At 52.9% G+C, this 57,671-nt stretch carries 50 protein-coding genes and 3 tRNA genes (1 of these 53 running past the window's edge); 29 read left to right on the top strand and 24 right to left on the bottom strand.

All coding sequences use genetic code 11. From position 1 onward, the window contains the following. From RIC05_RS00265 to RIC05_RS00255, 3 genes are all read right to left on the bottom strand, one after another. Positions 1 to 1,266, bottom strand: partial view of a tetratricopeptide repeat-containing sulfotransferase family protein gene (locus tag RIC05_RS00265; protein WP_350047396.1) — the 5' portion only. It extends 489 nt beyond the left edge of the window; the window shows 1,266 of its 1,755 coding nt (coding positions 1–1,266); it begins with the start codon at positions 1,264 to 1,266; its stop codon lies off the left edge, out of view. 219 nt (positions 1,267 to 1,485) lie between these two features. Then, positions 1,486 to 2,895 (bottom strand): type I glutamate--ammonia ligase, encoded by a 1,410-nt coding sequence (gene glnA, locus RIC05_RS00260; protein WP_350040759.1) that lies wholly within the window; start codon positions 2,893 to 2,895, stop codon positions 1,486 to 1,488. A gap of 63 nt (positions 2,896 to 2,958) precedes the next feature. Next, the gene (locus tag RIC05_RS00255; protein ID WP_007091888.1) at positions 2,959 to 3,297 is read right to left on the bottom strand and encodes a P-II family nitrogen regulator; all 339 of its coding nucleotides are present in this window, start codon (positions 3,295 to 3,297) and stop codon (positions 2,959 to 2,961) included. A 514-nt stretch (positions 3,298 to 3,811) separates the two neighbouring features. Between RIC05_RS00255 and RIC05_RS00250 the strand changes: the two genes are divergently transcribed. Beyond that, a complete protein-coding gene (locus RIC05_RS00250; RefSeq protein WP_350047395.1) occupies positions 3,812 to 4,984 on the top strand; it encodes an aminotransferase in 1,173 nt (390 codons plus the stop codon). 99 nt (positions 4,985 to 5,083) lie between these two features. Here the strand turns inward: RIC05_RS00250 and RIC05_RS00245 are convergent, their stop codons facing one another. Continuing rightward, positions 5,084 to 5,437, bottom strand: coding sequence for a rhodanese-like domain-containing protein (locus tag RIC05_RS00245; protein WP_350047394.1), 354 nt, complete (start codon positions 5,435 to 5,437; stop codon positions 5,084 to 5,086). Positions 5,438 to 5,582: 145 nt separating this feature from the next. Between RIC05_RS00245 and RIC05_RS00240 the strand changes: the two genes are divergently transcribed. Next, a complete protein-coding gene (locus tag RIC05_RS00240) occupies positions 5,583 to 6,446 on the top strand; it encodes a LysR family transcriptional regulator (protein ID WP_350047393.1) in 864 nt (287 codons plus the stop codon). Positions 6,447 to 6,526: 80 nt separating this feature from the next. Here RIC05_RS00240 and RIC05_RS00235 read toward each other — a convergent pair whose 3' ends face one another. Beyond that, complete coding sequence (locus RIC05_RS00235) at positions 6,527 to 7,528, bottom strand: Gfo/Idh/MocA family protein (RefSeq protein ID WP_350047392.1); 1,002 nt, start codon at positions 7,526 to 7,528, stop codon at positions 6,527 to 6,529. Between the two features lie 332 nt (positions 7,529 to 7,860). On the opposite strand from RIC05_RS00235, the gene RIC05_RS00230 reads away from it, so the two are divergent. Then, positions 7,861 to 7,937, top strand: a tRNA-His gene (locus RIC05_RS00230). A gap of 237 nt (positions 7,938 to 8,174) precedes the next feature. Beyond that, entirely contained in the window at positions 8,175 to 9,185 is a 1,011-nt protein-coding gene (locus RIC05_RS00225; protein ID WP_350047391.1) for a serine hydrolase domain-containing protein, read from the top strand. Between the two features lie 182 nt (positions 9,186 to 9,367). On the opposite strand, the gene RIC05_RS00220 is transcribed toward RIC05_RS00225, so the two are convergent. Beyond that, complete coding sequence (locus tag RIC05_RS00220) at positions 9,368 to 9,979, bottom strand: TetR/AcrR family transcriptional regulator (protein WP_350047390.1); 612 nt, start codon at positions 9,977 to 9,979, stop codon at positions 9,368 to 9,370. 85 nt (positions 9,980 to 10,064) lie between these two features. Between RIC05_RS00220 and RIC05_RS00215 the strand changes: the two genes are divergently transcribed. Beyond that, positions 10,065 to 11,141, top strand: a complete 1,077-nt coding sequence (locus RIC05_RS00215; protein WP_350047389.1) for an aldo/keto reductase — start codon at positions 10,065 to 10,067, stop codon at positions 11,139 to 11,141. 420 nt (positions 11,142 to 11,561) lie between these two features. After that, positions 11,562 to 12,032, top strand: a complete 471-nt coding sequence (locus RIC05_RS00210) for a serine hydrolase (protein ID WP_350047452.1) — start codon at positions 11,562 to 11,564, stop codon at positions 12,030 to 12,032. A 156-nt stretch (positions 12,033 to 12,188) separates the two neighbouring features. On the opposite strand, the gene RIC05_RS00205 is transcribed toward RIC05_RS00210, so the two are convergent. After that, positions 12,189 to 12,770, bottom strand: a complete 582-nt coding sequence (locus tag RIC05_RS00205; RefSeq protein ID WP_350047388.1) for a hypothetical protein — start codon at positions 12,768 to 12,770, stop codon at positions 12,189 to 12,191. 157 nt (positions 12,771 to 12,927) lie between these two features. Here RIC05_RS00205 and pyrC point away from each other — a divergent pair, with 157 nt between their 5' ends. Then, a complete protein-coding gene (gene pyrC / locus RIC05_RS00200; RefSeq protein ID WP_350047387.1) occupies positions 12,928 to 13,971 on the top strand; it encodes a dihydroorotase in 1,044 nt (347 codons plus the stop codon). Between the two features lie 189 nt (positions 13,972 to 14,160). Here pyrC and RIC05_RS00195 read toward each other — a convergent pair whose 3' ends face one another. Further along, positions 14,161 to 14,925: a putative metalloprotease CJM1_0395 family protein gene (locus RIC05_RS00195; RefSeq protein WP_350047386.1), complete on the bottom strand. Its 765-nt coding sequence runs from the start codon at positions 14,923 to 14,925 to the stop codon at positions 14,161 to 14,163. A gap of 262 nt (positions 14,926 to 15,187) precedes the next feature. On the opposite strand from RIC05_RS00195, the gene RIC05_RS00190 reads away from it, so the two are divergent. After that, positions 15,188 to 16,024: a DUF547 domain-containing protein gene (locus RIC05_RS00190; protein WP_350047385.1), complete on the top strand. Its 837-nt coding sequence runs from the start codon at positions 15,188 to 15,190 to the stop codon at positions 16,022 to 16,024. Positions 16,025 to 16,059: 35 nt separating this feature from the next. Here RIC05_RS00190 and RIC05_RS00185 read toward each other — a convergent pair whose 3' ends face one another. Further along, complete coding sequence (locus tag RIC05_RS00185; protein ID WP_350047384.1) at positions 16,060 to 16,299, bottom strand: hypothetical protein; 240 nt, start codon at positions 16,297 to 16,299, stop codon at positions 16,060 to 16,062. A 369-nt stretch (positions 16,300 to 16,668) separates the two neighbouring features. Here RIC05_RS00185 and RIC05_RS00180 point away from each other — a divergent pair, with 369 nt between their 5' ends. The 10 genes from RIC05_RS00180 (at position 16,669) to RIC05_RS00135 (ending at position 25,266) form a co-directional block, all read left to right on the top strand. Next, positions 16,669 to 17,643, top strand: a complete 975-nt coding sequence (locus RIC05_RS00180; protein WP_350047383.1) for a DMT family transporter — start codon at positions 16,669 to 16,671, stop codon at positions 17,641 to 17,643. Between the two features lie 187 nt (positions 17,644 to 17,830). Continuing rightward, on the top strand, positions 17,831 to 20,656 hold the full coding sequence (gyrA, locus tag RIC05_RS00175) for a DNA gyrase subunit A (protein ID WP_350047382.1): 2,826 nt from the start codon (positions 17,831 to 17,833) through the stop codon (positions 20,654 to 20,656). 11 nt (positions 20,657 to 20,667) lie between these two features. Next, a complete protein-coding gene (gene coaD, locus RIC05_RS00170; protein ID WP_350040772.1) occupies positions 20,668 to 21,195 on the top strand; it encodes a pantetheine-phosphate adenylyltransferase in 528 nt (175 codons plus the stop codon). Between the two features lie 62 nt (positions 21,196 to 21,257). Next, positions 21,258 to 21,761, top strand: a complete 504-nt coding sequence (locus RIC05_RS00165; protein ID WP_350040773.1) for a peptidylprolyl isomerase — start codon at positions 21,258 to 21,260, stop codon at positions 21,759 to 21,761. 152 nt (positions 21,762 to 21,913) lie between these two features. After that, positions 21,914 to 21,989 (top strand) — tRNA-Lys (locus RIC05_RS00160). A gap of 259 nt (positions 21,990 to 22,248) precedes the next feature. Continuing rightward, positions 22,249 to 22,324: transfer RNA gene (locus tag RIC05_RS00155), tRNA-Lys, on the top strand. A gap of 292 nt (positions 22,325 to 22,616) precedes the next feature. Continuing rightward, on the top strand, positions 22,617 to 23,492 hold the full coding sequence (locus tag RIC05_RS00150; protein ID WP_350047381.1) for a MotA/TolQ/ExbB proton channel family protein: 876 nt from the start codon (positions 22,617 to 22,619) through the stop codon (positions 23,490 to 23,492). Positions 23,493 to 23,517: 25 nt separating this feature from the next. Then, positions 23,518 to 23,907, top strand: a complete 390-nt coding sequence (locus RIC05_RS00145; RefSeq protein WP_350047380.1) for an ExbD/TolR family protein — start codon at positions 23,518 to 23,520, stop codon at positions 23,905 to 23,907. Further along, the gene (locus RIC05_RS00140; RefSeq protein ID WP_350047379.1) at positions 23,904 to 24,317 is read left to right on the top strand and encodes an ExbD/TolR family protein; all 414 of its coding nucleotides are present in this window, start codon (positions 23,904 to 23,906) and stop codon (positions 24,315 to 24,317) included. The genes RIC05_RS00145 and RIC05_RS00140 overlap by 4 nt, the downstream gene beginning before the upstream one ends. A 1-nt stretch (position 24,318) precedes the next feature. Next, positions 24,319 to 25,266 carry an energy transducer TonB gene (locus RIC05_RS00135; protein ID WP_350047378.1) on the top strand — a complete coding sequence of 316 codons (948 nt, stop codon included), beginning with the start codon at positions 24,319 to 24,321 and terminating at the stop codon, positions 25,264 to 25,266. Between the two features lie 58 nt (positions 25,267 to 25,324). Here the strand turns inward: RIC05_RS00135 and RIC05_RS00130 are convergent, their stop codons facing one another. The 3 genes from RIC05_RS00130 to RIC05_RS00120 all read right to left on the bottom strand — a co-directional run bounded on the left by RIC05_RS00130 (position 25,325) and on the right by RIC05_RS00120 (position 28,933). Further along, on the bottom strand, positions 25,325 to 25,618 hold the full coding sequence (locus RIC05_RS00130; protein ID WP_350047377.1) for a DUF2218 domain-containing protein: 294 nt from the start codon (positions 25,616 to 25,618) through the stop codon (positions 25,325 to 25,327). 43 nt (positions 25,619 to 25,661) lie between these two features. Continuing rightward, entirely contained in the window at positions 25,662 to 26,807 is a 1,146-nt protein-coding gene (locus tag RIC05_RS00125) for an ABC transporter substrate-binding protein (RefSeq protein WP_350047376.1), read from the bottom strand. Positions 26,808 to 26,917: 110 nt separating this feature from the next. Next, on the bottom strand, positions 26,918 to 28,933 hold the full coding sequence (locus RIC05_RS00120) for a TonB-dependent receptor domain-containing protein (protein ID WP_350047375.1): 2,016 nt from the start codon (positions 28,931 to 28,933) through the stop codon (positions 26,918 to 26,920). 320 nt (positions 28,934 to 29,253) lie between these two features. Here RIC05_RS00120 and RIC05_RS00115 point away from each other — a divergent pair, with 320 nt between their 5' ends. After that, positions 29,254 to 30,126, top strand: a complete 873-nt coding sequence (locus RIC05_RS00115; RefSeq protein WP_350047374.1) for a helix-turn-helix transcriptional regulator — start codon at positions 29,254 to 29,256, stop codon at positions 30,124 to 30,126. A 237-nt stretch (positions 30,127 to 30,363) separates the two neighbouring features. Here the strand turns inward: RIC05_RS00115 and RIC05_RS00110 are convergent, their stop codons facing one another. After that, complete coding sequence (locus tag RIC05_RS00110; protein WP_350047373.1) at positions 30,364 to 31,689, bottom strand: protoglobin domain-containing protein; 1,326 nt, start codon at positions 31,687 to 31,689, stop codon at positions 30,364 to 30,366. A 235-nt stretch (positions 31,690 to 31,924) separates the two neighbouring features. Here RIC05_RS00110 and RIC05_RS00105 point away from each other — a divergent pair, with 235 nt between their 5' ends. The 3 genes from RIC05_RS00105 to RIC05_RS00095 all read left to right on the top strand — a co-directional run bounded on the left by RIC05_RS00105 (position 31,925) and on the right by RIC05_RS00095 (position 35,053). After that, positions 31,925 to 32,428 carry a hypothetical protein gene (locus RIC05_RS00105; protein ID WP_350047372.1) on the top strand — a complete coding sequence of 168 codons (504 nt, stop codon included), beginning with the start codon at positions 31,925 to 31,927 and terminating at the stop codon, positions 32,426 to 32,428. Positions 32,429 to 32,574: 146 nt separating this feature from the next. Continuing rightward, positions 32,575 to 33,666 (top strand): TRAP transporter substrate-binding protein, encoded by a 1,092-nt coding sequence (locus RIC05_RS00100; RefSeq protein ID WP_350043507.1) that lies wholly within the window; start codon positions 32,575 to 32,577, stop codon positions 33,664 to 33,666. A 292-nt stretch (positions 33,667 to 33,958) separates the two neighbouring features. Next, complete coding sequence (locus tag RIC05_RS00095) at positions 33,959 to 35,053, top strand: TRAP transporter substrate-binding protein (RefSeq protein WP_350047371.1); 1,095 nt, start codon at positions 33,959 to 33,961, stop codon at positions 35,051 to 35,053. A gap of 100 nt (positions 35,054 to 35,153) precedes the next feature. Here the strand turns inward: RIC05_RS00095 and RIC05_RS00090 are convergent, their stop codons facing one another. Next, positions 35,154 to 35,813, bottom strand: coding sequence for a glutathione S-transferase family protein (locus RIC05_RS00090; protein WP_350047370.1), 660 nt, complete (start codon positions 35,811 to 35,813; stop codon positions 35,154 to 35,156). A 108-nt stretch (positions 35,814 to 35,921) separates the two neighbouring features. Here RIC05_RS00090 and RIC05_RS00085 point away from each other — a divergent pair, with 108 nt between their 5' ends. After that, positions 35,922 to 36,404, top strand: a complete 483-nt coding sequence (locus tag RIC05_RS00085; protein WP_350047369.1) for a winged helix-turn-helix transcriptional regulator — start codon at positions 35,922 to 35,924, stop codon at positions 36,402 to 36,404. 122 nt (positions 36,405 to 36,526) lie between these two features. Here RIC05_RS00085 and RIC05_RS00080 read toward each other — a convergent pair whose 3' ends face one another. Then, positions 36,527 to 36,919 (bottom strand): hypothetical protein, encoded by a 393-nt coding sequence (locus RIC05_RS00080; RefSeq protein ID WP_350043511.1) that lies wholly within the window; start codon positions 36,917 to 36,919, stop codon positions 36,527 to 36,529. Between the two features lie 163 nt (positions 36,920 to 37,082). Between RIC05_RS00080 and RIC05_RS00075 the strand changes: the two genes are divergently transcribed. Further along, positions 37,083 to 41,051 (top strand): hybrid sensor histidine kinase/response regulator, encoded by a 3,969-nt coding sequence (locus RIC05_RS00075; protein WP_350047368.1) that lies wholly within the window; start codon positions 37,083 to 37,085, stop codon positions 41,049 to 41,051. 51 nt (positions 41,052 to 41,102) lie between these two features. Then, positions 41,103 to 42,140 carry a hypothetical protein gene (locus RIC05_RS00070; RefSeq protein WP_350047367.1) on the top strand — a complete coding sequence of 346 codons (1,038 nt, stop codon included), beginning with the start codon at positions 41,103 to 41,105 and terminating at the stop codon, positions 42,138 to 42,140. 41 nt (positions 42,141 to 42,181) lie between these two features. Here the strand turns inward: RIC05_RS00070 and RIC05_RS00065 are convergent, their stop codons facing one another. From RIC05_RS00065 to RIC05_RS00040, 6 genes are all read right to left on the bottom strand, one after another. Continuing rightward, positions 42,182 to 42,562, bottom strand: a complete 381-nt coding sequence (locus tag RIC05_RS00065; RefSeq protein WP_350047366.1) for a helix-turn-helix domain-containing protein — start codon at positions 42,560 to 42,562, stop codon at positions 42,182 to 42,184. Positions 42,563 to 42,584: 22 nt separating this feature from the next. Next, the gene (locus RIC05_RS00060) at positions 42,585 to 42,887 is read right to left on the bottom strand and encodes a type II toxin-antitoxin system HigB family toxin (protein WP_350047365.1); all 303 of its coding nucleotides are present in this window, start codon (positions 42,885 to 42,887) and stop codon (positions 42,585 to 42,587) included. Between the two features lie 91 nt (positions 42,888 to 42,978). Continuing rightward, positions 42,979 to 43,590, bottom strand: a complete 612-nt coding sequence (locus tag RIC05_RS00055) for a LysE family translocator (protein ID WP_350047364.1) — start codon at positions 43,588 to 43,590, stop codon at positions 42,979 to 42,981. Between the two features lie 82 nt (positions 43,591 to 43,672). After that, positions 43,673 to 44,509: an AraC family transcriptional regulator gene (locus RIC05_RS00050; RefSeq protein WP_350047363.1), complete on the bottom strand. Its 837-nt coding sequence runs from the start codon at positions 44,507 to 44,509 to the stop codon at positions 43,673 to 43,675. A gap of 72 nt (positions 44,510 to 44,581) precedes the next feature. Beyond that, on the bottom strand, positions 44,582 to 45,793 hold the full coding sequence (locus RIC05_RS00045) for an AI-2E family transporter (RefSeq protein WP_350047362.1): 1,212 nt from the start codon (positions 45,791 to 45,793) through the stop codon (positions 44,582 to 44,584). 237 nt (positions 45,794 to 46,030) lie between these two features. Then, positions 46,031 to 46,837 carry a YdhR family protein gene (locus RIC05_RS00040; RefSeq protein WP_350047361.1) on the bottom strand — a complete coding sequence of 269 codons (807 nt, stop codon included), beginning with the start codon at positions 46,835 to 46,837 and terminating at the stop codon, positions 46,031 to 46,033. Between the two features lie 109 nt (positions 46,838 to 46,946). Between RIC05_RS00040 and RIC05_RS00035 the strand changes: the two genes are divergently transcribed. Continuing rightward, the gene (locus RIC05_RS00035) at positions 46,947 to 47,525 is read left to right on the top strand and encodes a TetR/AcrR family transcriptional regulator (RefSeq protein ID WP_350047360.1); all 579 of its coding nucleotides are present in this window, start codon (positions 46,947 to 46,949) and stop codon (positions 47,523 to 47,525) included. 55 nt (positions 47,526 to 47,580) lie between these two features. Here the strand turns inward: RIC05_RS00035 and RIC05_RS00030 are convergent, their stop codons facing one another. Beyond that, the gene (locus RIC05_RS00030) at positions 47,581 to 48,252 is read right to left on the bottom strand and encodes a response regulator (protein ID WP_350043519.1); all 672 of its coding nucleotides are present in this window, start codon (positions 48,250 to 48,252) and stop codon (positions 47,581 to 47,583) included. A 428-nt stretch (positions 48,253 to 48,680) separates the two neighbouring features. Here RIC05_RS00030 and pepN point away from each other — a divergent pair, with 428 nt between their 5' ends. After that, a complete protein-coding gene (gene pepN, locus RIC05_RS00025) occupies positions 48,681 to 51,320 on the top strand; it encodes an aminopeptidase N (protein WP_350047359.1) in 2,640 nt (879 codons plus the stop codon). A 100-nt stretch (positions 51,321 to 51,420) separates the two neighbouring features. On the opposite strand, the gene RIC05_RS00020 is transcribed toward pepN, so the two are convergent. Then, complete coding sequence (locus RIC05_RS00020) at positions 51,421 to 53,721, bottom strand: methyl-accepting chemotaxis protein (RefSeq protein ID WP_350047358.1); 2,301 nt, start codon at positions 53,719 to 53,721, stop codon at positions 51,421 to 51,423. Between the two features lie 742 nt (positions 53,722 to 54,463). Between RIC05_RS00020 and RIC05_RS00015 the strand changes: the two genes are divergently transcribed. After that, on the top strand, positions 54,464 to 55,546 hold the full coding sequence (locus RIC05_RS00015; protein ID WP_350047357.1) for an SPOR domain-containing protein: 1,083 nt from the start codon (positions 54,464 to 54,466) through the stop codon (positions 55,544 to 55,546). Positions 55,547 to 55,837: 291 nt separating this feature from the next. Then, complete coding sequence (upp, locus tag RIC05_RS00010) at positions 55,838 to 56,488, top strand: uracil phosphoribosyltransferase (RefSeq protein WP_350043523.1); 651 nt, start codon at positions 55,838 to 55,840, stop codon at positions 56,486 to 56,488. Positions 56,489 to 56,574: 86 nt separating this feature from the next. On the opposite strand, the gene RIC05_RS00005 is transcribed toward upp, so the two are convergent. Continuing rightward, the gene (locus RIC05_RS00005) at positions 56,575 to 57,018 is read right to left on the bottom strand and encodes a hypothetical protein (RefSeq protein ID WP_350047356.1); all 444 of its coding nucleotides are present in this window, start codon (positions 57,016 to 57,018) and stop codon (positions 56,575 to 56,577) included. Positions 57,019 to 57,671 lie beyond the last annotated feature (653 nt).

Here is a 57,671-nt window from a genome sequence, read left to right as displayed (position 1 = left end):
TTGCTTGGGATCAATGTCAGGTCTTAGATCACGCACGATGCGTGATATTTCCGAGAGATAGGAGTCACGCAACTGGCTTAAAATTTCCGGCGCATGGGCAAGGGACCGGTGTTCGGGGCGGCTAGGGAAATCAGTACCCAGCAGGTTTTTCTTGATCATCGGTAGAGCTGTTATTTCCCCTGCGCCGACAATTTGTGGGTGTGAGGCAAGGATTTGCTCTGTGAGTGTGGAGCCGCAACGCGGCATACCGACAATGAAAACAGGTTGATAGTTAAGCTTTCTTTGGTTTTCGCTTACCTCAAGATTACTGAAAATTTCGGGTGGGAAGTATTCGGGAGTGTGACGAATACGGTCGCAAACTTCAGCGGAATCATAGTGCAATCCAGAACGGACAATTTTGTTCCCGGCGTCCAGATGTGCCATGGATTTTTTCGGGTCTTTTGCCTTATCCCATGAACGGCCCAGTGCGAAATGAAGATCTCGCAAAGCAACTTGATTGCCTGAAAGTTGCGCCGTTTGGAGATGTTTTTCCATCTCTGCTATTTGTTTAGGGGTACATTTAGTTAGGCTTGAGAGGTCTGACCAAGCTCTATGACTTTTGGGGTTCGCAGCCAAAATTGCCTCAAACATCTGGCGTGCGGTATTTGTTTCACCGGCATAGATCAGCGCACTGGCTTTGTTGATACTGATGTTTTCTACGTCTTGTTTACTGGGAGGATCCCAGGGTGACTTTCTGGCAAATGCGAGGCTCTTGTCAAAGCACGCAATCGCTTTTTTTGCGTGATTGTCTTGCGCATAACTACAGCCAAGATGGTTCCAGCAAATCCAGTCATCGGGTTTAAGTTGCAAACAGTGTTCGAAAACCTGTCTGGCATGGAAATGCTGGTCATTTTCCGCAAATACAACGCCCAGTTCTCGGGCCATCTGCACATTTAGAGGCCATTTCTTGAACCCAACAGAAAGAACTTCCTGCGCGTTTTGTGGCTGACCCGCCTGTTTTAAGAAGTGGGCAAACCCAAGGAAACATTCAGCTGTTGTGTCAGACAAACTACAGGCTGCTTGGTAGTGCTTGGCTGCTTCCTGTGCGTTCCCGTTGTTACTTAGAAAGTCAGCATAAACCAGATGGGCTGGCGCATATTGCGGATTGTGCCGCAATATATCCTGACATTGGTTGACGGCATTTTGGCGGTCACCGCTGTGCCAGAGTTTCCTGATCTTTTCGAGCCGCTTGTCGTGAGACTTCGTCGACAAGTTCTTTCCGGCCATGTGGGCACCCTCCTGCGTATCCAGTATTTAGGGGGCGATAGATTGATATGTTGTACGCCAAAGCCGCAAGATCAAGAACGGGACAGGAGTGGACTGTATGAATGACCCTTACGATCTTCTATCGTCGGGATCTGACGGTTGCTTCTTTACGGCAAAGAAAAAACGCCCGGTCGTGATGACCGGGCGTTTTCGTTCGCGTGTTCCTTTCGGGTGAAAGGATTAACCGCTGTAATACATGTCGAATTCGACCGGGTGTGGCGACTGTTCGAAACGAATGACTTCTTCCATTTTCAGGTCGATATATGCGTCGATCAGGTCGTCGGTCATGACGTCACCTTTCTTCAGGAAGTCACGGTCAGCGCTGAGGCTGTCGAGTGCTTCATGAAGCGAGCGGCAAACGGTCGGGACATCTTTGAGCTCTTCCGCAGGAAGGTCATAGAGGTTTTTGTCCATTGCTTCGCCCGGGTGGATCTTGTTCTCGATACCGTCAAGGCCAGCCATCAGCATGGCAGAGAATGCCAGATACGGGTTGGCCAGTGCATCCGGGAAGCGGATCTCGACACGCTTGCCTTTCGGCGAAGCAGTGTAAGGGATACGGCAAGATGCAGAACGGTTACGCGCAGAATAAGCCAGCAGAACCGGTGCTTCAAAGCCCGGGACCAGACGCTTGTAAGAGTTGGTCGTCGGGTTGGTGAAAGCGTTCAATGCTTTCGCGTGCTTGATGATACCGCCGATATAGTAAAGTGCGGTGTCAGACAGGTCAGCATAGCTGTTGCCTGCGAACAGCGGTTTGCCTTCGTGCCAGATCGACTGGTGCGTATGCATGCCCGAACCGTTGTCGCCAAAGACCGGCTTTGGCATAAAGGTTGCGGTTTTGCCATACTGGTGCGCAACCATGTGGATGCAATATTTGTAGATCTGAACGGCATCGGCATGTTCGATCAGGGTGCCAAAAGCGATACCCAGTTCGTGCTGCGACGGTGCAACTTCATGGTGGTGCTTTTCGCAACGCACGCCCATTTCGTTGATGTAGTTAACCATCTCGGCACGGATGTCGTTTGCCGAGTCAACAGGCTGTACCGGGAAGTAACCGCCTTTTGGACCCGGACGGTGACCGCGGTTGCCGCCTTCGAATTCGGTACCGGTGTTGTACGGACCTTCTTCGGAATCAAGGGCATAAGCCATGCTTTCGCCAGCCGTCGTCCAGCGAACGTCGTCAAACATGAAGAATTCTGGTTCTGCACCGAAATATGCGGTGTCGCCGATACCAGCGGATTTCATGTATGCAAGTGCACGTTTCGCGGTCGAACGTGGGCAACGCTCGTAACCCTGGCCGGTTGCCGGTTCGATAACGTCGCAAACGATGATCAGGGTTGGCTGTGCGGTGAACGGATCAACAACAGCGGTCGACGGATCCGGCATCAGGATCATGTCAGATTCGTTGATTTCTTTCCAGCCGGCGATCGACGAACCGTCGAACATGATGCCGTCAACAAAGACGTCTTCGTCGATCGTGCAGATATCCTGCGCGGTGTGCTGCCATTTACCTTTGGAATCGGTAAAGCGCAGATCGACAAACTGAATGCCTTTTTCTTTGATCAGATTAAGTACAGAAGCAGCGTCAGACATGATGCAACCCTTTAAAACTCATTATTTAGTGACCGTACGATGTTCAATAACGGGCAAGACCGATCAGATCGCGTCGTTGCCACGTTCACCGGTACGAATACGGATCGCGTCCTCGAGTGAGGAAACGAAAATTTTACCATCCCCGATACGACCGGTATGAGCGGCTTGCTGGATTGCCTCAATCGCACGCTCGACAAGCGTGTCCTCGACAACGATTTCCAGCTTTACCTTCGGCAGAAAGTCCACAACATATTCGGCGCCGCGATACAGCTCCGTGTGACCTTTCTGACGTCCGAAACCTTTGGCTTCGGTGACAGTAATCCCTTTGAGGCCGATCTCTTGAAGGGCCTCTTTTACCTCGTCAAGCTTGAATGGCTTGATGATGGCTTCGATCTTTTTCATTAAGCGCCCTCTGCTTTTTGCGAGAGTTGCGTAGAACTCGGAAAGCATAATGCTTCGCGCAGTGACTATTGCACGGACCATGCCAATTCAGGTCCGCCACGGCATTCTAAGGATTCTTGCCGCGAAAACCCAGCAAAACCCATAGTATTTTTAATATTTTATTGAGTGTGAGTGACTTAGTTTTAGGCAAGCTGTTCAAAAAATATGCAAACGTGTGCTGCACAAGCGATATAGATGTATGCAGCATGACCAAGGTCGCAGAATGCTTGCCAAGGAAAAGCAGTCATGCGACAGAATTTGTCGCGACAGGGCACTGTTTGCTATGCATATTTGCCAAATCGTCGGTGAATCGACATATCGATAAGAAGACTCGCACATTTGATATAGCGACCATGGCTTTTGCGTCGTGCTGCAAATGTGTGAAGTGCGATCGGGCTTAAAATCAGGATCAGGCAGGAACCGGGCGCCACCATCCGGGCTTGCCGGTAATTGAATGTAATATAAAGGACGCCTCATGACCGAATTCGTCGGCAATCCTCTTTTCGCTTCGGGCGGGATCACGATCTTTGAAGTGATGAACGAGCTGGCCCAGAAACATCAGGCCATCAATCTGGGGCAGGGCGCACCAGATACCGACGGCCCGGCCGACATTCGCGAAGCGGCGGCCCGCGCAACGATGGAACTGTCCAATCAGTATCCCCCGCTTGCCGGTGTTCCCGAATTACTGCAAGCCGTTGCCGACCATAACAAACGGTTTTACGGCATTAATGTTGATCCCAAAACAGAAGTCCTGGTGGCCGTCGGTGCGACCGAAGGATTGGCGGACGTCATCCTTGGTCTGGTCGCACCGGGCGATGAAGTCATCCTGATCGAACCGCTTTATGACAGCTACCTTCCGATCGTAAAGCTGGCCGGGGGAATCCCCAAACTGGTCCGCGTCACCCCGCCAAAATGGGACTTGCCGCGCGAAGAATTGGCTGCGGCCTTTTCGGAAAAAACCAAGCTGATCCTGATCAACTCGCCACAAAATCCATGTTCAAAGGTTTATGGCGACGAAGAACTGCAATTCATTGCCGATCTGTGCATCAAGCATGACGTGATTGCGCTGTGTGATGAAGTTTATGAGCATCTTGTCTTTGACGGCCGCACGCACAAACCGCTGATGACGTTTCCGGGCATGCATGATCGCACCGTGCGCATCGGATCGGCGGGCAAGACCTTTTCGCTGACCGGCTGGAAAATCGGTTATGTCACTGCCTGTGCCAGATTGATGGAGCCGATCAAAAAGGCCCATCAGTTCTTGGTCTTCACCGTGCCACCGGGATTGCAGCATGGGGTCGCTTATGGCCTGAACAAGGATGATGCCTATTTCGAAAACTTCACGGCCGAAATGCAGGCCAAGCGTGATTTCCTGATGAAGGGGCTCAAGGAAGTCGGGTTTGATGTGCTCGATTCACAAGGCACTTATTTCATCACCTGTGACTTCCGGCCGCTTGGATATGATTGTGATGATGTCGAATTTTGTCAGATCATGATCAAGGAAGCAGGCGTTGTCGCGATACCTGTTTCGGCCTTCTATCAGGGCGAAGATGGCGGGGTGCGGAACTTTGTTCGGTTCTGCTTCTGTAAAGAAGAAGCCAAAATGGCAGAAGCTATCAGCCGTATGAAAAAGGCCTTTGCCAAGTAATCCATATCGCAAGTTACAGTGCGAGAAATACCCGTTCACGGGCCAGCATTGATGTGCTGGCCCGTTTTGCTTTGGGGATGGGGCAGGGTAGATGGTGTCTTATGCGTCAACCTTTTCAAGCACACCTTGCCCCTGAAGCGGCAGGCCCGCATCAAGCCAGTCCTGCTTGCCATCGTGATAATCACGGACATTCTGATACCCAAGTTTGATCAGGGCTGCTTGGGCAATGCCGGAATTCTTGCATGGACCGCTGGCGCAATAGACAACAATCGGGGTGCTCAGATCCGGCAGGATCGCTTTGACGCCCTCATCAATCGCATCGTGGGGAATGTTGATCGCACCGGGCAGGTGCGCATCGACATAGTAGCGCGCCGGAAGGGCTTCGATCAAAACCGGGGCGGCGGCACTGCCAAGCGCGTCTTGCAGTTCGGTTCGGGTGATTTTTGCAGTCATTTTCCAATCTCCATCTGGAATATCGTTTGGTGATGGGATCAGTATTGATGTGTATAAATCCGAAGTAAATTTGCATTAATCCACATAAAGTGTGCAATGATGCGAATGTAAAATTCAACGATCATGGTTTGTCTGCGGGGTAACAATGTTGGAATGGGATGACTTGAAGCTGGTTCTGGCGGTTGCGCGGGCGCGCAGCATTACACAGGCTGCCAAACAAACCGGCCTTCATCATTCGACCTTGTTTCGCCGCATGGCCGACATCGAAAGTCGGCTGGGAACAAAGCTGTTTGAACGCCAACAAGGTGATTATCAACCAACCGTTGCTGGATTGGCGGCAATTGAAACGGCGGAAAATCTGGAAGCGGAAATGGCTGTGCTGGCGCGGAAGCTTGCGGGGCAGGATCTTGCGCCATCGGGCATTGTTCGGCTGACCACGACCGATACGTTGTTACATGCTGTATTGGCCGATGATTTGGCGGCATTCACACAGGCCTTTCCTGATATCACGCTTCAGGTCGTCACCGATAACCGGTTCTATGATCTCAACCGGCATGATGCGGATGTTGCAATCCGGCCCAGCAACGCCCCGAATGATAATCTGGTCGGGCGATTGATCGGTCCGATTAAATCCGTGATTTGTGGGCCGCTGCATGCTGATGATCCCGCACAAGGGCCGTGGATCACATGTGATGAAACCCTTGCCCACATCGCAGCGGCGCGTTGGCGCGACAAAAACTTTCCGGGACCGCATGTCGCGATGCGCAGCAATTCGCTTTTGAATGTCGCACGGCTTGTTGATGCCGGGGGCGGGTTTGCTGTGTTGCCAGCTTTTCTTGCCGCGGCATTTGATAATATCGAGTTAATGGGCGATCCGATTGACGGGCTTGATAATGATTTATGGATGCTGATGCATCGCGATTTACAAGCAACCTCGCGCATTCGGGCATTTAACGATTTCATGTTCCCGCGCCTGAAACGCCGCCAAGACCTTTTTGCCGGTGTTTAGGTCAAGAACTTGAACTATGGGCAAAGAAAAAGCCGGGTTTCCCCGGCTTGATTGTTCGATCTAAATAACTTGCGTGCTGATCAGGATTTAACCATTTCCCAGCTGCCCGTCTTGGCCGAGCGGGCCAGTGCATCCAGAATCTGCATATTGGAAATCGAATCTTCGATCGGATAGTCAATCGGGCTTTCACCCATGAATATCGCGGTCGCAGCCTCACCCTGCAGGGTGTAATGGTTGCAAATCGGGAATTTGATTTCTCGTGCTTCGTCAAAGCCGGGCTGTTTTTGCCCTGCCACCCGGATGATTGCCGGATTTTCCGGCACCGGGTTAAACGGCATCAGAATTTCAATCCGGCCCTCGGTGCCCAGAATATGAACGCGCTGAACAGCAGCCGATTGTGTGCCGCAAACAAAGCTTGCCTGCAGGCCCGAACCAAAATCAAGCATGCCTGATACAAGGCGGTCGGTGCCAAATTTCGGATCTTTATCCATCAAGGACACAACGCGCACAGGTTCCTTGCCGGTGACAAAGCGCGGGCCGACAATGCAGTAACAGCCGATATCAAGCAACCCGCCGCCGCCAATGTCCTTTTTGTTGCGCACATTGTTCGGATCCGCATTGAAATAGCTAAAGATGCTTTGCACCGTCGTCAGGGTGCCGATCTGACCACTTTCAACGATTTTGCGGGCTTCAAGCCATTGTGGGTGATGACGGACCATAAAGGCCTCGATCACTTGTTTGCCGCTTTTGTCGCGGGCTTCGATCAGGCGTTTGGCATCTTCGGTATCCAGTCCAATCGGCTTCTCGCACAGGACATGCTTACCGGCTTCAAGCGCCTTGATTGTCCATTCAACATGAAGATGGTTGGGAAGGGGATTGTAAACCGCCTCGATGGACGGATCAGCCAGCAGCTCCTCGTAGGAGCCATAGGCACGCGGAATACGCAAATTTTCGGCGACCTCGCGGGTCTTTTCAAGATCGCGTCCAGCAATCGCCAGAATTTCCAGCTGATCGCTTTCCTGCATGGCCGGGATAACTTTCTCCGTGCCGATCTTGGCGGTGCTGATAATGCCCCACTTCATTCCGATACTCCGTCTGTTTTTCTAATTCGTGGCCCATACTTTTTAATATAGGCAGTCTCAATGATCGGTCCGCCAATGGGTTTGCCCCAAAGGATCATCATCAGGATGTGTCATTGAATTGAATTAATTAAGCCATATGACGCCACATGCAAGATGTTCGGACGGGTAGGTTGGAGCAATTGTGATACAAATCAATCATGGTTTGCGCATGGCAATATCCAAAGACCGCAAAAATCGGCGCTTTATGCTTTGTGGATGGAATCAGCGGAAAAAAGTGAAAATATGCGCTTGACGTTGGGGGCCTCGGGCCATATAAACCGCGCCACACGATGGCGGGTGTAGCTCAGTCGGTTAGAGCGCCAGTTTGTGGCACTGGAGGCCGTGGGTTCAATCCCCATCACTCGCCCCATTGTGAAAAGGTCAGGCAGAAATGCCTGACCTTTTTCGTTTTTGGTCACACAACGCTGCTACACGGTATTGTCCGATTTTGGCTTGATGTCACATTGTTGACTAAATAATTCCGAATAAGGGATTTGTCTTCCGGGCCGGTTAACTCGAAAGTTGTGCGTCGCAGCCCGTGGTGATGTGGATTGCGAATATTTTGAGCACGCACGCATATGATCCTTACTTTCAAGGACTGATGGATATGCCCAGCGACAGACCACTTCCGATGCTGACCCGCCGTGCCTTCTCAGTGACCCTTCTGGGCGCGGTGGCAGTTCCCTTTGTGGGCCGGGCCTTCGCACAGGTGCCGTCCGACATCCGTTCGCGAATTGCTAACATGTCCCAGCTTCATGCAATCCTGGTACAACGCGGGGGCGAGGTCATCGTGTCTGAGTCGCCGCGCGGGCCGGGCCTCGATCGGGTTGCGAACATCAAGTCCTGCTCGAAAAGCATCATCGGTCTGCTGACGGGTAATGCAATCGCGAAAGGGGCCATCCCGTCGGTCGAGGCCAGCATCGGCGAAATAGCGCCGTCTATCATTCCGTCGAATGCCACCCCTGGCGTGGAGGATCTGACCATCGAAGATCTGTTAACGCTCCGCGCCGGGCTTGAGGGCACATCAGGGCGCAACTACGGCGCTTGGGTCACGTCTGATAACTGGGTGTCCTTTGCGCTGCGCCGCCCGATGGTCGCAACACCCGGCGGGCGTATGATCTATTCCACCGGCACCACGCACATCCTTGGCGCGGTGCTTGCGGTTGCGACAGGAAAAAGCCTGCTTGCGCAGGCGCGCGCTGTGCTTGGTCAGCCGCTTGGCATTGAAATTCCGGCTTGGACACGGGATCCGCAAGGCTATTATTTCGGCGGGAACCAGATGGCGCTGACACCGCGCGCGATGTTGCGTATTGCGACCCTTATGCGCGATCAAGGCCGGTTTGATGGCGACCAGATCATTCCGGCCGACTGGATAGACCAATCAACCCAAGCCCGCACCCGATCCCCTTATTCGGGCTTTGAATATGGCTATGGCTGGTTCCTGACCCAAAGCGGCTTCGTTATCGCCCGCGGCTATGGCGGCCAGATCATCGCGGCACATCCCGAACAGGATTTGGCGGTGGCCATCACTTCTGATCCGACCTCGCCCGCACGATCAGGCGGATATTTTGGGCAATTGATGGATTTGCTTGAGGGGCCCGTGCTTTCGCTGGCCTGACGATGGAGGCAAAGAGCATGTAAAAGGGAGGGGATAGGATTGGGGCGAAAAAATAAATCTGTCCCCTTTTTTCTGATGCGCTTCCACTCAGTCCGAAGCGGACACTTGTTAAAAGCGCAGACAATAGCAGGTTTGCGGCGGCTTTAGATCATGCGCCACGTGCCCGCCTGTCTCGCGCCCGTTTAACTCGGCCAACCTGTCATTGATGCACGGGCGACAGCCCGCAAGGCATCCCGATCCGCGCCATCACGAGCAAGCACGGACATACCCTGCGTCACGGCAAGAGCGAGGTCTGCCAAAACAATCGGCATCGTCTCCGGCGGCAGAACGCCTGCCTCAATGTCCCTCTCGATACGTCGCACTATGATGGCGTGGATGGCGCGCCTTTCCTGCGCTGCTGCCTCTCTCACATCGGCGGCATCTTTCGATCCGGTTGCTGCGGCGCTGGCAAGCAGGCATCCCTTCGGGGTGGCGTCACCCGTGAAGAGGGTCGCCGCATCCTCAATCATTTTAGCAACAGCCGCCTTTGCACTCGGTGCCAAGGCAAAGGCCTTCTCAAGCGCCGTCGGATCGCCCGCATATCGCCGCATCGCCTCAAGAAACAAATGCTTCTTGTCACCGAACGCAGTGTAGATGCTGGGGGCAGTAATGCCCATCGCAGCCGTCAAATCGCTGATCGACGTTGTCTGATAACCCGTTTCCCAGAACGCCAGCATCGCCTTTTCAAGCGCGGCGTCCCGGTCGAAGGATAAGGGGCGGCCCGTCTTGCCGCGCGGTGTTTGAGGCCGTTTCATAACGATGACTATTAAAGTAATTGACGCAGCGGATCAAGGCGCCCATATACTTTCATAACGATTGTTATGAAATAAGGAATAACCCATGACCCTCACAAATTTTCACGCCCTCGGACGCTCCGGTCTTGTCGTCAGCCCGCTCTGCCTCGGAACAATGACATTCGGCCCCGGCGAGTGGGGTGCCAACGAGGCTGCATCTCGCGAGATTTTCAATGCCTATCGGGAGGCAGGTGGCAATTTCGTCGACACAGCTGACATCTATTCTGGCGGTGTCAGCGAGGAGTTGGTCGGCAAATTCATCAAGGAAACCAAGTCTCGCGACGATGTCGTGTTGGCAACGAAGTTTGGGTTTAATGCGTCATCAAGCCCCCTAATCAAAACAGCCGGTGGCGCGGGAAACCCGCATGCTGGTGGCGCAGGATCCAAGAATATTCACCGCGCACTTGACGCATCGCTGAAGCGTTTAGGCACTGATTTCATTGACCTTTACTGGATGCATATCTGGGACGGCGTCACGCCGATCGAAGAGATCATGCAAACTTTGGGCGATCTGGTACGTGCTGGAAAAATCCGTCACTTTGCATTCTCCGACATGCCTGCATGGGTGGCGATGAAAGCCGCCACCATTGCGTCCGAGCGCCGAGTACCAGGGCCAATTGCAATGCAGGTGGAATACTCCCTTGTAGCGCGGGACGTGGAGGCCGAGCATTTCCCAGCAGCACTTGACGGAGGCATGGGTGTGATGCCTTGGAGTCCCCTTGCCGGCGGCTTCCTGACGGGAAAATACAAGCGCGACGATACCACCAAAACAGGCAGACTGAGCGGCGCGAACCCGTTCGGTGACAGCAAGTTCACGGATCGGAACTGGACCATCCTTGACACCCTGCGGGAAGTTGCTGCCGAGCTCGGCTGCGATCCGGCACAGGCCGCACTTGCCTGGGCCATGGCACGTCCAGGTGTCGCCTCTACCATCGTCGGGGCGCGCAACGTGACGCAGTTAATCGATAATATCGCGGCGGCGAGCCTTAAACTGAATGACGATCAGATGACCCGCCTGAATGAGGCCAGCAAACCAACCGATGGCTTCACCTCTTCGCTCGCGTCACCGATGATCCGGCAGATGGTCTATGGCGGCAACCACGTGACCGGGTGGGGCGAATAGGTACGGCATAGCGCAACGAGATAGAAACGTAAGAGACTTTGCTAGACCTTGACGCGCAACGCTCCGAACGGCCTGTAACAGCGTTCAAACTCAATCCATAAAATAAATCAAACGGGCGACATTTAGGGTCTGAACCCAATTGGAAGGCTTGAAATTTATAGTCGAAATGTGATTCACCCTTTGGAAAAGGGAGTTATAGGAAAAGGGGACACGTTTATTTTTATGATTACACTTCAATGTATCTGCGTTGAACTACGACTTGCGTACTCGCCATGCCTCGAATTGGTCGACTAACACTACCGAAAAATAAATCTGTCCCCGGAGGCGTAGAAATAAGGAAAAGGGGACAGATTAAAATAAGGAAAAGGGGACAGATTTATTTTTATAGTAAAAGGGAGGGGATAGGATTGGGGAGAAAAAATAAATCTGTCCCCTTTTTTTCCAGGAAAAAGCCTGCTCGAACAAGCGCGTGCTGTCCTTGGTCAGCCGCTTGGCATTGAAATTCCGGCTTGGACACAGGATCCGCAAGGCTATTATTTCGGCGGGAACGAGATGGCGATGACACCGCGCGCGATGTTACGCATCGCGACCCTCATGCGGGACCAAGGCAGGTTCGATGGCGACCAGATCATTCCGGCCAACTGGATCGACCAGTCAACACAAGCCCGCACCCGGTCACCTTATTCGGGCCTTGATTATGGCTATGGCTGGTTCCTGACCCAAAGCGGCTTCGTTATCGCCCGCGGCTATGGCGGCCAGATCATCGCGGCACATCCGGAAAAGGACCTGGCGGTGGTCATCACCTCTGATCCGACGTCGCCCGCACGATCAGGCGGATATTTCGGGCAACTGATGGACCTGCTTGAGGGGCCAGTGCTTTCACTGGCGTGACAGAAGGTGCAAAGAGAATGTAAAAAGGGGCGGGCAGGATGGATGCAGAAAAATAAATCTGTCCCCTTTTTCTGTCCCGTCCCCTTTTTCTGTCCCCTTTTTCTTTGTCTCCTTTTTCCTTGCGAGGTCTTGTGTGCGTCATTGCTGCATTGCGGGTTAAGGCTTTAGGTGATCAATGATCTCCTTTCTTAATTGCGTTATGTTGTTCAGCATTTTGTCAATCAGGCGAACTTGACCTGCTTCGAGTTTTTTGAACGTTTCATCGAGTTCTCCTTTTGCTATTTTTGCGTTAATGATCGCTCTTAAGATGTTGGCATCCCGTCTGATTTTCATAGCCGGTTCGGCAAACTGATCCGGAACTTCTGGAGGTGTGTTAGAAACGTTAAACGTTACCAACCAGTCAACGAGTAACTCTCCGTCCTCCGCTCTCATTTTATGATTGTTGTCCTGAATCACTTGTAATGTGTAATCAACAGTCTGAAGGGTGAATTCCAGCTCTTGCAGGAAACGTCTGACTTGACTGATCTTTTTTTCTTCTTCTTGTTCTTTCTGATGATCGATCTGAGACTTGGCGGCAAAAAATGCAAATGTCCCGCCCAGTAGGCCAAGAAAGCCTGCTGCTAGAGTTTCCCAGTCTTCGCTACTGAACTCGCTGCCATAAAGTGTGCCAGCTAAGAATCCAAACGTGACTAGACCAAGAAGCGGGATACCACTAAAAAAGTCTTTCAGCTCTTTCATTTGCTTCCTTTTGGTTGATTTTGACTCAAGACAGTCTTGTTTTGGTATCTTCTGGTCAAGTTAGCAGCTTTAGGTATATTCCAAAACCTTCGCCAATCTGCTAGGTAACGCTCCATATTTCCCAGACGAGTTCATTGGTTGCCAGGAGATCGCCCCTATGTCGACAAACCGCATTACCCTTCGCCGTCCTGATGACTGGCATTTGCATTTGCGTGATGGCGAGATGCTTAAAGGTGTGATTGGCGAAACCTCCGCGCATTTTGCCCGCGCGATCATCATGCCCAATCTGGTGCCACCGGTTGTCAAAACTGATGATGCGGTTGCCTATCGCGACCGGATTACCGCCGCCATTCCATCAGGCCATGATTTCACTCCGCTGATGACGTTGTATCTGACCGAGGGCAGCAATCCCGATGATATCGAGGAAGGCTACAAGGCCGGTGTGATCACCGCGCTTAAGCTCTATCCCGCCGGGGCAACGACCAATTCCGATAGTGGTGTGCGTGATTTTGACAAGGCGATGCCCGCATTGGAACGCATGGCAGAACTTGGCATTCCGTTATGTGTTCACGGTGAAGTCACCGATGCGGACATTGATATTTTTGACCGTGAAGCGGTGTTTATCGACCGGGTTCTTGATCCATTGCGCAAACGGTTGCCGGAATTGCGCGTGATCATGGAACACATCACGACCGAAGACGGCGTTGAATATGTCAAAGCCAATGACAAGAATTTGGGTGCGACCATCACGACCCACCATCTGATCATTAACCGCAATGCCATTCTGGTCGGCGGCATTCACCCGCATTTCTATTGCCTGCCAGTCGCCAAGCGTGAAAAGCACCGTCTTGCCCTGCGCGCCGCGGCAACGTCGGGCGATACGCGGTTCTTCCTTGGCACGGATTCAGCCCCCCATACCGATGATCGCAAAGAAAGCCCGTGTGGCTGTGCCGGTATCTTTACCGCCAACAACACGGTACAGCTTTTGGCCCACGTGTTTGAGCAAGAAGGTGGGCTTGATAAGCTTGAAGGTTTTGCCTCCCTGCATGGACCGCAATTCTATGGCCTGCCGCTAAATGGCGATATGATCACCTTGGAAAAACGTGCCGAGCCCGCCAAATTCGCCGAGAAAATCGAAACTGGCGAAGGTCCGGTCACGGTGTTTAATCCGGGTTTTGACATTTTCTGGCATTACGCCTGATCATTCTTGCGATTTCTCATGCAAAAAGCGGCTCCTTGGAGGGCCGCTTTTTTTATTGGTGCCGTCATTCCGGCCGAAGCACCGCGTAGGGCCGGAATCTCGCTGTTTTTAGTGTTGTCTTGGACACAAGCAACAGAGTCCCGCCGTCGCGGAAATGACCGGTCTGTAGTGTTTTGGCGGTAATAGGGCTTAGCCGCTGAGATCAACCTTGCTGGGCGCGGCATTAAGGCCAAGCACCATGCGGTAACTTTCCGCTGCCGCACTGGCCTGCAATGCCAGCATGGTCGAAATGTTCCGCGATGCCCCCTTGGCAACATTGAAATCCGCCGCCGAGCTTCCCGGCACCGATGCGGCGCGTGATATAGCGGCCTGATTGGCAATCGCGGCAACGCCTTCAAGGCCCAAAATCGGCCGGATGCTGACCTTGCCGCCCGTGGCATAAAGCCGCCCGTCGGGACCGGCACTATAGCTGTAGCTGATCATACCGGCATTGGCACCGGCAAGGGCCTGATGGCTTTCTTCTTCGGTGCGGACAATGGCATCACGCGCACGCAGTTCCTGAACGATTTCGCGTTCATTCGCTGTCAGAATCGCGGGGTTGGCGGTCGGTTGGCGTGCACTTTCCGGGGTGTCTTCGCGTTCTTGCTGCTGACGCTGGGTCGGGCTGCGGTTATCTATGTCATCGGACGGGCCTTGGCCGTCAATGTCACGCGGATCAAGTTGCTGAATAATCGTGACCACGGACGCCGCCCGATTGATTGGGGCTGCCTGTGGTGGCGGGGCGGGGGCCGGTTGCGGTGCTGCTTGGCCTGTGGTGCCAGATCCGCTGGAGCTGTTGTTGGTGCTTGCGCCACCTGATCTTGCCGATGGCTGTGTGGGCGGCGGTGGGGGTGATGCAGTACTTGCAAGCGGGACAAGGGCAACTGCGGCAGGCAATGTTTGCGGCGCAGACATACCCGTTCCGCCGGACCCGTTGGTCGGCGGCTGGCTCCCGGAGCCGGGCAGGGCGCGCGTGGCAATGATTTGGCCAAGTTGCCCACCACTCCCGGGGATGACCTGTATTGCACCTGCCTGTATCATGAGGGTGATTATAACCCAACTTAAGGTTAAAAGTATAGAAGACCCGTGGCTGTGATCACGCCGGTTTGATGAGGTCATGGGGCGGTCTGGCAGGTATCACTATCGTATCTGTCACCGATTGGATGGTTTCCCGATTATGCGTTTGTTGCTCTGTGTTGTGTTTTTGGTGTTTTTTCCTGCAATCAGCCATGCGGCACCTGATGCCGATTTATGGCCAGATTGGCAAGCCCATGACGCGCAAAGTACCGACGTGATTGATCATTCTGCGTGGCAGGCGGTGCTGGATCGGTATCTGATCGTCGTTGAGCCCGGTGCCACCAGTTTTGACTACGCAGCGGCCAAGGCAGAACAAAGTTCCGGCGAAGGCGCTATAAACGCCCATATCGCAGCCATGGTTGATCTGCGGATAGATCAGTTTAACCGCGATCAGCAATTGGCCTATTGGATCAATCTTTATAATGCGCTGACGGTGAAGGTGGTTCTGGATCATTATCCGGTGACCTCTATCCGCGATATCGATATTTCGCCGGGGCTTTTTTCATCCGGTCCGTGGGGCAAGAAACTGATCACGGTGGAGGGCAGAACGCTTAGCCTGGATGACATCGAACACCGCATCCTGCGCCCGATCTGGAACGATCCGCGCATTCATTATGCGGTCAACTGTGCCTCGGTCGGCTGTCCTGCATTGGCGGCGGACGCCTATCAGGCCGATAGGGTTGGCGATCAGCTTGATCAGGCCGCAACGGATTTCATCAATCATCCCCGTGCCATCCGCCCCGACGGGGAAGGCGGCTTTGTCTTATCAAGTCTGTATGACTGGTATCGCGATGATTTCGGCAAACGCGATGCAGATTTTGTGGCGCATCTGTTGCGCTTTACCGGGCCAGAACTGTCAGGAATGCTTGGCAACGAAGGGGATTTCGACATTGCCGGATATGAATATGATTGGGCGTTAAACGCCGCGCAGCCCTAAGGCTCATTCAATTATATCCATGCCGGAGCCGCCGGTTAAGCCGCGGTGTGGCGTAACCGGTTCCCGGTAGTGTTGGAAGCCGCCCAGTGCAGGCGGGTATGGTGGCTTGATCTGGCGTCATCATTTGCCAGCTTTTCAATGCGATTTTGCGTTGCCTGTTCAATCGTGTGACGAACGTCACTGGCAGAAATGCCATCATAGCGCATTAATGTCTGCACGATCGGATCGGCAAGCATGTCTTCAACCGTCAATTCCTGATCCACGTAACTCATCATCTCGTATCCCGGTCTTTTATTTGTTGTGCGCAATGTAGTGCTATTGCAAATCATTCGCAACTATAAACTTGTCCAGATTGTCCTTTTTTCCACTTTCACAACGTTGGCGCATTGATCTGCCTTAAGGGCAGGGTGCGGACGCTCTGCGTGCGGCTTTGCCTGTTTGCTGTTTCGGTGCCGTTTTCGGACTGTTGTGCCGTTACTTAAAGCCGATTGTTCCGGTGTGGATTTTGAACCCTGACATATGTTTCACCATGGCCGCGGGGTGGTATTTTCTTGATTAATTTCCGACGGGCCTCTAACGCTGTGAACTGGTTTGATCACGGGTGTGATAAAGCCCAACAACTATGGCAAAAATAGGCTGGGAAGATGACACGTCCGGGAATTCGTGAATATGCATTGCTGCTGATTCTGGCGTTGATGTGGGGAAGTTCGTTCACCTTCATCAAGATCAGTGTACATGCCTATTCCCCGTTGGTGGTTGCCGCCGGGCGGCTGACATTTGCTGCCCTTGTTTTGTGGTGCTTTGCCCTTATTCGCAAATCCGACATGCCAAAAGGCAGGCGCGCATGGGTTTCGACCTTTTTGGTCGCGCTGGTTGGCAATGCCATTCCATTCTTTTTAATCAGTTACGGTGAAACCCGCGTTGATGCCGGGTTGGCCGCAATCCTGATGTCGACCGTGCCGTTAACAACCGTGGTTCTGGCCCACTTCTTTACCCATGACGAGAAACTGAGCCTTGGCAAAGTCATCGGTGTTGTTCTGGGCACCATCGGGGTGATTGTTCTGGTTGGGCCGGAAACGCTTTCGGGGCTGGGTGGGGAATTCCTGTTCCAGCTTGCCATTCTGGTCGCCGCCGTGGGTTATGCGATTTCATCGCTGGTGGCGCGCAATTTGCGCGATCAGCCGCGCATTGGATCAACTGCCGTGATCCTGACCTTTGCTGCGGCAATGTTAATCCCCTTTACCCTGATCCTTGATCGGCCCTGGACGATGGACTGGCATTTGGAAGGCGCACTTTCGATCCTGTATCTCGGGATGTTCCCGACCGGGATTGCGATGTTCCTGATCCTGCAATTGATTGCGGTCGCAGGCGCCAGTTTCTTGGTGTTTAACAATTATCTGGTGCCGGCCGTCGGGGTTGTGATCAGTTTTATTGTCCTGGGCGAAGTTCCCCAGCCAAATGCGCTGGTCGCACTGGCGGTTATTCTGGCCGGAATCGCCGCATCGCAAATGCGCTTCAAGCGTAAATCGGTTTCACTGGATGCCAATGGGGCAAAAAACGATCCGATTGCGCCGGTGATGGAAGTACCCCACGGCGAAAAAAGCAAGTCTCACCAGTAAGAAAAGTCAAATTTAACGATAAAATCCGAACTTTATCGCTCAATGCGGAAGGATGGGATTTGTCAATATTGTTTGTGCGAGACAAACCTGATACTTTCCGCCTTTCTGGTCCGGCATGTAGTTGAAAAATGGTGCATGTCACGCCGATTGAATTATTTCTAATCAAGCGTTTAAGAGGTCACGGCCTTTGTCCACCAAAGAGACCAATTCTGAAAGCCGCGATGTTTTCCCGGTTTCCATAGAACAAGAAATGCGCCGCAGCTACCTTGATTACGCGATGAGCGTGATTGTTAGCCGTGCGCTGCCCGACGTCCGAGATGGTTTGAAACCCGTGCATCGTCGTATTTTGTACGCCATGCATGAAAACGGGTTTGAATATAACAAACCGTTCCGTAAATCGGCCCGTGTGGTCGGGGACGTGATGGGTAAATATCACCCGCATGGCGACAGCGCGATTTACGACGCGATGGTCCGTATGGCGCAGAGTTTCTCCATGCGCCTGCAATTGATTGACGGGCAGGGTAACTTCGGTTCCATGGATGGCGATAAAGCCGCCGCCATGCGTTACACCGAAGCGCGCATGGCAAAGTCCGCGCATTTCCTGCTTGATGATATCGATAAAGACACCATCGATTTCCGCGATAACTATGACGAAACCACCCGCGAACCATCTGTTTTGCCAGCACGTTTTCCAAACATGCTGGTCAATGGTGCCGGGGGTATCGCCGTTGGTATGGCGACCAATATTCCGCCGCATAACCTTGGCGAAGTGATCGATGGCTGCATGGCCTATGTCGATGACCCCGATATCACCGTCGAAGGTCTGATGGAATTCGTCCATGGACCGGATTTCCCGACAGGTGCTCTTATTCTGGGACGTTCGGGCATCCATTCGGCGTTTAAAACCGGCCGTGGTTCGGTTGTCATGCGTGCGCGCACCCATGTCGAAGAAGTTCGTGCCAAACGTGATGCGATCATTGTCACCGAAGTTCCCTTCCAGGTGAACAAGGCGACCTTGATGGAAAAGATCGCCGATCTTGTCCGCGACAAAAAACTCGAAGGTATCTCTGATCTTCGCGATGAGTCGGACCGTAACGGCGTTCGCATGGTGATCGAACTTAAACGCGATGCCAATTCCGACGTTGTTCTCAATCAGCTGTTCCGCTTTACAGCCCTTCAGACCTCGTTTGGTGTGAATATGCTGGCCCTGAACCGGGGCAAGCCGGAACTGATGAACCTGAAAGAAATCATTCAGGCCTTTGTCGAGTTCCGCGAAGAAGTCATTACCCGCCGTACCATCCATCTTCTGAAAAAGGCACGTGATCGTGCCCACGTCGTGGTTGGTCTTGGTATTGCGGTGGCCAATATTGATGAAGTCATCAAATTGATCCGCGCTGCTGCTGATCCGACGATTGCCCGTGAACAGTTAATGGCGCGCGATTGGGCGGCTGGCGATATTGTGCCGCTGATCGAACTGATTGCCGATCCATTGCAAGTGGGCTCAACCGACGGGCAGTATCGCCTGTCCGAAGCCCAGGCGCGTGCGATCCTTGAACTGCGTCTGCATCGCCTCACTGGTCTGGAACGTGATAAAATCGCGGGCGAATTGACCGAATTGGGCGAGAAGATCAAAGACTTCCTTGATATCCTTGCTTCGCGTGAGCGTAAGTTGACGATTCTTAAGGACGAGCTGATTGAAATGCGCAACGAGTTCGCCAATGAACGCCGTAGCGAAATTCTTGAAGCCGAATTCGAACATGACATCGAAGACCTGATTGCCCGTGAAGACATGGTGGTTACCGTGTCACACACTGGCTATATTCAGCGTGTTCCGCTGTCGACCTATCGCGCACAGCGTCGCGGTGGTAAAGGCCGTTCGGGCATGGCAACCCGTGACGAAGATTTCGTCACAAAGTTGTTTGTCGCCAATACCCACACCCCGGTTCTGTTCTTTAGTTCCGAAGGCATGGTCTACAAGATGAAAGTCTGGCGTTTGCCAATGGGAACCCCGCAGTCTCGCGGTAAGGCCCTTGTGAACATGCTGCCACTTTCTGAAGGTGAAATTATCACAACGGTTCTGCCGCTTCCGGACGAAGAAGAATGGCCGAACCTGCATGTGATGTTCACCACCTCGACCGGGAATGTCCGTCGTAACAGTCTTGCTGATTTCGTGAATGTGAAATCAAACGGCAAGATCGCCATGAAACTTGAAGAAGATCGTGGTGACAAACTGATTGCGGTTCATACCTGTACCGATGATGACGACATCTTGCTGACAACCCGCAAGGGTAAATGTATTCGTTTCCGTGTGACCGATGTCCGCGTGTTTACCGGCCGTAATTCGGTTGGTGTACGTGGTATCCGTTTGGCGGATGAAGACGAAGTCATCGCAATGTCGGTTCTGTTTGGTAACCATGTGTCGATGGAAGAACGCAGTGAATATCTTTCGATTACCGGCAAACTGCGCCGTGACGAAATCACTGCGGATAACTTGCCGCTCGAACTTCTGAGCGAAGAACGTTATCAGGAAATCATTGACGGTGATCAGATGATCCTGTCGGTGACTGAAAACGGCTATGGCAAGCGGACCTCGGCCTATGAATACCGCGTGACCGGCCGTGGCGGTCAGGGCTTTGCCAATATCGAGATGTCTGAACGTAATGGTAATGTTGCCGCATCCTTCGTCATTGAAGAAGGCGACGAACTGATGATGGTCACCAATGGTGGCAAAGTCATCCGTATGCCAACACATGATATCCGTATCGCCGGTCGTAAGACCCAGGGTGTGACGCTGTTCCGTACTGCCGAAGACGAAGAAGTCGTCGCAGTCGAACGCCTGTCCAACCTTGGGGGTGACGAAGAAGGCGATGGTGAAGGCGAAGATGGTGTGATTGACGGTGCCGAAGGCAGCGTCGAGACCACTGATGAAAACGCAACCGATGCCGCACAGACAAGTGCCGACGAAACCGGTGACGAAGCACCGGAATCTGATGGCGATACTCGCGACGAATAATTGGATGTTCTATGACTGAAATGTCTTCTACTGTATCGCGCATCGGGATTTATCCGGGGACTTTTGATCCGGTAACCCAGGGGCATATGGATATTATTCGTCGTGCGACCCGCATTGTGGATCAGCTTATTGTCGGCGTTGCGATCAACGCCGGCAAAGGGCCCATGTTCGGTGTCGAAGAACGCTGTGCATTGGTCGAAGGGGCCCTTAAGGGGGCTGGTGGCGAAATTGCTGCCCGCACCTCGGTAAAGCCATTTTCTTCGCTTTTGATGCAGTTTGCGCAGGAAAACGGATCAAGTACGATTATCCGTGGTCTTCGGGCAGTTTCTGACTTTGAATATGAATTCCAGATGGCAGGCATGAATGCCCGGCTGTCCCCGGAAGTTGAAACCGTCTTTTTGATGGCTTCGGAAAAGCAGCAGTTTGTCTCTTCGCGCTTCGTCAAAGAAATCGCCCGGTTGGGCGGTAACGTCACTGAATTTGTGCCAGCCAACGTGCTTAAGCGATTGCACGAAAAGCTGGCGGAAGAAAAGGAATAACGCAGGCCATGCGTCTTATTCGTCTTTTATCACTATTTGCTCTCGTACTAGGATTTATCACCATGTCCACTGGAAACGACGCTGTCGCTCAGGATCTGGAAAACACGCTTTATCTTGATCTGAAAGATGGCCGCGTTGTGATTCAGCTTCGCCCGGATCTTGCGCCGAATCATGTTGCCCGCATCAAGGAACTGACCCGCGAGGGGTTCTATGATGGCCTGAAGTTCCATCGCGTGATTGATGGTTTCATGGCACAGACCGGTGACCCGAAAGGCAATGGGACCGGCGGTTCAGGTCAGAAACTTGACGCTGAATTCTCCAAAGAACATCACGGTCGTGGCGCTGTTTCAATGGCCCGTTCGGCCAGCCCGAACAGCGCAGACTCGCAGTTCTTCATCTGCCTTGACGAGGCACCGCACCTTGATGGTCAATACACCATCTGGGGTCAGGTGACCGAAGGCATGGAATATGTCGATATGATCAAAAAGGGCGCGCCGTGGGCCAATGGCTCCGTCGCCGACCCGGATCAGATCGTTAAAATGCAGGTTGCGGCAGACGCCCAGTAATCGCCTTTTTCGATCCGTTACAACCGAAAGCCGTCCCTTTATGGGGCGGCTTTCGCGTTTTAGGGGCTGAAACGCTAAAAAGAGGAAAAATATGGAAATGAGGTGTTGACCAGCGCCGCCTGTGCCATTAAAACGCGCTTCACCAACGTTGAGGGCCCGTAGCTCAGTTGGTAGAGCAACTGACTTTTAATCAGTTGGCCACAGGTTCGAATCCTGTCGGGCTCACCATTTCAAAACCCCTGAAACTTAGATGTTTCGGGGGTTTTGCATATCTGCATTTCCCTCCGTCAATCATCATGTGATCGTCCTGTCCAGGCTGCCTTGTCTCGGGTGGCCCCGCCGATATCCATGGGCACTTTTTTTGATCGGGCGAAGTCCGGGTTTTCAACGCTTTTTGGTCGGATTTATTGCGGATGTGTACTTTCCCTTAAAAAGGGGGGTTGACCGATGACGCCAGTCCCATTAAAACGCCGCTCACCAACGTTGAGGGCCCGTAGCTCAGTTGGTAGAGCAACTGACTTTTAATCAGTTGGCCACAGGTTCGAATCCTGTCGGGCTCACCATTTCAAAACCCCTGGAACTTAAATGTTTCGGGGGTTTTGCATATCCGGCTTTTGCACCGTCGTTTCACCTGTCTTTCGATCCGTGATCAGGCGCAAAGCCGTTTCCCCAAAACCTTGTTCAGATGATACATCGGCATCCCGCGCAAAGCGGGACAGGCATGCACGAAAAAGCTGTGTCATTTCGCACTTGCGATTGCATCGCAATTCTATTTGTTGTAGGGAATGCAAATCAGTTTCAAATGCATCGGAGCAGGACGTCCGGTGCGGATCGTCTGTTTGATCGGAAAGTTAAATGCCTGAACCTGTAAATCCGTTGGCCGCATCCGAGGATGCGCAAAGCCTGATCCCATCCGATGGCGCAACTGCACCTGATGCATCTGCGACGGGGACCCTGTCTGCGGACGGGACGATCATGGTTGATCCAGATACCGGTCTTCCGATGGATACCGTCGCAATGACCCAGACCAGCTCCTTTGGTGATGCGCTTGGCGGGCTGCCTGTTCTTGAACAGGTCGACCGTGCCGGTATTGTCGGCTGGGTTCTGGCGGCCATGGCCCTGATCGGGTTGATCCTGTTCTTCTATAAGCTGGTCGGCTTCCTGCGCCGTGGCGTTTTTGCCGACGGATTTGTCAAAGATGTAGAACGCCATCTGTCAGCAGGCAATGAAGCAAAGGCTGCTGATGTGATGTCGCGTCGCCGTCATCCTGCGGCCCGTATCGGTCTTTCGGGGATGTCGCTGTCGGTGACATCTGCCGATCAACGCGAAGCTGCATCGGACCTGATTGCCGCACGTGCGCGCAAAGAAATTGACGGACTGAATGGCGGACTTCGCATTATGTCGGCGATTGCCGTGCTAAGCCCGCTTCTGGGATTGCTTGGCACGGTCATGGGTATGATCGAAGCCTTCCAGAAAATGGAAGGTGCCGGAAGCCGTATTGACCCGTCGGTATTGTCGGGCGGTATTTGGCTGGCACTTTTGACCACGGCGATTGGTTTGGTCGTCGCGATCCCGGCAACGGCCTTCCATATGTGGATGCAGGGCGTTATCAGCCGTGCAGCAGCCGTTATGGAAGATGTTTGCACCATGGTGGTCAATCGTGTGGAACTGTCCCACAGAGCTGATTTAGGGGCATCCAACGTCGCTGAACTGCGTCACGCTGCCGAATAGAAACCCATCCGCCGGAATATGCCTTATGCAATTGCGCGAACGTAATCGCGGTTCAACACCGATGATCGGTCTGACCCCGCTGATTGATGTTGTTTTCATTCTGCTGATTTTCTTCATGCTGGCATCAAGCTTTCTCGATTGGAAAGGCTTTGAGATGTCGGTCAGTATTACCGATGGCAAATCAACCGCTCAAAGCGATGTCCGCCCGATCACGATCAATGTCGATGCGAATGGTGGATTGTCGATCAACAGCGAAGCTGTGTCGCTATCCGGCTTGGTTCCGGCCATAAAGCGCGATCATGATGGATCACCGGTTCGCTTGCGCCCGGTCAATGGTGCGAACCTGCAACATCTGATTGATGTGATGGATGCGTTGGGGCGTGGTGGTGTGACCGATGTGGAGTTCGTTGAATGAAGCGTCGCATTGTCATTTCCGAAGACGGACCGGTTCAGGAGCCAATGCTGCCCCTGATCAATATTGTCTTCCTGCTTTTGATCTTTTTCATGATTGCCGGCAGCCTGCAAAAGCTGGGTCCTTTTGAAGTCAACCCGCCTGCAAGTCAGACCGCCGCAGCAGACCCGGAAAACACGATTGTCTTGTGGCTTAGCCAAGGGGCCGAGATCGGGATTAATGATCAGAAGGGCGGGCTTGAAAGACTGTCTTCCATGTTGCCCGAAGACTATATCGGTCGTCCTGTCGAAATCCGCGCTGACCGCGCGACCGAGGGGGCCAAAGTCGTCGCCGTGCTGAAACGGTTACAGGAACTCGGTGTGGATAAGGTCCAGTTGATGACGGCGATGGAACCGGGGCAGGGACCGCAATAATATGTCAAAGCGTCTTGATCTCCTGATCGCTACGGGTCTTACGGGTATTGTCCTGACCGGCGGCATTGTTCTTGCCATGCCTGAACCACAACCCTCGGGTTGGGGCGGGGCCGGTTCGGTTCAAAGTATCAGTATCTCGCTTGGTGCAGGAAGCGCGCTCAGCGGGGAAGCTGAAATCGATGAACAAAGTGCGGATTCAGTCGACAGCAAGGCTGCCGAAGAACCGGTAGAAGTCATCGAGCCTGATCCAGAACCAGAACCGGTTAAAGCCATTGAACCGGAACCGGTTGTTGAGCCTGAGCCAGAAGAAATCGCCGAACCGGAGCCAGAGCCGGAACCCGAGATCGTCGAAGTCGAACCCGAGCCGGAACCAGTTCCCGAACCGGTCGTCAAAGAAATTGTTGAACCTGTGCCTGAACCAGAACCGGTTGTGGTTGCGGAATTGGCCGAAGTCCTTCCGGTACGTATGAAGCCAAAGCCACCGGTGAAACAGGTTGAAACTGCCGAAGTGGTCGAGGCCGTCAAAAAGACGCCAGAACCGGTCACACAGGCAACCGGCCTGACAAATTCAACCAAATCCGAAGGCACGGTTGGGGACGTCGCGAAAAGTCAGGCGGCAAGTGCCTCGAACGGATCTGGCGGTGGTGCAGCGAGCAAGGCCGCAATGGTTGATTATCAATCCTCGGTCCTGCAGATGCTTAATCGCTACCGCGAATACCCGGACCGTGCCAAACGTCGCGGGATTGAAGGTCAGAACAGCATCTATGTCGTGATTGAACGCGACGGAACGGTCAAGGTGTTCAAGATGCTGTCATCAAGTGGATCGAAACTGCTTGATCGTGAAACCCAGCGGATGATTGAACGGGTACAAAAGTTCCCGCCATTCCCCGATACCATGACTGAAGACAGCATCACACTGACCATTCCGGTGGTGTATAACCTTCGCTAGCTCAAAGGCTTAGAATGCAACGGATGTTGAGGTGTGGGGCGAAGTAGCCTGAAACAGATCAGGCTTCGCCGTCCTCCCATTGGTAATCAAGCGGGGCTTCGCGCCAGGCGAACTTGTCAAGATGGACGACAATAACCCCCTTCATCGCTTCAATCCCCTCACGCTTGTGCGATTGCCCGGCAAAGGCCAGGCGATCTTCATGGGCGGTGATGATGCATGGCCCCATCGGAAAGGCGACATTGCCGGTGGTTTCGTCCAGATCAACCTCGACCTTGTGGGCAAAATGCTTGCAGAGCTGGACAAGATACTTGGCAGCCTTGTCGGTTTTGACCGATCCCTTGGTGGTAAACATCTTATGATCTCTCTCGGGTTGCATTTATGGCGTCGCGCACGGTTTATTGCGACGGTGCGTCGTTCAGACCGACCCAATAGACACCATCAAGGTCGACTGCCTGAAACCGTTCAAAAAATGTTACCAGTTCGGCATCTGGTTCGAGGTCGGCATAGATATCGGGATGCAGCCACTTGGCCATGGCCTGCAGGGCAAAGACATTGATAGGATTGTTATAAATGTGATGCCAGACGGAATAGACCTGCTTGTCCTTTACCGCCGTTAGGAGCGGCAGACCGGTACGTTCCATGCTGTGAGCCAAAGAAGAACGTGCCTGATCGGCACTGGTGTTTGCGCCAAGGACAATGCGCCTTGCATTGGTTTCCGCATCCAGCCCGGCTGATCCGATGGCTGTGGTGATGTAAATGTCGGGGTCGGTGACGATCACCTGTTCGACGGATACCTGGCTGATGATGCCGGGGATGGTATCGGCAAAGATGTTCTCGCCACCGGCGAGTGTGACGAACTTGCCGATCATTTCAATGCCCATGGCTTCGCAGCAGTTTTCAGCAAGGCCGACGCGGCTTTCAAGGAAGACACTGGGTTTGTCGATGATCTGTGCGGTGCGTGAGGTCACCTTTGAAAGATTTTCCTCATAGAATTTCACAAAGGCTTCCGCCTGTTCTTCCTTACCCATCAGCTTGCCAAGAAGACGGATGCTTTTGGGCGTGTTTTCAAACGGTTTGGCCCGGAAATCGATCATCACCACCGGAATATCTGCTGCCCCCATAACAGACAGGACCTCGTGGCTGGTGGAACCCGGGCCATGGCCGCCCGACATGCCGAAAATCGCAACATCCGGTTCAACCGTAATCGCCTTTTCGACAGAAAATGTTTCCTCGTTTCGGCGGCCAACCAGCGGGATATCATCAATTTCGGGGAATTTATCGCGATATTGCGCAAACGAGGCCGGGTCGAGCGATTTGAATTCGCCCATCATACCTGCAACCCAGCGCACCGGATTTTCAGGATCAAGAATGCCGATAGATGGCAAGAAACGCCCTTCGCCCAAAATCATATGTTTGACAGGAACTTCAAGGGTAACTTCCCGCCCGGCAATATCGGTAAGTGTGATGGTTTCACCAGCTTGTGCCGCACTGGCGCACATGACGGTCGCGGCGAGGAAGCCCAGAAAACGGTTTAATTTCATCTCGATTGATCCTGTTGTGGTTTAGGCAGGCAGTTTTGGCTAAAACGCCGAAATGAGCGGCACAAAATGCCACTCATCACGGATTGAAAGTTTGGTGATCAAGAACCTGATCAGAATGAAACCTTCGCTGAGACAAGGAAGGTCCGGCCCGGCTCGTGATAGGGTTCAATCGCACTGCTGTCATAGCCCGGAGTTGTGCGGGCGACGTAATCGCGGTCAAAGATATTGAGAACATCAAGGCGCAGGGTCACAGAACGTGACAGGGCCTCCGGGGTCCATTCGCCGTACATATTTGCAACGAAGTATGTATCAAGCTTCTCGTTGCCGTTCTTTTCCGGATCATCATTGGACAAAGCCAGTTCGGAATTCGCACCGACTTGCGCGCCCAATTCTTCAAAACGATGTCCAACTTCGAAATTAACCATGTCACCGATCAGGACACCCTGATAGGAGGCGTTGTTGCTGCTTGGGACATTGCCATTTTGTTCAACATCGGTGTGGCTATAGGCAACACGCGCGAAGCCGGGACCATAATTCCAGGTTGTCGACAGATTATATCCGCGGGTGTCCAGTTCGCTTGTCGTGTTACGGGTCGCGTATTCCAAGGAGTGGGAGCCATTAATCTTGTTGTAGAACAGGCTTCCGTCGAAGGAAAACTGACCAATATCGTAACGTGCGCCGCCTTTGTAATTGTGCGACCGGGATGGCTTGATGCCGGTATAGTCCCACATGCCCGAATAGTTATAAATCGCTGATTCCCCGATCGGAAGACCGCCAAATGACGTGCCCATTCCGGCATAAACCATCAGGTCATCCGTCAGGTCATATTCGGTGTTGGCGTTGCCGCTCAGGCCAAACTCGCTAAAATCCGATCCGTCGATGCCTTCAAACCATTGCTGGTCACCACGACCGCCAAACGAAACACGCCAACGATCCGTCAGCGACAGACGCGCTTGTGTGAACAGCCCGATATTCGTTGATGTTTCCGTGAACCGACCTGCAAGACCACCTGGACGGGCCGTGTCACCGCCGCCGGTTGCTTCATCGTGATAGAAATCAACACCGGTTGTGATATCGCCCGTGCCGATATCAAAGGTATTGGCGGCTTTACCGTTAAGTGTTTCAATTTCGGCTTCAAGATGGGTGTTGCCATTTAGCGCCGGAACGTCGAGATGGGTCTTGCTGTAATTCAGGCTAAGGTCCGGTGCCAACATGTCTGATGGTTGCTCGTCAACATAACTGACGCCAACCGAGGTATCCTTGTATGAAATCCATTGGGCGGCAGCCCCACTGGTCAAGGAGCCAAAGTTCGGACGGGCAGGACGAACACCTTCATCTTCAAGGTGGCTGGCAAATGCTTCAAACCGACCGCCATCATTTCCGGTAAAGGCAAATTTACCCATACCGTTTTCGCTGCCATCAGCAGTGCCGGTGACTTCGTTGCCGTCACCATCTTCATAGTTGCCCTGATTGCTGTTCTGAATATAGGCCAGTGCTTCAAAGCCTTCGTGCTGACCAGCAAGCGTCAGCCATTCGGTAAAGCCTTGCGTGTTGCTGTTGTACTGGATTTTTGCCCAGCCACCGAACGGATCATTTTCGTCAAGGATGTCGCGGGCATCTTTGGTTTCATATGACATGGAACCGCCAAGTGCGTTCGGACCTGCGTCTGCCGGGGCTATCCCGGCCTCGACGCCGACTGATTTCAGCATGCCCGGATCAATGATTGCCGTGCCGATATGGTGGTATGTGGAATCAACCTGCCTTCCGCCATCGACCTGCACATTGAGTTTGGTGTTCTCAATGCCCTGAACATAAACCTTTTGCGCAATTGCAGTTGGTCCACCAACCTGAACGGACGGCTCGTTGGCAAACACATCTTTGATGGTTTGCGGGTTGGCGCGGTCCAGATCGTCCTGATCAATTTCCACACCACCCGGAAGACTTGGGCCGGACTGTACGGATGCGGTGACTTCCACAGGCGGCAGCACGTTCTCGGACGCATCGGTCTGGTTGTCTTGGGCAAAGGCAGCAACAGGCAAAACGGTTAAAGCAACACCGGCAAGCAGGGTGGAGCGGAACAGCCCCCCGAACCGGGGAGATGTATCTTGCGAGTGTAACTGAGGCATGTTCATTCCCTATCAAATAGATTGCAAATGCGAATGATTGTGAATATTATTATCTGGAGCGGGAAGGCAACAGGAATGATGTTTGCCAAATCGCAGGACATGTTTGCGAAATCGTCAAACGTGTTTGTGCACAGGCATTTGAGGCCATTTGCGCAATTGCTTAATGCTTCTTCGTAACGTCGGAACGGCAGGAGAGATTTGTGGTGGTAACAGCGCAGCGGCCGATAACACGGCGTGATTCTATTACCAGGAACGAATTGGAAGAACTTGGCTCCCGTGTCAAAAGCATGGGGGGCCTATTGGCAGGACACGGGTCGCTTATGAGCGGCCGAATGTCCTTTAGCGATGCCCGGTCACACCTTGATATTCATACCTCCAATACGATGGAGATGAAGGACGCCGTTGCCGATTATGAAGTCGGGGCGGCGGTCAAGGTTGCCATTGTTCTAAAGGGGCGTGTTCAGGCGGAGTTCGATGGCGTGCCGGTCGATCTGGACGCACGCGACCATCCGGTTGGCTTTATCTGGTCTGTGTCACAGCCATCCACGGTGCGACGCTACATCCATAAAGGAAGCGAAATCAGCAAAGTCATGATTTCGGCCCGGTTGGACTGGGTTGTCGAGAAGTTGAAAAAATCACCGTCGCGCTATCGTGCAATTGCCGATTTCTTTCAATCGGGTATTTCCGTGCGCTCTTGGCAGCCGTCGCGGCGGATACTGGCGCTGACGAATCAACTGATCTATCCGCACACAGACGACCCGCTGCTTCTGGATCTTTATTCTGAAAGCCGTGGTCTTGAGATTTTTGCCGAAGCACTTGGTGCCCTGCAGGCCGAAACGATCACGGAGAATACCCAGAAAGAACCAGATCCGATTGATCAGTATTTTAAAGCACAAGAAATTCGTGAATTTATCACTGATCATATCCTTGATGATTTGAACCTGACCACTCTGTCGCTGTCTTTGGGAATGAGTGTTGCCAACCTGCAGCGTATTTTCAAAAACGCTTATGGTACGACAATTAAGGATTTTATCCGGGAAACCCGTCTTGTCACTGCGCGGGATGCCATGGAAAAAGATGGTCTGACGATTGGACAGGCCGCCTGGCTGGCGGGATATTCAAGCCCTGCCAATTTTGCCACGGCCTTTAAACGTGTCTTTGGCATGTCCCCGTCGGATTCTCGTGATCGTTAGGATCGATTCATGTTATTATATGATTAAATTGAATCATCGCGAGCCAATCTACTTTGCCGTCTGCCGCCATGTCTGTCCTGAGATCGTGCTGTTCACGCGATCAATCGGGAAGGGTGCAATAGGCTTACCCCGGATCTGAAGATTCCCCCGCCAGACCACGCGCCCAAAAACGCGCCCTTACACAGAAAAGGGCGCAAGGATCATTACCCTTGCGCCCAAAGAATGATGATCGGGAAATCAGGATTGTGCGGTCAATCGTCTGACAAAGGCATCCACATCTGTCCGCAGTCGTTCCGAGTTTTGTTTCAGGGTTTTGGAAACTTCAAACACTTCGGATGCAACAGCACTTGTTCTTGATGCCGTTCCATTGACGGTTTCAAGGCTGCTGTTCACATCCAGATTGGCCGAAGAAACCGCGTTGATATTGCCGCTGATTTCTGTTGTTGCGGCGGCCTGTTGTTCAACAGCTGCCGAGATTGCAGTGACGGATTCTACGATGTTGCTGATCTGGCTTGCAACCGAACGGATGGCATTGACCGCCGCCCCGGTACTTTGCTGTACGGAATTAATCTGTTCGGTGATGTCACCGGTTGCCTTGGCGGTCTGATTGGCAAGGTTTTTAACTTCGCTTGCGACGACGGCAAACCCTTTGCCGGCTTCACCGGCACGGGCAGCCTCGATTGTTGCGTTTAAGGCCAGAAGGTTGGTCTGGCTTGCGATCTTGTCGATCAGATCAACCACGGTGCCGATTTGATCCGCAGCAGCACTCAGGGTTTCGATCGTATCCGATGTTTGTTTAACCGATGCTTCGACCTCGTTCGAGATGGTCGATGCGCGCGACACCTGACTGGAAATCTCGCGGATGGAACTATCAAGTTCTTCGGCCGCACCGGCAACCGTCGTTGCATTGTCGGCGGAAATTTCGGCCGCACCACGGGCGCGTTGAACTTCGTCCTGGGTTTCACTCATGCTGGAAATCAGGGTGTTGGATGCCTGCGACATATCGTCTGCCGAACTGGCGACCGCAGAAACCACTGTGCCGATGGTTTCCTCGAACTCGCGGGACATATCGGCAAGTTTGTTATTATAGGTGTTCTGGGTTTCTTCGTAATAGACCGTAATGGCCATTTCCACATCGACCAGCAAGGCATTGATTGATGACACCACCATCAACGATACCTGTGGATCACGGTGGTGGTTTTTAAACAGCATCGCGGCAATTTCGCCCAGCATGTAATTATAGGCCGATACATAGGATTCAGGCGTCAGGCCAATGCGTTCATGGGCTTTGCCGATGCGTCGGACATCGTCATAGAAGGAGTCATCGAAAGTCCCTTCGAACAGTTTTGCCCAGTGTTTGCGCTGCGCATTTTTCAGGCGCTCGATATTGGACGGGTCCCCGATGATTTTTGCCAGTTCCGGGCGGCCCATGACTTTGCGGTAAAACTCGTCAAGAACAGGTGCAAGGTTCTTCTCGATTGTCGGCCATGCGCGATTGAGCTGCTTGACCTTGGCTTCGTCAAAGCCAATGAACTCAAGCCTGCGGCGTAGTTCCGGATGCATGCAAAGTCCCCCAAGGTGTTCTGTTTATAAACGATACAATGATCTAGGTGTTGTAACCTTACGTTGGGCTGTGATTTCTTAAATAAACTATACGTTGGTATGTGCTTTTGCGCTCGTTAGGGCAGGGGACGGCAGAAAGTGCGAGGATTTCTGTGTTTTTGCGACTTATTTTTCTCAAACCCTGATCGGGAGCGTCTGACTCGGTGTTGAAACCATGAATTGAATGGAGGGGCTTATGCCTATCAATGCCGGACAGCTCAGAACTTTGGTCGTCAAACCCGTGCTTGCAGCACTGGATCTGGCGGCACCAGACGTTGCCGAAAACCTGATCATGGGGACAGCGGCCCATGAAAGTCATCTGGGGGACTATATTGAACAGGTCGGCGGTGGCCCGGCCATGGGCATTTTCCAGATGGAACCCGCCACCCTTAATGATTGCTATGTGAACTATCTTGATTATCCCGGCCGTGCAGCACTGAAGGCCAAAGTCGATGGTTTTTTGGCCGCTCAGCCAGCTTTGGCCGATGGAAGCCCTGATAAGGCGGCTCAATTGGCAACCAATCTGGCCTATGCGACGGCTTTATGCCGAATTCGCTATTACCGTGCCCCGGCTGCGATGCCAACGGATGCAAATGATATCAACGGGCTCGCAGCTTACTGGAAGCAGTATTATAACACGCCATTGGGGGCCGGAACGGTCGAACAGTTCGTCGCGGACTACAATCGCTATCTTGGCTAAGGCCAACATGCCGTAACGTCGGGGAAATATTTTTTCCCCGATATGGCAAAAACAGTGGAAACAGACCGGCCTTTTCGCCAAAATCCCCCTCCGCAGGGCGTGGTTGCGCAAAAAACCACCAAACCAGAAAAATATAGGGGATCCCAATGAAGCGTCGTCAGTTCCTTAAAAGTGCCGGTCTCGGGGCTGGTGCGGTTGCCGCATCTGTCGCAGCACCGGCCATCGTTTCAGCCCAGGAAAGCCTGAATTGGCGCATGGTGATGCCCTGGCCAAAGGGCACACCGGGTCTTGGTACCAATGCGGAAAAGTTCGCTGCCATGGTCAAGGAAATGTCGGCGGGCCGCTTGAACATCTCTGTCTTTGGTGGTGGCGAGATTGTCCCGCCGTTCGAATGCATGGATGCGGTCGAACAGGGCGTGGTCGAAATGGCGCACGGCACCCCGTATTACTGGCAGGGTAAAAACCCGGCGCTTAATTTCTTCTCGACCATTCCGTTCGGCCTGACCGCGTGGGAGCTTTCAAGCTGGCTGCGTTTTGGTGATGGTCAGAAGCTTTGGGAAGAAGCCTATTCCGAATTTAACGTTGTTCCGTTCTATGCCGGGAATTCCGGCATGCAGGCAGGTGGCTGGTTCAACAAGGAAATCAATTCGCTTGATGACCTCAAAGGCCTTAAAATGCGCTATGCCGGTTTGGGTGGCGAAGCCATGCGCCGTGCCGGTGCCAACGTTACCATGATGCCACCGGGCGAAATCATGCCATCCATGCAAAGTGGTGCGATTGATGCGGCTGAATGGGTTGGCCCGTGGAACGATCTGGCCTTTGGTCTGTATCAGGTTGCCAAATATTACTACACCCCGGCTTTCCACGAACCTGGACCGGGTCTTGAGATTTTTGTTTCCAAGGAAAAGTTTGATTCCCTGACCCCTGATCTGCAGGCGATCATTCGTTTTGCCGCACAGGCGATTGCGGAAAACACCCTTGCAGACTTCACCTTCAATAACCTTCAGTCCTATCAGCCGCTGATCGACAAGGGCGTTGAAGTGCGTCAGTTCCCTGATGAAGTCATCATGACACTGGCGGAACATTCCAAAGCCGCCGTTGATGAAATTGCCGCTCAGAATGATCTGTCTGGTCGTATTGCCGCAAGCTATCTTGATCTGGTCAAGAAGGCTGCGCGTTATGGCAAGGAATTTGAAGCAACCGGCCTTCTGCACCGTGCAAAGGTCTGGGGTTTCTAAGAAAAACCATTCCAACGGATCAATATGCCGGACCTGATGGGTTCGGTTGATGAAAAGGGACTGCCGTCGGGCGGTCCCTTTTTGCGTTGCATCCGGTGATCTTGCGGTAACCCACGGGTGAATGTTTGGCAGTGAAATGTCGATGTTATGCAGGCTGCGCGATGCAGCGTCCCGCAAACATGAATTGTTGCCTGCGCCAAAAAACGTAACTTTGATCTCAAAGTTGGTTACGAAATTACCATCGTGACTTTTTAACGCAAAAATTTACCAATATCGAATTGGAAGCCCCACAATGAAACGTCGTCAATTTTTAAGCGGTGCCACCGTTGCCGCCGGCGCATTTGCGGCCACGACCGCTGCGCCATCCATCGTTAAGGCCGATGAAACCATCAATTGGCGCATGGTTATGCCATGGCCAAAAGGCACACCGGGCCTTGGTGCCAATGGTGAACTGTTTGCGCAGCGTGTGAATAAAATGTCGGGCGGTCGCCTCAAAATCACCGTCTATGGTGCAGGTGAGCTGGTTCCGGCCCTCGAATGTATGGATGCGGTCGAACAGGGTGTTGCCGATCTGGCACACGCCACCCCGTATTACTGGTTTGGCAAAGACCCGGCTGTATCGTTCTTTACCACCATTCCGTTTGGTCTGATGGCTTGGGAATTGTCGGGTTGGCTGCGTTTTGGCGGTGGTCAGGAACTTTGGGACGAGCTGTATGCACAGTTTAACGTCAAGCCGTTCCTGGCAGGCAATACCGGCCTTCAGGCCGGTGGCTGGTTCAACAAGGAAATCAATTCTGTTGAAGACCTTCAGGGCCTGAAAGTCCGTTATGCCGGTATCGGTGGCGAAGCCATGCGCCGTCTGGGGGCGACCCCGTCGCTTCTGGCAGCAGCCGACATTCTGCCAAGCTTGCAGTCAGGTGCGATTGATGCGGCTGAGTGGGTTGGTCCGTGGAATGATTATGCATTCGGTCTGGCATCGGTTGCCAAATATTACTACACCCCGGCATTCGCCGAACCGGGTTCAGGCATCGAAGTCTTTATCAACAAGGACAAGCTGGCGGAACTGCCAGAAGACCTGCAGGAAATCGTTGCGGTTGCCGCACAGGCCAATGTTGATCAGACGCTTGCAGATTTCACATTCAACAATGTGCAGTCCTATCAGGCGATCCTGAACAAAGGGACCGAGATCCGTCACTTCAACGATGATCTGATCACGGCCTTTGCCGGTGCCGCCAAAGAAGCCGTCGAAGAAATTGCCGGTAAAAACGATCTGAATGGTCGTATTTATGCATCCCTGATGGACTTTGCCAAAAAGGCAGCGCCATACGGCAAGGAATTCGAAGCAACCGCGCTGAACCAGCGTGCAAACGTGTTTGCCAATTCATAACCCTGATCGGGATGACGCACTGCGCCAATGACAAAGGCCGGCACGTTCGCGTGTCGGCCTTTGTTTTTTTGGGGGGATGGTTCGCGCATTTGGATTGGCCCTAATCCATATGGGCTACCTCAAGCGGGAAAAGATGGCGATAGGGGCGGGCTTCTTCGATGCAGCGCGCAAAGGACGGGCGGTCCATCAGCCGATCGCGATAGGCATGAAGATGGCTGTATTTACGGTCAATCGGGTGGGTCCAGTGCGCATAAAAAAGGGCGGGACCTGCGGCACAATCGGCCAGGGTGAAATCATCGCCCGCCGCCCAGTGCCGCGATGCCATTTTGTCGTTCAACCAGCCATATGACGTTTCAAGAAGCTCAATCGCCTTATTCACCCCGTATGGGTCGCGGTCCGGCTGTTCGCGGAGAACGTCAAAGACAACCGTCATTTGCGGTGTCGAAACATAGTTGTCAAAGAACCGGTCCATGAACCGGGTTTCAAGCGCGATCTCGGGATCCTGCGGGATAAGATGATGACCGGAATTATAGCGCACATCGATATATTCAATAATGATCGTGCTTTCCACCAATGTCCGGCCATCATCAATGATCGCTGGCATGCGCTTAAGGCGCCAGACATCTTCAAACTCGGCCAGGATTTCCGGGTTTTCAAAATCAATGGCGCGCAGCGTGTAATCGACGCCATGTTCATAGAAGGCCACCAGCGCCTTTTGACAATAGGCGGAAAAGCGATGGCCATAGAATGTGATGGGCATTAAAGCCTCCCGACGTTTCTTGCATAAACCAATTGCGTTTTGCAACCGGTTGTATTCTGACAAAACTGATCCTATTTTGCAATCAGAACTTAAAAAGGAACGCGAGACATGGATCAGCACCGTTCGGGATGCCCGATTAATCTGACATTGGAAGTATTGGGGGATCGATGGAGCCTGATCGTCATTCGCGATGTCATGTTTGGCAATCGCCGCCATTTTCGTGAATTGTTGGGAAATTCCGAAGAAGGCATTGCTTCAAACATTCTTTCCGCGCGCCTCAAACGCCTTGTCGCCGAGGGGCTTTTGTCCAAAAACCCCGATCCAAGCCACGCCCAGAAATCAATCTATAGTTTGACCGGCGCTGCGATTGAACTGGTGCCGATTCTTGTGCAGATGGGCGCATGGGGCCGTCGTCACACACCGGTATCAAAAGAACTGTCGATCAGGGCACAGTTGCTGGAAGAAGGCGGACCGGCCATGTGGCAGGGCTTTATGGATGAACTGCGCCACATCCACCTTGGCACGCCCGCCCCAAATATATCGGTTTTGAGCGCGTTGCAGGATGCCTATTTGCGCGTGGTTGCTGATTAGGCCGCCAAATAAGGCCGCCAATCATCAGACAAAAGAAAAGGGTGCCAAGGCACCCTGATCACTAAACCCGTTTCGGGATTTTATCGCATGTTTACGGCTGTTTACTGCTGCTTACTGCGCGCTTAATGCACAGTCGGTGCATTGGGGCTCGCTGGCAGATCAAAGGTGAATTTGTCCTGATCTTTAAGTTCTTCATTCGCGGGCCGTTTGACCAGTTCTGCTGCGAGAACCAGGGACGTTTCAATCGTCCATTTAAGCTGTTCGACCGCAGCTTCATTCCCGGCATTTAACGCCTCGGGCAGGATGCGTTCTTGTAAGAACTTGGCAACCCCGGCAAAGGCGCGCGCAGCACTTTCGCAGTTGGCCCGTTCGACCATGAACCGCCCGGACTGCTCTATCGCGTCCGAAATACCGGCCAGATGCCCCATCATGACGCGAATTTCGCGGTCGTCCGTTTCGGTTTTCTTGGCAACAAATCGCAAAATACCGGCGTAAAAGCCGTAATCAGAAGGCATTGGAACCACGCTTCCCTTAGGTTTTAATTTAGGGTCCTGACCCAAAATTGGATTTGCGTCGTTTTAGACAATATGTCCGCCGTGGTATAGTCCCCGATAACAGATAATTGTAACCGCCTGATTTGGCGGCCAGAATAAAGCTTATAGACAGGGCTATACGCGGATGCTTCAGGGCGGACTGATCTTTATTGTTGCGATGACCTATATCGGCCTGTTGTTCGCCATTGCCCATTATGGCGACAAATATGCTGAAAAATGGCGTGGATCAAAGCTTAAGCCAACGATCTATGCCCTTTCGATGGCGGTCTATTGCACAAGCTGGACGTTCTTTGGCTCGGTCGGGACGGCCGCCACACGCGGCTGGGCGTTCCTGCCGATTTATATCGGTCCGATTTTGGTGATGATTGTCGGTTTTGGCGTCATGACCAAAATCGCCCGCGTTTGCCATCAACAAAATATCACATCGATTGCCGATTTCCTTGGCTCGCGCTATGGCAAAAGCCAAAGTCTGGCCGCCCTTGTTGCCCTGATCGCGGTTGTCGGGGTGTTGGCTTACATCTCGCTTCAGCTAAAAGCCGTGTCACTGTCCTTTGACGTTCTGATTGGCGAGTTGGGCGAACAGGTTGTCCGCCATTCCGCAGGCCATTTTTCCAAGGATACGGCATTTTACGTCACGATCCTGATGGCGGTTTTCGCCATCCTGTTCGGGGTGCGTTATATCCACGCATCCGAACATCATGATGGCCTGATCCTTGCGGTTGCGTTTGAAAGTCTGGTCAAACTCGCAGCCCTTTTGCTTGTCGGGTTCTTTGTCGTCTATGGCATGTTTGACGGCTTTGCCGATATGAACCAGCGCGCGCTTGCCGATCCGATGGTCCGGCAATTGTTTATTCCCGATACATGGCTGACATCGCATTTCTTCATCGCAACCTTGCTTGCGGCTTTTGCCATATTCTGCCTGCCGCGCCAGTTCCATGTCACCTTTGTTGAAAATGACGACAGCCGTAATCTGGTCAGTGCGCGGTGGCTGTTCCCGGCCTATCTGATTGCAATCAATATCTTTGTTGTACCGATTGCCATTGCCGGTCTGTTCATGTTTGGCGATGACCCGACGGTCAACCCCGATACCTTTGTTCTGACCCTGCCACTGCTTGGCGGGCAAAACTGGCTGGCGGTGCTGGCCTTTATTGGCGGGCTTTCGGCCAGTACCGGCATGGTGATTGTGTCCTGTGTCGCGGTCTCGACCATGGTCTGTAACGATCTGGTCATGCCGCTTTTGCTGCGGTCGGAAAAACTGCAAAAACGCATGTCGGGCGATGTCAGCCAGGTTTTGCTGAAAGTCCGCCGTGCCGCCATCATTGTGCTGCTGTTTCTGGCCTACGGGTTTTATCGGTTTCTGTCGGAAAAATATGCGCTGGCCGATATCGGCATGCTGTCCTTTGCCGCCATGGCGCAATTTGGTCCGGCAGTTCTGGCTGCGATCTATCTTAAAAACATCAACCGCACCGGGGTTCGGCTTGGCCTGATATCCGGGTTTGCCTTGTGGGTTTACACGCTTTTGCTGCCGGCATTTGTTCAGGGCGAATTGCTTCCGGCCTCCATCCTCACCGACGGGCCGTTTGGCATTGCCATTTTGCGCCCGCAGGCCCTGCTTGGCGTCGGGATTGAAGACACCTTGACCCACGGGGTGGTCTGGTCGCTTGGTGTGAACTTTATCTTGATGTTTGTCGGCTCTGCCGTGGGCGTGCAGGGTGTTACCCAGCGCCGACAGGCACAGGTCTTTGTCGATGTCTGGCGCAAAAACACCAAGGTCAGAAGTGACATGTGGCCGGGCCGCGTCACCCTTGGTGATCTTGAAGATCTGGCCGCGCGGTTTCTTGGCAAACATTGGGCGCAGCGTGCCTTTCGTAATTACCTGCAAGACCGCGAAAATCCGACCAAACGATCCGATCTGGCCGATGTCGATGCCGCGAACTTTACCGAACATCTCTTATCCGGGGCAGTCGGGGCGGCATCATCGCGCGTGGTGATGGCATTGTTGCTGCCCGATAAGGCCGTGTCGCGCCGCGATGCGATGGAACTTCTCGACGAAGCATCCGAGGCGATCAAGTTCAACCGCGATCTTTTGCTCAATACCCTTGAAAACATTTCGCAAGGGGTCGGGGTGTTTGACCAGAACCTGCGCCTTGCGACGTGGAACCATCGGTTCATTGATCTGCTTGGCGTTGCCACCAACGACATTCAGGTGACCTTGCCGCTATCTGATCTGGTGCAAATTTGCCGGATCAACGGCACGCGGGCGATCAATATCGATATTTTGCTGGGCCGTAATGCCGCCCCGCAAATGCGCCGCTTGCCCCATACCTATGAGCGCAAAAGATCAGACGGCATGGTGCTTGAAATTCGCACCAACCCGATGCCTGATGGCGGGTTTGTCGCGACCATTGCCGACATTACCGCCCGTGTCCGTACCGAAGAAGCTCTGCGCGAAAGCGAACGCAACATCCGGATTTACACCGATAATATTCCGGTCATGATTGCCTATGCCGATAAAAATCAGCGTTTGCGCTTTACCAACCGTCCGTATGAAAAGATGTTTGGCCTGAGACGGGTCGAGGCACACGGCATGGCGGTGCGCGAGGCTGTCGGCGAGGAACGCTTTGTCCATCTCGCCCCGATGATTGATCTGGTGCTTAAGGGATATCGTCAAAGCTTTGAAATCGAATTCCCGGCGATCACGCGCAACCGCAATGATGAACGCGGGGTGCTTGGTGTGCGCGAAGGCCGCTATGCCGAAGGCACCTATATCCCGCACTTTGATGAAACCGGCGAAGTTCTGGGTTATTTCTGCATTTATCACGACATTACCGAACGTAAAACCGCCGAACAGGCGCTGAAAGAAGCCAATGAAGGCCTTGAAGCCCGCGTGACGGAACGAACCCACGCGCTGGAAGTCCTGAACTCCGAACTGTCGATTGCCAAGGAACAGGCCGAAACCGCGAATGATACCAAAACCCGTTTCTTTGCTGCGGCCAGCCACGATTTGCTGCAACCGCTTAATGCAGCACGTCTGTTTACCGTCGCACTTGGCGGCAAGCACGGTTTGGCCGAAGATGTGATGGATCTGGTCGGTAAGGTTGATCTGTCGCTTAAGGGTGTCGAAGAACTGCTTAACGAGCTGTTGGACATCTGCAAGCTTGATGCCGGTGCGATGCAACCCACCATTCGTGATTTTGCCATCAATGATGTGCTGGGTGCGCTTGAAACCGAATTTGGCCCGATTGCTGAAAATGCCAATCTTAGTTTCAAGGTCCATAAGCGCGATCTTTGGGTCCATAGTGATTCGCGCCTTCTGCGCCGTATCCTGCAAAACTTCATTTCCAATGCCATGCGCTATACCCGAACGGGCGGGGCCGTGGTCGGCTGCCGTGTGCGCGGTGATAAGCTTAATATCGAAGTCTGGGATAGCGGGCCGGGCATCCCCGAAGACAAACTGAAAATCATCTTCCGCGAATTCCACCGTCTTGAAGGCCCGGAAACCACCGATGTAAAGGGGCTTGGCCTTGGCCTTGCCATCGTTGATCGTCTGGGCAAATCGCTTGGTCATCCGGTCACGGTGCGATCGCGCCCCGGTCGTGGCACGGTCTTTTCCGTTGAAGTCCCGCTTGGCGTTGCCGATACGCAAAGCACGCCGAAACCCAAACGCCGCATGGCCGGCGAATTGGGCGGTTTACGGGTGCTGTGCATTGATAACGAACCGACCATCCTTGATGGCATGCGCGCCATGCTTGATAACTGGGGATGTGTCGTGGCAACCGCACAATCGGGCACATTCGCCGAAAACCTTCTGACCAATCCCGAAGACGGAAAATCGCCGTTTTCCCCGGACATCATCCTTGCCGATTACCACCTTGATTCCGGCCGGACCGGCCTTGAAGTCCTGTCCCGCCTGCGCGATGTTCACGCCGTTAACGTCCCGGGCGTCATCATCACCGCCGACCGCTCCACCGAAACCGCTGATTTGATCCGGGAGCAGGGCTTCTCGTTGCTGAACAAGCCGTTGAGGCCAGCGAAATTGCGGGCGTTGATGACGCGGGCGCTTAACAGGTTGGGCACGGATGCAGCAGAATAACTATGTATGATGTCCTGATCCGACGATCTAATTTTGGAGCGTCTTAAATTGATGAAGTCTTTTTTGTTCTTTGTAATCGGGTTGTTAACGCTGACTTGGGACTTTGATGGAAAGTATGCTCAAGCAGAACAACCGAATGCGGACTGCGCATCGCTACCGTCGGTAGTCTTTAAAACAGAATTTCAAGATTTGCCGATAGAGTTAGCCGAACACTGTTTTCTCGAGGATGACGCATTTGCGCATTCTTACCTGCAAAGTCTCTATCTCGCTCATCTCACAAACGTTTCTGAGTCCAATCGTACAACCTTGATGCGGCCGGATGGCAATCACAGCCCTGAAAGCTATTTAAAGGCTTTGCTGATACGTATGTTAACGACAGACTCAAGGCCTGCATATAGTGACCATTTTTACTGGCAAGAGTATCTCCGCAAAGCAGTCGAGGGCGACGTAAGATACGCAAAAATCTTAGCCGTTTATCGAAATGTAGTAAGCCGTTCCTCGAACGAGCTGGAGGTCGAACTCCCAGAGGATATGGGAAAGGCACATAGGGAGGCTATTGAGTATTTCGCGGACGGATGCACTCAAGTGCGGTTCTCTCCAGAAAGGAATGATGAGTTCCTTGCAAAGTACTGGCAGACACCCGAATACCCCCAAATGCTCGCCAACCACGTTGCCAACAATTGTGGTTACGCAATTGACTTTGCAGAGCGGAATGCTCTTAAGCCACAAGTTGTAGGTGAATTCTTCATTACCATGCCTCGTTTGGTGTTTGAACGGTCCCGTGGGCTTGAGGATAGCATGGCGACGCTCAAGGGAATGACGGCAAAGGAAGCATCAGATGATCTTGTGCCGGAAGTCGATCATTGGCTGAACAAGTACAAAGGGGAATTAACAGAAAGCCCTCTTGACTGGTGTGACCAATATGTTCCAGGCAAAAAAAATCTATGTTACCGAGTTGCATTCAGGGATCATTTCACTTGTATGTCTTCACTTTCGATGCCCTCGCCATACGACGTGCGGCATTCATCTGAATATGAGCTGTGTCGAGCAGGTGAAATTGCTAAATTCAAAGATGCTCTGCTTGATTAACTAACAGTATGTGAAAAAGGGGACACTTTTATTTTCTATCCTTACGCACTTTCCTGAACCGACTGAATCAGTATATCAGCCGGAATGTTCCACACTTTATTGAGCTTCCTGATTTGTGTCAGAGACAAGCTAGTCTTGTGATTAAGGAATTCTGAGGCGCGTGAGCGACTGCCAAGCAGCTTACCGAGTTCCGCACGTTCCAGCCCATTTTGTTCCATATAAAACAGCACGGCTTCAACCGCATCTGGTGCGGAAATCGGGAATTGTTGTGCTTCATACTGATCAATCAGGATGCCAAGAATTTCGAGTTGATCGGCCTCTGCTGTGCCGGGTCTTGCATTCCAAAGACGTTCGATAAGCTCCATGGCTTCGGCATGGTCGGCTTCGGTCTTGATGGGTTTCAGTACATGGGTCGTTTGCATTTCTTTGCTCCTGCCAAAGTCGCTAAAACTTATCGACGGATTTGGCATCAATCTTGTCGTAATCGGCATGGGTGCCGACGAATTTGATCCAGGCGATCTGGACGTCAAACCGGAACGCGACAATCAGCCGATAGTCATTGCCATGTATCTTGAACCTGATCCGCTCGGCATTGATGCTTTTGGCGGTGCCAAAGACATTCAAAACATCTTGATGGTTCTGCCATTGCGCTTTTCGGGTTCGATCAAACCATGCCTTGAGCGGTTGTTCGGTTTCAGGATGCTTTGACCAGAATTCAACAAGCACCTTGCGGGCAATGATACGCATTGATTTCCCTGATGCTGTGGTGCTTGGGTCTTCAATTATTTTGGACTATATCATGTTCCAAAAATTGGAACAATATAATTTTGCCCGGCACTCATTTTGTGAGTGCTAGTTTGGCGCCCATCGCAACAAAAGCCCCGGCAAAACCCTTGCCCAACCATCGCATCACATTCGGGCGCTCGATAATGCGGTGTCGAAGGGCGGCAGCAAAACACCCATAAATGACAAACACCCCAAACGTCATCCCCATAAAGATCAAACCAAGCACCGTCATTTCGCCAGTTGTATCGGGCGTGTTAGCGCTAACAAATTGCGGCAGGAAGGCGAGGAAGAACAGCGATAGTTTGGGATTAAGCAGGTTGAGCAAAATCCCGTCGCGGAGGGTTTTAAGAATGCTGGTCGGGGTGTTGTTGGCCGTGACTTTCATTGCCCCCGTGCCATGCCACATTCCCCACGCCATATAAAGCAGCCACGCCACCCCGAGATAGCGGACGGCCTCAAACGCGAGGGCGCTGGTGTGGAGAAGCGCGCTTAGGCCAAGGATGCTGGCGGCCATATGCGGGACGATGCCAAGCGTGCAGCCAAGGGCGGCCCATATGCTGGCTTTGCGTCCGCGTCCCAACCCAATGGCAAGGGTATAGATAACCCCGGTTCCGGGCAGGGCGACGACGATGAGCGAGGTTAGAAGATAGTCAAAAGTGATCATGTCCGGTCCGTTCAGTTGCGTGCTGTTGCTCGAAATATAGGGGGGCAGGAGCAGCGCATTCTTGAACGGAATTGCAGGATGTTTAGCAGGCCCTGATGGCCTTGGCATAGCGGCCCGGTGTGATGCCAAAGGCGCGGACAAAGTGACGGTTAAGGTGGCTTTGATCAGAAAATCCCGCATCCTGCGCAATATCGGCAAGACGCGCACCGCCCTTGATCATGGCGCGTGCAAGATCAATGCGCCGCTGGATCAGATAGGCATGCGGGGTAAGGCCCGTTGCACGGGTGAAATCGCGCAGGGTTTGAAAACGGCTTAATCCCGTCACGGCGGCAAGATCATGAAGGCCGTGTGCTATGCTCGGGCAATCATCGATCAATGATTTGGCGCGTTTGATCCGGGCATGGGCAACGGATTTGCCTGTGTCGGGGTTTGGTCCGTGCGCGCCTGCACCCGCGTTGATTTGCGCGTGATGAAGCAACAAGAACAGCATTTCTTCCCGCCGCAAGCGGGCCGCATTCTCATTACCCTTGGCAATGGCATCAAACAGCGTGATGAAACAGGATCGTACTGGCGGGCTGTCAATCACCGGATTGGTGAATTCATAGTGCGTATGCGCACCATTGGTCATATCGGATGCCAGATCGGCAATCAGGGTTGGCTCGAAATACAGCATGTTCCAACCGCGCGCATCGTCACCAATCGGATGACCATCATGCACTTCGCGCGGATTGACCGTAATGATGTTGCCAGCCCCGGCTTCGACCATGCCGCGCCCGGATGCGGATTTTTGCGCACCGGCATACATATAGCCAATCCCGAACGCCTCGTGGGTGTGTTTGGCAAAGGAATGGCGTGTCTGGGCCATGATGGCCTCGACACCCGCACAATCATGGGAAATGATTTCGATCTGATCCGACATGCGTCAAAGGTGGCAGCGTTGTGCGGGTTTGGCAATGGGGTGTGATGGCGCGTATTGCGCGGGCTGCGATTATCACGACTGCCGTTTGGGCCGGGTCAGCACGTTTTTGCCAGTGCCATGCACATGCGGGCCCAACAATTCACGCAAACCGCCAAGTCCTTCTACATGATTGGCAATAACCCGGGTGACGATCAAAAGCGGTACAGCAACCAGAATGCCAACCACCCCCCACATCCATCCCCAAAACGCGACGGCAAGAACAATCGCGATTGAATTGATGCGAATTCGATTGCCGACAAGGGCAGGGGTGATGATCTGACCTTCAAGTACGGTACAGGCAAGATAGACCGCCGGGGCCATCAGGGCCTGACTGGTGGTTTGCATGGATACAAGGGCGACAATGCCCACAATGGCAATCCCGGTTAAGGCGCCAAGGATCGGCACATAATTCAGGACGGCAGCGGCAATCCCCCATAAAAACGGATTGGGCATGCCAAGGGCGGCCATCGAAATGCCAACCACAAGCCCCAGAACAATATTAATCGCGGATATGGTCGCAAGATAGCGCGAGACTTCGCGTTCGACATCATGGGCAATGCGAAGCCCCTTACGCCGGTCGCCAAAAGTCGGAAGGGCACGAACCATCTTTTCATAAACCAGATCACCGGCCGAAAGGATAAACAGCAACAAAACAAGCACCATCGCGATCCCCGCCAACATACCGGGCGCACCTTGGGCGGCCTGACTGATCAGATTGGGTTCGGTCACGACGACCTTTTGGATGTCTTCATTGCCATTGTTCTGATCGGTTGCCTCGCTTACCTTTTGCTGCGCATCGCGAAGTTTATCAAGCGGTTCGCTTAAATCGGCAAGCCGCAGACGCAGTTGCTGTTCGATTTGCGGGGCTTGATCAATCCACCCTGAAACCGGGCCGCTTAATCCGTAAATACCGGCAATCACCGATGCGCTTAGCGTGAGCACAATGGTAATCGCACTGATGCTGCGCGGAATGTGAAACCGCGAAAGCGTGCGTACGAGTGGGGAGAAAACAAGCGAGAGCAAAAACGCCATAATCACCGGCAGCAAAAGGCTTTTCGCCACATAAAGACAGCCAAGGGTCAAAACCCCGAAGGTTCCAATCACCGATATCGTGCGTGCCCGGCGATAGACCAGCGCACGTGATGTGGCCGTCGCACTGCGCGAACGTTCAAGCTCGGTTTCCGGGCTGTCTTCTGCGGGCACACCCGCCACGTCTGTGGCCTCTGGCGCGATAGGGTCGCTCATGCAAGTTGCTTTCGGTTTACGCTGCCGGGCAAGATTGCACGGCAAATGACATCCTGTCTTTAACGTGGCGGCTGCGGGGATGTTCCGCGGTGAACGCGCATGGAAATTACGCTGAACAATGCGGACACATTGCCAAAAACAGCAAGCGCCAAATGCCAAAAGCCAAAGGCGCACCATCTATATGATGATGCGCCTTGGCTGGTTGATCTAATGCTTGATCAAGCTGGTGTCAGGCAATCACGCGTAAAATGGTGATGCCATATCAAGGCTGGCGGCTTCGGTCACCGTGGCATCAAAGATGCGGGTATAGAAGGCCGCGTTAAGCGCCTTTGCCTCACCCGGGAAGTAATCAAGGGCAAAGCGCGTGGCATTTTCAATCGTGTCAAAGGCATAAAAACCGCCCGGTGTTCCGGTATGAAGGCCACTAAGCCAGGTTTTCGACAGCAAACCCGGTTGCTGTTTCAAGACCGGGTTAAAATCACGCCACGGACCATTATCAAATGGCAAAACATGAAGCTGGACCTCGGTATAAACATAGGCCCCCGGTTTTGCTTTCGGGGTCGCGCCGTAATGCACCGAATACATATCGATACTGGCTTCTTGTGTCGCAACCGCATCAAACACGCGGGTGGTCTGGGCAACGCCGAAATTGCGGGCTTCGGATGGGAAATACCCCGTCACGAACGCTTGCGCATTTTCAACCGTGTCAAAGGCATAAATACCCCCGGCCGAATTGTTGCCGACACCCGAAAGCCAGGTTTTGTTAAGGAACCCGGGCTGCTTTTTGATCGTGTCATTGATCGCCTGCCAGGGAACTTGGTCGAACGGGGCGGAAATTTGCAGTTCGGTATAGACAAAAGCTTTCTGTGACATGGGGGTGGTTCCTGTTTGTGATGCGGATGCGCGGTGCAAAATCGATGGTGCGACGAAAGCAGATCCGGCCAGTGCGATACCTGTGCTGACACGTTTCAAGAATGTCCGTCGGTCCGGATGGGTGACGGTGGCGGCGGGCAGGGTTTGGTTTTGGTTGGGATCGAATGTCATGTGCGTGGTCCAAGAAGTTAAAAATATAACGTACGTTATATAAATGAATGATCGACAATCCGTGTCCTGTCAATTAAAAATATAACGGTCGATATATTTTGAGGATCCCATGGTCAAAAACCAGACGCGCAAAGAAGAAACCCGCCGGAACATTCTTGATGCTGCAAGCCGCGGCTTTCGGGCAAACGGCTTTGCCGGTGTCGGGGTAGACGGGATTGCCAAGGCGGCAAATGCAACATCCGGCGCGTTCTATGCCCATTTCGGGTCAAAGGACGGTGCGTTTCGGGCTGCCCTTGATCTTGGCTTGGATGAAGTCATTGATGGCGTGCCGCGTTTTCAGCGTGATTACGGCGATGGCTGGACCGATGCCTTTATCGACTATTATCTGGGCCGGGCCCATCGCGATGATGTCGCGTGTGGCTGTGCCATGACCAGCCTGTCACCCGAAATTGCCCGCGCCGATGATGAAACGCGCGCTTTATATGATCGGAAAATGCAAACAATCGCATCCCTGATTGCCAAGGGGTTAAGCCAGTTCCCCAAGGATCAGCAACTTGCCAAGGCATGGGCATTTTTGGGGATATTGATTGGCGGGCTTACGATGGCACGCGCCATGCAGCACGATGACGCGGTCGATGGCGTATCAAACGCGATCAAAACCGCGGCGGCGGATTTGCTTAAAGCTTAACGGCGTTGTGGATCAGGGAATAGGGAATAGGGAATAGGGAATAGGGAATAGGCGATCAAACGTCGATTGCCGGTTCTTGTAACTGCAATTCGCGGGCAATGATCACGGCCTGTGTGCGGCTATGGACCGACAATTTGCGCAGGATCGCCGATACATGGGCCTTTACCGTTGCTTCGGTGACATCAAGCTCATAAGCAATCTGTTTGTTCAGCTTGCCTTCGGTCAGCATGTTCAAAACGCGAAGCTGTTGTGGGGTGAGCTGGCCGATTTTTTCCGCCAATCCGGTGGCAACATCATCGGCCGGACCATGTTCCATGGCTTCGCGCGCCCAGTCAGGCATCCACATGCCACCATCCAGAACGGTTTTAACCGCAAGCCCGATCTGATCGACGGGTGCTGATTTTGGCACAAACGCCGATGCGCCATATTCAATCGACCGGCGGACAACCGGCATTTCCTGACTGGCCGATACAATCGATACCGGAAGGTCGGGATAAGACGCACGCAGGGTAAATAACCCGGTAAAACCGTTCATGCCCGGCATATGCAGATCAAGCAGGACAAGGTCAATTTCGCCTTTATGGGCTTCAATCTGTTCGACGGCTTCGAACAGGCTTCCGGCCTCATAGACTGTCACGTTATCCAGTTCTGTAGATAATGCCTGCTTAAGCGCGCCACGAACAAGTGGATGGTCATCAGCGATCAGAATCTGGAACGTTTCGGACATTGGCGATTTCCCCCTGGAAGTTATGTTCCCTGACAGGTCGCAATTATTCTATCCCGATCAATCGGAACTCACAAATTTTTAAGGTGAGAAATGTTGGGATAATTTGTTTTATCTGGGATGCGACCCGAATTGCGTCCGACTGCACAGTGCTATATTTGTTTTGGAAACTGGCAGAAGGAGTGAGGGAAACCAAAGATCACTCTCGCCCCACGAAATGTGAAACTTCGGCCCCCCTCGCGCCACCGTTTGGGAGTATGCCCACTAAAATCGGCGGCGTAAACTCCGCATTTGAGGAAAAATGAAATTTATCCTATCAGTTAAATGAATGACCGAAATTCAGTTCTGACAAACGACACTGCGCTGCAATATTGGCGATTTTATACAATCCGTTCCAAAACCGCGCAGCCCAAGGGAAAAAGGACTTAGCAATGTCTGAACAGCCGAACGTGATTCACCGTAAAGACTATAAAGAACCTGACTTTTTTGTAGAAAAGGTCGAGTTGATTTTTGATCTTGAACGGGATGTCACAAACGTCAAATCACGGCTTTTTATGGCTGCGAATCCTAAATCCGGGACGGGAAAGGGCGACGAAGTTTTCCTTCATGGCGAAGACATGAAACTTCTTTCCGTGTCGTTGAACGATAGCCGTCTGGCATCAAGTGATTTTAGCGTTGATCAGGAAGGTTTGCGGTTTCGCGCACCGGGCGAAACATTCATCGCCGAAATCGAAACCCAGATATCACCCGCCAACAATACCCGGCTTGAAGGTCTGTATGTGTCGCAAAGCGCGTTCTGCACCCAGTGCGAAGCAGAAGGTTTCCGACGCATCACCTATTTCCAGGATCGCCCGGACGTTATGGCGACCTATCGCGTCACGATCAATGCCGATAAGGCAAGCTGCCCTGTCTTGCTGTCAAACGGCAACCTGATTGACAGTGGTGATCTTGATGGCGGCCGTCATTTTGCCGTGTGGGAAGATCCGTTCCCCAAACCGTCTTATCTGTTTGCACTGGTGGCAGGTGATCTTGCCGTTGTGCAAGACAGCTTTAAAACCATGTCGGGCCGCGATGTTGCGCTGCGTATTTTTGTCGAACATGGCAATGAAGACCGCTGCGATTACGCGATGGATAGCCTGATCCGGTCGATGAAATGGGATGAAGAGGTCTATGGTCTGGAATATGACCTTGATCTGTTTAACATCGTTGCCGTGTCGGACTTCAATATGGGCGCGATGGAAAACAAAAGCCTGAATGTGTTTAATGCCAAATTTGTGTTGGCCAGGCCCGATACCGCGACCGACACGGATTATGAGCGTATCGAATCCATTGTTGCGCATGAATATTTCCACAACTGGTCGGGCAACCGGGTGACCTGTCGCGACTGGTTCCAGCTGTCGCTGAAAGAAGGGCTGACCGTTTTCCGCGATCAGGAATTTTCCGCTGATCAGCGCTCCCGCCCGGTTCAGCGGATTAAAGATGTTGCTGCTTTGCGCGCGGCGCAATTCCCCGAAGATGGCGGGCCGCTGGCCCATCCGGTACGCCCGGACAGCTATATGGAAATCAACAATTTCTATACCGCCACGGTCTATGAAAAGGGTGCCGAGCTGATCCGGATGATGCATACGCTGCTCGGTCCGGATGGCTATCGCAAGGGGATTGATCTTTATTTCGATCGCCATGACGGGCAGGCCGTGACCTGTGATGACTTTGCCAAGGCCATGGAAGACGCCAATGACATGGATTTCACCCAGCTCAAACTTTGGTATGCACAAGCAGGCACGCCAAAACTGACCTGGCAGGGAACCTATGACGCCGATGCCAACCAGTTCCGTCTGACCGTGTCGCAGAAAACCGATCCGACACCGGGACAGCCCGATAAACATGCCCTTCATATGCCGATTTCAGTCGGGCTTTTGGGCGCGGATGGTTCTGATCTGGTCGCCAAAACGGTTGAGTTGACCAAAGATTCTCAGGAATTCGTCTTTGACGGTGTGTCGGAAAAACCGGTTGTGTCATTCAACCGTGGTTTTTCCGCCCCGGTGAACATCATGACCGACCAGCCTGATGACGAACTGCTGTTCCTGATGGGGAATGATGCGGACGCCTTTAACCGTTGGGAAGCCGGGCAGAAATATGCAACGCGCCTGATGCTGGCCGCCATTGCCACATGGGAAGAAAACAACGGTGATGCGGATATGGCCCTTGATGGCTTGGGCGAAAGTACCGATGCCTTCATCGCCGCCATGCGGGCAACGCTTTTGAACAATGATCTGGATAAAGCGTTCCGTGCCGATGCCCTTGTTCTGCCGGGTGAAGAATTCCTTTCTGAACAGCGTAAACCCGCCAACCCCGAAGCCATTCATCAGGTGCGCACCGCCTTGCGCAAGCGCATCGGGCTTGGCTTGGTCGATGATTTCGCCAATACCTATCATCAGAATGCCTCAAACGCGGCCTTTACCCCTGATGCGCTGTCGGCGGGCCAACGTGCTCTTCGCGCGACCGCCCTTGGCTATCTGGTGGCAACGGGAATGGGTGAATATGCCGACCTTGCAGCGGAGCAATATAAATCTTCGGATAACATGACCGATCAGATGGCGGCCTTGTCGGTGCTTAATCATCTTGATCATGCTGGTCGCGAAGAAGCCCTGGCTGATTTCGAAGAACGCTTTGCCAAGGACGGGGTTGTCTTTGATAAATGGTTTGCCCTGCAGGCGATGTCATCGCGTGATGATACCTTGGCACGGGTCAAAGATTTGATGAGCCATCCGGCCTTTACCATGCGCAACCCCAACAAGGTCCGATCCCTGATCGGGGCCTTTGCCATGGGCAACCCGCGTCATTTCCATGCCAGGGATGGATCTGGCTATGAATTCTATGCCGATCGTCTGATCGAACTTGATGACATCAACCCGCAGGTCGCCGCACGCCTCTGTGCGCCGCTTGGCAAATGGGCGAAATATGATAAGGGCCGTGCAAAAATGATGAAGGCAGAACTGGACCGTATTCTGGCCAAGCCCGAAATCTCGCGCGACTTGTATGAAATCGCCTCGAAATCTGCGGCAAGTTGATCCGGGAAAGTACTTTGCTCGGCTAAACGACTTAAACGACAAAGGGCGGCATCACATCGATGCCGCCCTTTGTGTACTCAGATTGTTGTGATCGGCTTGATCAGGTCAGTTTCATGCGTTCGCTAAATTCCCGCATGCGATTTGAAAGATTTCGCGCCATTTCCGAAAGCTGATGGCTGGCCGTGTTCAGGTCATGGGCATTCCGCCCGGTTCCCTGCGCACCGTCATTCACGAACCGGATCATTTGATCCATGGATCCGGCACCTTCGGCAATACGCTGAACATTTTCGGAAATCTCGCTGGTTGCCCGGCGCTGTTCATCCACCGACTGGGTGATGGTCGACTGAATGTCATTAACCTGATGAATAACGTCGCCGACCGTGCTGATCGAATGGGCGGCCTTCTGTACTTCTTGCTGAATGGCCGCGGTAAGGTCGCCAATCTGTCCCGTCGCACTTGCCGTTTGATCGGCAAGCGATTTGACTTCGTTGGCGACAACGGCAAAGCCTTTGCCAAGTGGCCCGGCCCGTTCGGCTTCAATTGTCGCGTTAAGGGACAGAAGCTTGGTGCGGTGGGCAATATCGTTGATCAGATCAATGATCGACCCGATCTCGGAGCTTGCCTTTTCAAGCGACCCTATATTGCGCTGACTTTCCTCGGCCTCCATTTGTGCCCGTCCGGTCACACTTGATGCCTCGGATGCCTGACGGTTGATCTCGGCAATCGAGGATGAAAGTTCTTCGACCGCGGTGGCAACGTTCTGGGTGTTTGACGCAGCTTCTCGCGAAACATCCAGCGCACTGCCAGAATGCTCGGCTGTACTTTCCGACTGTCCTGTCAATTCACTGGCAAGGCTCAGCAGACCTTCGGATTGCTCGGTGACTGATTGCGCCACACGGGCAACCTCGACCATCATTTCAGATACGGCAATGCGGCTTTCTTCGCGTTCAGTGACCGCATTCCATGCCAACATGGTGCCCAGTAAAACATTGTCCTTGTCGCGTACCGGGGCTGCCAGAATATCAAGGTAATCCCGGTCGGTCTGGATGACGTCGCTAAAGGGCAGGTTGGACGGATTGGCAAGCTTTGCCTGGAAATCCGCACCAAGTTTCAGGAAGTCCTCTGAAACCGAACCGACTGTTCCCCCGACATATTCCTGTGCACTGGCATTAAGGTAACTCAACTTGCCATCGGGCGAGATCAGTGCGGTCATGGTCGGGGTGTTTTCAACCATGTTTTGCAAGATCAAGGCCTGACGCACGGATTCACGAAGCGCGATCAGGGCCTTTTTCATTTCCCCGATTTCATCATTGCCAACCTTTGGCAAATTGACATTGGTGTCGCCTTGGGAAATCGATGTCATGGCACGGGCAAAACCCCGCAGGTTTCTAAACACCGTGCTGCGCAACAGAACCCAACCAGCAATCCAGACGGCAAGCAACACGCCAACCAGAATTTCAATTGAAAGGGTTCTCAAACTATCGGTCTGATCATAAAAATCCGAAATGTCACGGTCAAACCGTGCTTCGGCCCAAACACCACCCCGTCCATCGCTGATGGTGACGTCAACGGCAGCACGATGGGTTCCCGTGGCAGGTGTTTTGGGCGTGTCGGTTGTGGATGAGCCCGCATCGCCTTGGCCTTCGGCACTTTCATCGGGCTCAGAAACGGCAACGCCGCCTTCTTCGGCAGCACCATCTTCCAGGCTTTCAAAAAGAACAGCACCGGAATTATCAAGGATCTGGAAGTTGCCCCCCAAAACCTTGCCAATGCCTGCCAGGGTTGGCAGCGGATCGGTAATGATTTCAAGGAAGCCGACGGCACGGAACCCGCCAACGGGCAGGATCAGACTAAAGACCGGACGACCATCCGGGGTCGACCACATAAAGCTTGCCGGTTTGCGGGCTTCGCCCTTGTCGCGGCCCATCAAATAGGCCTTGATTTCCGGATCGTCTGTAATGCTTGAACCCAGATTGGCTTGGGATGTGGCAAGTTGATTGAATTCCTGATCATAGGCAACGGCCTCGATCAGGTTGAGATCCCCCTGAACCACTTCGCGTGCATTCGACAGAATGTCGAGTTCGGCCTTCATGCGTGTCTGGTCATTTTCCTGATAACTTTTAACCAGACTGCCAAGCCGCGACCATTCATTGGCAATCGGGGTGATTTTATCGCCATAGTCGGTCGCAACCCGCGATCCGACAAAGAAATTAACCGTTCCGCTGACGGAATTGTTCAGTGTTTCAACAGCAAAGTTCCGATAGGTGTCTCCCGTCCAAAGAAGCATCCATGTAACTGCACCTGAAACCAGTAACCCCGTTACAAGCAAAATCCGCCGTAACGTCAGAAGGCTGGCAGCGCCTTCCGAAATAGCCGTCTTTGCGGCTTTGTCTCCCGTCATATGTATCACTCCAGAGCAAACCGTTTTTTTGTTTATCAGTTGTCTCGGCGCTGCGCTCCCGCACACCTCTACTTCTCAAGAGTAGTTTCCTTGATCCAAACAGAGCTTAATTCGGAAAACAATCTTTTAGTTGCGGAATTCGTCCAAAACCTGCGGGAAATGCAGAAAATAATCGTGTGTCTTGCTCGTGCAGTTCTTGCTTAAGTAGCAAGGTTTGGGCGGGGTTGACGGGCAGTGGGTTGAAGTTAACTGAAAAAATTATGCGAATGTGTGTGATAATCGTTTGCAATTGAAATTTTGATGCTCTATGACTGTCCTTGTCAAACGCAGACGGCAACGTCGTTTGCGACCGGTCTTCAGGCTGACATGGCGTGCCTGTTGACCATTTATCTTCGGGACTCTCTCTCCCCGAAGGTCGATCTCTCTCACTCGAGGGGACTGGTATCCGGTTTATTGTGCGGGACAATGCCGGAAAACATACCAGTCCCCCTTTTTTTATCCCGATCCTCCCAATGACGATCCCACTAAACCCAAACTGCTTTATCTTGCCGTGATGCTGCTTTGTGTCCGGGCAGGTTCTTCTTCGGCGACAATTTTGCAGGCTGACACATGATACCGGGGCGATTATTGCTGCCGGTCGTCTTGACACATTGTTCCTGATTGAATGGCTTTAGCGTTTTATAAACGTGCTGGCGGTTACAAAATGACGATAGCAATGATGTCGTGAAGGATGGTCAAGTTCATGGTTGGCGAAGACCAAACCAATAAACCCGATCTAACAGCGTCTCCAGATCAGGCTTCTGAACCGGAAGCCCCGCAAAAGGACGCGCCGCTGCCTGCCTTTATATATGGGCGCGACGGGCATGATGGTTCGGGGCGAGGTGGCCCGAATTCACGGGATCGGCAAAACTTTAATGCACGGATAGCTGATATGGATCGTAAAACCCTTCTTGGCCTGGTAACGGGCGCAGGCATGCTTGGGCTGGTATTGTTCTTTGCCGGGATGTTGGTGGGAGCAGGCCTGTTTATGGATTCCAATGATGCGTCGCCAAGTGCATCACAGGAAAAGGCCCCGGTTGAAATGTTGGCAACCGCACCGGAAGAACCGGTTGCGATGACCGAACCGATGCCGCAAGCGGACGCGCCAAAACCTGAAATGGACATTAGCGACACTAGCTCCGACCCGGTCGGCGATCTGATTGCCCAGCGCAGTGCCGCTCTTGGCGATGATGCGGGCGAGGCGGCTGAAGATACTGCTGCGGAAACGGCTGATGAGCCCGCCGAAGGTGCCAGCGAAATGGCAGCAACGGATAGCAACACCGATAAACCGGCGATCTCTGCCCCAGAAATTCGCGATACTTCAAATGCAGCTGCAGCACCGGACGCACCGGCAGTCGACGAACCTGCCACGGCGGAGCCTTCTGAGGTGGCAGAAGCAACGGATGCTCCCGAAGCGGACGAGCCAAAGGCGGCTGAGGCGGCAAAAACCGAAACAGCAGCAAAAGCTGTCGAGGCACCCAAACCGTCGGCGGCTGAAACCATTACGGACAGCACGTCTTCGGCTGACACACCGTTTTCTGTTCAGGTTGGCGCCTTCAAGGTCCACGAAAATGCCAGCCAGCGGGCCGAAGAATTGCGCAAAAAAGGCCTTCAGGTTGCTGTCGTGATCCGCGGTCCTGAAGACGAAACAGCTTGGTATTATGTCCGCATCGGAAAATACGCCACCTCGGAACAGGCGCGTGATGGTGCCGCCAAGATCAAAAAAGACCACGCCCTTGATGGCTTTACCGTCCGGGCGGAGCCCAATGACCGCGAAGTGAACTGATTACAAGCTGTCTGCACTTTGCTGTGCAGATGAACGGCCTAAGAAAATGCTTTAAGACGGGGCGGTGCAGGGATGCGCCGCCCCGTTTTGCTTTACTGCGGTGCGGTTCGTGGTTGGCGGTGTAAGTCGAATTGTCGATTTTACCGTCATCGGGTTTGTTTTTGCGCCCGCTTTACGGCATTCTACTTGCCATCACTCGGCAAAGGCTTTAGGCGGTAGGCCCTATACGCAAATTACAGGCAGTCTCAGGATCCTGATGGCTGTCACGCAAGACAGGATGGCTGGCAAAACATGAGCACGCACGCGGATTTCCCCAATCTCCATATTCTTGATCACCCGCTGATTCAGCATAAGCTGAGCCACATGCGCAAAGTCGATACATCGACCAAAACCTTCCGCCAGTTGCTCAAGGAAATTGCGCTTTTGATGGGCTATGAGATCACCCGTGAACTCCCCGTCAGCTATGAAGACATTCAGACCCCGATCTGTGCGATGAAGGCACCGATGATTCAGGGCCGTAAACTTGCTGTTGTGCCAATCCTGCGTGCAGGTTCTGGCATGGCCGATGGCCTGATTGAATTGATGCCGTCCGCCCGTATCGGTCATATTGGTCTGTATCGGGATCCTGAAACTCATATGCCGGTTGAATATCTGGTGAAACTGCCGGAAGTCGAAGGCCGGACCTTCATTCTTGTTGATCCGATGCTGGCAACCGGGAATTCGGCGGTGGCTGCCATTGATACGCTCAATAAATATGGCGTTGCGGATAAGGATATCCGTTTCATGGCGCTGGTTGCTGCCCCGGAAGGTGTCAAAGTCTTCCAGGATGCCCACCCGGATGTTCCGATCTATACCGCGGGTCTCGATGAGAAGCTTAATGAAAAAGCTTACATCGTTCCGGGCTTGGGCGATGCCGGTGATCGACTGTTTGGCACGCGCTAAACAGCTCGTTACTGCGCAATCTGGTCATGAAAAAGGGTGCCATTTGGCACCCTTTTGTTTTTTGCGTTTTGACGGGATGATCGGGATCAGCCTTTTGGCGATACCGTCACATCGACAACGGATCCGGCGAACGAGCCGCCACTCAGCTTGATGGTGGCAACGCGATTTTCCCGGTCATAAACCATGACGGAAATATCGGCACGCACGACAGTCACCTTGCTCCAGCCAAAGTTTGGCATTTCGCGTTCGTAAAAATCATACATCTGCGCCTGTGAGCCACCGGAATTCAGCACAAGTCGTCCATGCCATGCATCGGACGCACCGAAGATAATGCTTCTATCCATATCGAGTGACGAATTGGATGGCATTGGAATATCGGTAAACTGTGTAAAGGCCGGAGCCGGCTGACCACCTTTGCCATCGCCATTAGGAGAACCTGTATTGCCCACCAGGTTCGTCCCCGAACACCCGGCAAGTGAAAGTCCCGCAATTGCAGCAGCACATATAAGATATTGTCGCAGTCTCATCATCTTCCTTCGGTCCCCTGATGCCCATTTTAATACGGGGGCATGGATATCTCGCCATATCATCGGGCGATAATGTAAAGGAAAGGTTCACATATTCGCTTTTGCACCATTTTGTTGCCCACGCCAAGTACCTATCAAGGGCAGATGAATAAAGAGTCTGGAAGATACATATATAATAAGTCCGCATCGATCATGCGGCATTGCACCAAGCCATCGGTCTGAGCCGACAGACTTGGCTCTGTCGGGGCGCTCCCTGATCTCAGATTATCCCATATTCGGGGGCAGGGGCCGAATCACTTGCACCTTATCGAGATTAATTACGTGTGATCTGGCTGGGCTGAATTCCCTAATCCCCTGTGATCCGCCCGGTTTTTCAACCAAGGGTCCGGCATGTCTAAAAGTCAGGGTGTTGTGGTTGGATGGGGCAAAATGGTTAGGTTATTGAAAATCAACGAATTTTGTAAAAAACGGGATTAAATGCACTTTTTTCGGAAAAAGGTATTTACAGGTTTGGATTAGGGCCCTATAACCCGCCTCCACCGACGGGGTGCGGCGCTGCGGAGCGGCGACGCGGACTTGAGGTAACGGAGCTACGGTTTCGGTAAAGTTCTTTGACATTGTTGATCAGTAGGAAGGGATGCGCGGGCAGCGTTATG

It is taken from the genome of Thalassospira sp. (assembly GCF_040218635.1).
Lineage (GTDB): Bacteria > Pseudomonadota > Alphaproteobacteria > Rhodospirillales > Thalassospiraceae > Thalassospira.
This window is presented reverse-complemented; position numbering and strand designations above follow the sequence as displayed.

Excerpts from the sequence above, each read along its gene's own strand:
- RIC05_RS00140 (WP_350047379.1), top strand. The coding sequence starts at position 23,904 with ATGAAGCGTCGCATTGTCATTTCCGAAGACGGACCGGTTCAGGAGCCA.
- RIC05_RS00040 (WP_350047361.1), bottom strand. The coding sequence starts at position 46,837 with ATGACATTCGATCCCAACCAAAACCAAACCCTGCCCGCCGCCACCGTC.
- RIC05_RS00035 (WP_350047360.1), top strand. The coding sequence starts at position 46,947 with ATGGTCAAAAACCAGACGCGCAAAGAAGAAACCCGCCGGAACATTCTT.
- RIC05_RS00095 (WP_350047371.1), top strand. The coding sequence starts at position 33,959 with ATGAAACGTCGTCAATTTTTAAGCGGTGCCACCGTTGCCGCCGGCGCA.
- RIC05_RS00060 (WP_350047365.1), bottom strand. The coding sequence starts at position 42,887 with ATGCGTATCATTGCCCGCAAGGTGCTTGTTGAATTCTGGTCAAAGCAT.
- RIC05_RS00145 (WP_350047380.1), top strand. The coding sequence starts at position 23,518 with ATGCAATTGCGCGAACGTAATCGCGGTTCAACACCGATGATCGGTCTG.
- RIC05_RS00080 (WP_350043511.1), bottom strand. The coding sequence starts at position 36,919 with ATGCCTTCTGATTACGGCTTTTACGCCGGTATTTTGCGATTTGTTGCC.
- RIC05_RS00020 (WP_350047358.1), bottom strand. The coding sequence starts at position 53,721 with ATGACGGGAGACAAAGCCGCAAAGACGGCTATTTCGGAAGGCGCTGCC.
- RIC05_RS00005 (WP_350047356.1), bottom strand. The coding sequence starts at position 57,018 with ATGATGAGACTGCGACAATATCTTATATGTGCTGCTGCAATTGCGGGA.
- RIC05_RS00205 (WP_350047388.1), bottom strand. The coding sequence starts at position 12,770 with ATGAAAGAGCTGAAAGACTTTTTTAGTGGTATCCCGCTTCTTGGTCTA.
- coaD (WP_350040772.1), top strand. The coding sequence starts at position 20,668 with ATGACTGAAATGTCTTCTACTGTATCGCGCATCGGGATTTATCCGGGG.
- RIC05_RS00240 (WP_350047393.1), top strand. The coding sequence starts at position 5,583 with ATGTTGGAATGGGATGACTTGAAGCTGGTTCTGGCGGTTGCGCGGGCG.
- RIC05_RS00105 (WP_350047372.1), top strand. The coding sequence starts at position 31,925 with ATGCCTATCAATGCCGGACAGCTCAGAACTTTGGTCGTCAAACCCGTG.
- RIC05_RS00050 (WP_350047363.1), bottom strand. The coding sequence starts at position 44,509 with ATGTCGGATCAGATCGAAATCATTTCCCATGATTGTGCGGGTGTCGAG.
- RIC05_RS00190 (WP_350047385.1), top strand. The coding sequence starts at position 15,188 with ATGCGTTTGTTGCTCTGTGTTGTGTTTTTGGTGTTTTTTCCTGCAATC.
- RIC05_RS00120 (WP_350047375.1), bottom strand. The coding sequence starts at position 28,933 with ATGCCTCAGTTACACTCGCAAGATACATCTCCCCGGTTCGGGGGGCTG.
- RIC05_RS00245 (WP_350047394.1), bottom strand. The coding sequence starts at position 5,437 with ATGACTGCAAAAATCACCCGAACCGAACTGCAAGACGCGCTTGGCAGT.
- RIC05_RS00115 (WP_350047374.1), top strand. The coding sequence starts at position 29,254 with ATGAGCGGCCGAATGTCCTTTAGCGATGCCCGGTCACACCTTGATATT.
- RIC05_RS00085 (WP_350047369.1), top strand. The coding sequence starts at position 35,922 with ATGGATCAGCACCGTTCGGGATGCCCGATTAATCTGACATTGGAAGTA.
- upp (WP_350043523.1), top strand. The coding sequence starts at position 55,838 with ATGAGCACGCACGCGGATTTCCCCAATCTCCATATTCTTGATCACCCG.
- RIC05_RS00215 (WP_350047389.1), top strand. The coding sequence starts at position 10,065 with ATGACCCTCACAAATTTTCACGCCCTCGGACGCTCCGGTCTTGTCGTC.
- RIC05_RS00070 (WP_350047367.1), top strand. The coding sequence starts at position 41,103 with ATGAAGTCTTTTTTGTTCTTTGTAATCGGGTTGTTAACGCTGACTTGG.
- RIC05_RS00015 (WP_350047357.1), top strand. The coding sequence starts at position 54,464 with ATGGTTGGCGAAGACCAAACCAATAAACCCGATCTAACAGCGTCTCCA.
- RIC05_RS00110 (WP_350047373.1), bottom strand. The coding sequence starts at position 31,689 with ATGCATCCGGAACTACGCCGCAGGCTTGAGTTCATTGGCTTTGACGAA.
- RIC05_RS00065 (WP_350047366.1), bottom strand. The coding sequence starts at position 42,562 with ATGCAAACGACCCATGTACTGAAACCCATCAAGACCGAAGCCGACCAT.
- RIC05_RS00030 (WP_350043519.1), bottom strand. The coding sequence starts at position 48,252 with ATGTCCGAAACGTTCCAGATTCTGATCGCTGATGACCATCCACTTGTT.
- RIC05_RS00235 (WP_350047392.1), bottom strand. The coding sequence starts at position 7,528 with ATGAAGTGGGGCATTATCAGCACCGCCAAGATCGGCACGGAGAAAGTT.
- RIC05_RS00135 (WP_350047378.1), top strand. The coding sequence starts at position 24,319 with ATGTCAAAGCGTCTTGATCTCCTGATCGCTACGGGTCTTACGGGTATT.
- RIC05_RS00180 (WP_350047383.1), top strand. The coding sequence starts at position 16,669 with ATGACACGTCCGGGAATTCGTGAATATGCATTGCTGCTGATTCTGGCG.
- RIC05_RS00185 (WP_350047384.1), bottom strand. The coding sequence starts at position 16,299 with ATGATGAGTTACGTGGATCAGGAATTGACGGTTGAAGACATGCTTGCC.
- RIC05_RS00255 (WP_007091888.1), bottom strand. The coding sequence starts at position 3,297 with ATGAAAAAGATCGAAGCCATCATCAAGCCATTCAAGCTTGACGAGGTA.
- RIC05_RS00150 (WP_350047381.1), top strand. The coding sequence starts at position 22,617 with ATGCCTGAACCTGTAAATCCGTTGGCCGCATCCGAGGATGCGCAAAGC.
- RIC05_RS00055 (WP_350047364.1), bottom strand. The coding sequence starts at position 43,590 with ATGATCACTTTTGACTATCTTCTAACCTCGCTCATCGTCGTCGCCCTG.
- RIC05_RS00130 (WP_350047377.1), bottom strand. The coding sequence starts at position 25,618 with ATGTTTACCACCAAGGGATCGGTCAAAACCGACAAGGCTGCCAAGTAT.
- RIC05_RS00075 (WP_350047368.1), top strand. The coding sequence starts at position 37,083 with ATGCTTCAGGGCGGACTGATCTTTATTGTTGCGATGACCTATATCGGC.
- RIC05_RS00220 (WP_350047390.1), bottom strand. The coding sequence starts at position 9,979 with ATGAAACGGCCTCAAACACCGCGCGGCAAGACGGGCCGCCCCTTATCC.
- RIC05_RS00250 (WP_350047395.1), top strand. The coding sequence starts at position 3,812 with ATGACCGAATTCGTCGGCAATCCTCTTTTCGCTTCGGGCGGGATCACG.
- RIC05_RS00225 (WP_350047391.1), top strand. The coding sequence starts at position 8,175 with ATGCCCAGCGACAGACCACTTCCGATGCTGACCCGCCGTGCCTTCTCA.
- RIC05_RS00125 (WP_350047376.1), bottom strand. The coding sequence starts at position 26,807 with ATGAAATTAAACCGTTTTCTGGGCTTCCTCGCCGCGACCGTCATGTGC.
- RIC05_RS00090 (WP_350047370.1), bottom strand. The coding sequence starts at position 35,813 with ATGCCCATCACATTCTATGGCCATCGCTTTTCCGCCTATTGTCAAAAG.
- RIC05_RS00045 (WP_350047362.1), bottom strand. The coding sequence starts at position 45,793 with ATGAGCGACCCTATCGCGCCAGAGGCCACAGACGTGGCGGGTGTGCCC.
- glnA (WP_350040759.1), bottom strand. The coding sequence starts at position 2,895 with ATGTCTGACGCTGCTTCTGTACTTAATCTGATCAAAGAAAAAGGCATT.
- RIC05_RS00195 (WP_350047386.1), bottom strand. The coding sequence starts at position 14,925 with ATGTCTGCGCCGCAAACATTGCCTGCCGCAGTTGCCCTTGTCCCGCTT.
- pyrC (WP_350047387.1), top strand. The coding sequence starts at position 12,928 with ATGTCGACAAACCGCATTACCCTTCGCCGTCCTGATGACTGGCATTTG.
- RIC05_RS00165 (WP_350040773.1), top strand. The coding sequence starts at position 21,258 with ATGTCCACTGGAAACGACGCTGTCGCTCAGGATCTGGAAAACACGCTT.
- pepN (WP_350047359.1), top strand. The coding sequence starts at position 48,681 with ATGTCTGAACAGCCGAACGTGATTCACCGTAAAGACTATAAAGAACCT.
- RIC05_RS00100 (WP_350043507.1), top strand. The coding sequence starts at position 32,575 with ATGAAGCGTCGTCAGTTCCTTAAAAGTGCCGGTCTCGGGGCTGGTGCG.